Raw genomic sequence first — 55725 nt, 5'->3', positions numbered from 1 at the left:
TTTTTCACGCAATACATACGCGATCGGGCGGACCGCGACGACTGGCGTTTCGCGCCGCTCGACGGCACGCGTGATGCGCCGTCGTTCGCGGGCGTCGCGCCGGCGTGGATCGCGACGGCCGAATACGATCCGCTGAGCGACGAAGGCGCCGCGTATGCGGAGAAGTTGCGAGCGGCGGGTAACGCGGTCACGCTCGTCTGCTATCCGGGGATGATCCACGAATTCTTCAAGATGGGCGGCTACGTGCCCGAGGTGCGGGCCGCGCATGCCGACGCGATCGCGGCGCTGAAGGCCGCATTCGACGACGTTTGACGGTGGTAGTTTGGCGGCGTACGCGCCACATGGGAGCTGCGATGACGAACGGCGTGGTGGAAACGGGCGACTGGACGGTACTCGGTGGCGATGCCGCGCGGATCCGCGACGCGGTGTTCGTGCGCGAGCAGCAGATACCGCCGGAATGGGAGCTCGATGACGACGATCCGCTGTCGCTCCATGCGGTGGCGTACCGCGTCGATGCGGCGACCGGCGCGCGCCGCGCGGTCGCGACGGGGCGGCTGCTGCCGTCCGGCACGATCGGGCGCGTCGCGGTACTGGCCGACGCGCGCGGGCAGGGCGTCGGGTCAGCCGTGCTGAACGCGCTGCTGGATGCGGCACGGCGCCGCGGCGAAATCGTCGTGCGGCTCTACGCGCAGGATTCGGCCGTGTCGTTCTATCTGCGGCACGGCTTCGCGGCAGTCGGTGAACCGTTCGTCGAAGCCGGCGTGCCCCACGTCGAGATGGCACGCGCGCCATAGCGCGGCGCGTGCTCAGCGCGGCGGGGTCGCGTCGAGGTCGAACGTGAGCGCGCGCTCGAACGTGCCGGGCCGGACGGTGCGGTGCGAGCCGTCGTCGTCGCAGCGTTCCTTGATCTCGACCGTCAGCCGCACGCCTTCCTTCATCGTGACGCGCAGCGCGGTCGTGCCGCGCGTGCCGTATTCGGGTGTCTCGATGAACGCAGCCGACAGCGCACGCTCGCGCTCGATCGGAATGCCGGTGTGCGGCAGTGCGTCGTCGTCCGCGACATGCGGGTCGCGCATCAGCGCGATCAGTTCGTCGAGCGACGGGGTCGGATTGTCGGTGAGCAGCGTGCCGAGTTCCGCGCGCTTGCGCACCACTTTCGGCCAGGGCGTATCGAGCCGCGCATTCGACAGCGCATGCACACCGGGCGCGATCGCGACGGGCGCGGCGACACTGCTTTCACCTTCGGGCGCGCGATTGCAGAACCACGCGAGCTCACGCCGTCGCCAGTCGCCGACGAGCAGGTTGAAGCCGTTGTAGACGGCCGCATGCTCCGCGAGCCGCCCGAGGTAGTCGAGCGGCGCGACGGACGGGCCGCCGAGGAAGTCGGACACGAGCTTGCCGCGGGTCGGTGCACCCGCGCGGATGTCGAACGGTGCGCGGTAGTTCGTCAGCGCGGCGAAACGGCCGTCGCGCGATACGCCGAGCCACGTGCCGCCCGCTTCGAGATCGCGGCCGGCCAGCACGCCCGGGACATCTTCCCACCACGAGAGCGGCGCGCTTGTCCGACGAAAGAACTCGTCGCGGTTGGCGGTGAGGGTAAAGACGGGACCGGCGGCGGCATCAGGCTGCCAGTCGAAGGCAATCAGACACATCGGGCGAATCTCTCGCAGGAAACATCGGGCGCCGGTTGCGACTCGCGAGCCGGCGCGCGAACGGGTTGTCAGTGCATCACGCTTCCGTCGGCCAGGCGTACGGCAGCGTATCGAACGCGAGCACCGGGCCGTCGGCCGAACCGAGGTGCACCGTGCCGCTGTCGAGCGCGGCGAGCTTGATCTCGACGAGCGCGTCGACGCCGCCCGAGGGCGCGGCCGCCGCGTTGACGATCATCCCGCACGGCTGGCCGGGATCGTCGCTGTGGAACAGCTCGACGCCCGCATGCACGGTATCGGTCTCGCCGGCGACGTGCGCGAGCGCCGTGCGGCGCTTGATCGTGCCGCGGTACTGGCTGCGCGCGACGATTTCCTGGCCCGGGTAGCATCCCTTGCGAAAGTTAACGGCGCCGATCACGTCGAAGTTGACCATCTGCGGCACGAACTGTTCGACGGCAGGCTGCGTGATGCGTGGTTCGCCCGCGCGGATGTCGAGCCAGTCCCATACGGCCGGAGACACGACCGGCAGCGACCCGCCGAGCGCGGCGATGCGCGCGTCGACTTCCGCGCGCGGGCCGATCCACAGATAGCGCTTGCGGCCGGCTGCATCGGGCACGCGGATCAGCGTGCCGGCGGGGCCGTCGACCTTCACGTGCACGCCGTCCGGCAGTGCATCGAAGATGCCCGACAGCGCGTCGCGCACGTCGCCCGCGAAACCAACCACCGCGAGCGCGTCGCTCGCATCCGTCAGCTTCGCTTTGGCACGCAGCACGAACATCGACAACCGCTTCTGCACGGCGGGCTGCACGTCCTTCGACACCAGCAGGCGCACGCCGTGGCCGGCGCGCCACGTGAGGAACGAACCGAGGAGGCGCCCTTTCGGCGAGCAATAGCCGGACAGCCGCGCACTCGCGGCGTCGAGATGTTCGATGTCGTTGGTGAGCTGGCTGTGCAGGAACGTCGCGGCATCATCGCCGGCCACGTCGATCACGCCGAACTGCGGCAACGGCATGCAGGCGCCCGGCGCATCGAAATCGGCGGCGGACGGACGGGGGAAAACGGGGAGCGAGGCGGGTGCGGCCTGGACTGCCGGTGAAGCGAACGGTGTGCTCATGGAATGAGGGAACAGTCAACCCTGACTTTGACGGAGGCGAGCAAGTATTATATGGGTCTTACCTGAGTCACGTTTCCATGTCCCTACTGAAGAAATGCGCCGCGACGATCGTGGCGCTGGCCGTCGTTGTGGCCGCTGCCGGCGCGGGCGGCGGGTATTACTGGGCAACCCGGCCGTTGTTGCTGGGTTCGGCATCGCTCGACGTCACGATCAAGCCGCGCAGCAGCGTGAAGAGCGTCGCGCTGCAGTTGAAGCGTGGCGGCGTGCCGGTCGAGCCGCTCGGCTTCGTCGCGATGACGCGCGTGCTCGGGCTGTCGAGCCGGCTCAAGTCCGGCAACTACGAATTCAAGACCGGCATCACGCCTTACGAGGTGCTGCAGAAAATCGCGCGCGGCGACGTGAACGAGTACGTCGCGACGGTCATCGAAGGATGGACGTTCAAGCGGATGCGCGCGGAACTCGACTCGAACCCCGATCTTGCGCACTCGACGGCGAGCATGAGCGACGCCGAGCTGCTGCGCGCGATCGGCGCGTCGGACAGCGCGGTGCAGCGCGGCAGCGGCGAGGGGCTGTTCTTCCCTGACACCTATCTGTTCGACAAGGGCACGAGCGACCTGAACATCTACCGGCGCGCGTACCATCTGATGCAGACGCGTCTCGACGAGGCCTGGGCCGCGCGCGTGCCGGGCCTGCCGTACAAGACGCCTTACGAAGCGCTGACGATCGCGTCGATCGTCGAAAAGGAAACGGGCCATGCGGCCGACCGTGCGTTCGTCGCGGCAGTGTTCGCGAACCGGCTGCGCATCGGCATGCCGCTGCAGACCGATCCGTCGGTGATCTACGGGCTCGGCGATGCGTACGACGGCCGCCTGCGCAAGCGCGACCTGCAGGCCGACACTCCTTACAATACCTACACCCGACGCGGGCTGCCCCCGACGCCGATCGCGTTGCCGGGCGTGGCCGCGCTGCAGGCGGCGATCAACCCGGCACCGACGAGCGCGCTCTATTTCGTCGCGAAAGGCGATGGCACGAGCGTGTTTTCGGACACGCTCGGCGACCACAACAAGGCCGTGGACAAGTACATACGAGGTCAATAATGGCGAGCGGTAAATTCATCACGTTCGAAGGCATCGACGGGGCGGGGAAGACCACCCACCTGCAATGGTTCTGCGAACGCCTCCAGGGCAAGCTGGCCGCGGCCGGCCGGCAAGTCGTCGTCACCCGCGAGCCGGGCGGCACGCAGCTCGGCGAGAAACTGCGCGAGATCCTGCTGAACCAGCCGATGGACCTCGAGACGGAAGCGCTGCTGATGTTCGCCGCGCGCCGCGAACATCTCGCGCTCGTGATCGAGCCGGCGCTCGCGCGCGGCGACTGGGTCGTGTCCGATCGCTTCACCGATGCGACGTTCGCGTACCAGGGCGGCGGCCGCGGGCTGCCGCGCGACAAGCTCGAGACGCTCGAGCGCTGGGTGCAGGGCGGTTTCCAGCCCGACCTGACGGTGCTGTTCGACGTCGCGCCGCAGGTGGCGAGCGAGCGCCGCGGCGCCGCGCGCATGCCCGACAAGTTCGAGAGCGAATCCGACGCGTTCTTCTCGCGCACGCGCAGCGAATACCTGCGGCGCGCGGAAGAGGCGCCGCACCGCTTCGCGATCGTCGATGCGACGCAGACGATTCCCGAGATCCGCCAGCAGCTCGAACGCGTGCTCGCCGCGCTGTAATTCGCAAGGAACGCACCCCATGATCTACCCGTGGCAGACCGACGACTGGAACCGCCTGCAGCAACTGCGTGCGCAATGGCCGCACGCGCTGCTGCTGCACGGCCAGGCCGGGATCGGCAAGCTGCAGTTCGCGCAGCATCTCGCGCAGGGCTTCCTGTGCGAATCGCCGCAGCCGAACGGCGAGCCTTGCGGCGCCTGCGCGGCCTGCACCTGGTTCTCGCAGGGCAACCATCCGGATTACCGGATCGTGCTGCCCGAGGCGCTGGCGGGCGAGGCGCCGGGTGCCGCGGACGACGCGAAGGCGGCCGACGCGGACGAAGGCGGCAAGAAGACGCGGGCGCCGAGCAAGGAAATCAAGATCGAGCAGGTGCGCGCGCTGCTCGATTTCTGCGGAGTCGGTTCGCATCGCGGCGGCGCGCGCGTCGTCGTGCTGTATCCGGCCGAGGCGCTGAACGTCGCGGCGTCGAACGCGTTGTTGAAAACGCTGGAGGAACCGCCGTCGGGCGTCGTATTCCTGCTCGTATCGGCGCGCATCGACCGCCTGCTGCCGACCATCATCAGCCGCTGTCGGCAGTGGCCGATGACGGTGCCGGCGCCCGATGCGGCCGCAGCCTGGCTCGCCGTGCAGGGCGTCGAGCATGCGCCGGCGCTGCTCGCCGAGGCCGGCGGTGCGCCGCTCGCCGCGCTGGCGCTCGCGAGCGACGAGAACCGCCCGCTGCGCGACTACACGCTCGGGCAGCTCGCGGCCGGTGCGGCATGCGACCCGTTCGCGTGCGGCGAGACGCTGCAGAAGCTGCCGGTGCCGCTGGTGCTCGGCTGGCTGCAGCGCTGGCTGTACGACCTGCTCGCCCAGCGGATGGCGGGCGCGCCGCGCTATTTCCCGATGCACGCGTCGGCGCTCGCGCGCTGCGCGGAAGCGGTCGATGCGAATGCGTTCGCCCGCTTCATGAAGGCCGTGACGCGGCAGCGGACGGTCGAGAACCATCCGCTCAACGCGCGGCTCGTATTCGAGGAATTGTTTCTCGGATACCGGGAAATGTTCGCGTGATCCGGCATTGTTTCCTGCGGGTTGCGAAATGATGACGGCCCCGCACCGTGACGCGACCGTGGCCGGCCGGCCCGCGAACGCCGCCCGCTGCCGCATGCCGGCGCGCGCATGAGCGCTCGCCTTACGTATTCAGGAAAAATGATGTTCGTCGATTCTCACTGCCATATCAATTTCAAGGGCCTGGCCGACCGCCTGCCGGCCGTTCTCGAGAACATGCGCGAGCACGACGTCACGCACGCGCTGTGCGTGTCGGTCGATTTCGAGACGCTGCCCGACGTCCTGGCGATCGCGGACGCGTACGACAACGTCTATGCGTCGGTCGGCGTGCATCCCGATCACGAGGACATGCACGAGCCGACACTCGCGGAGCTCGTCGAGCTGGCCGCGCACCCGAAGGTCGTCGCGATCGGCGAAACCGGCCTCGACTACTACCGTCTCGAAGGCCGGTCGATCGACGACATGGAATGGCAGCGCGAACGCTTTCGCACGCATATCCGCGCGGCGACCGCGACGATGAAGCCGCTCATCATCCACACGCGCTCGTCGTCGGAAGACACGCTGCGGATCATGGCCGAGGAGCGCGCGGACGTGCCGGGCGGCGTGATGCACTGCTTCACCGAGCCGTGGCCGGTGGCCGAGCAGGCGCTCGCGCAGAACTTCCATATCTCGCTGTCGGGCATCGTCACGTTCAAGAGCGCGACCGACGTGCAGGACGTCGCGCGACGCGTGCCGCTCGACCGGCTGCTGATCGAGACCGACTCGCCGTACCTCGCGCCGGTGCCGTATCGTGGCAAGCCGAATGAACCTGCGTACGTCAGCCATGTCGGACGCTTTATCGCATCCGAGCGCGGGATCGCCGTCGAGGCGCTCGCCGATGCGACGACACAGAACTTTTTCCGGCTGTTCAAGATCGCGCGCTAACGACGTGCGCGCAGCCGACAACCCAGGGAAGGAGCCCACAACAATGACGAAGCTGACCAACCATCTGCCGAAACGCGCACTCGTTGCCGCCGCACTCGTCGCGAGCGGCCTGTTCGCGGCAGCCGGCGCACATGCCGAATCGCTCGATGCGATCGTCAAGGCCGTCAAGTTCGACGACATCGCCGACATCGGCAAGCAGCTCAAGAGCGGCAAGCTCGACCCGAACACGATCGCGCCGAACGGCGACCCGCTGATCGTGATCGCCGCGCGCGAGAAGTCCGACAAGGTCGCGGCGGCGCTCGCCACGACACCGAACGTCGATCTCGAGAAGGAAGACAAGGCCGGCGAAACCGCGCTGATGCTCGCGTCGCTGAACGGCGATGTCGGCCTCGCCAAGCTGCTGATCGACAAGGGCGCGGAAGTCAGCAAGAAGGGCTGGGCGCCGCTGCACTACGCGGCCACCAACGGCCAGGACGCGGTCGTGAAGCTGTTGCTCGACCACGACGCGTACATCGATACCGCATCGCCGAACGGCACGACGCCGCTGATGATGGCCGCACGCGGCAACCATCCGTCGACGGTCACGCTGCTGCTCGACCAGGGTGCCGATCCGCAGGTGAAGAACCAGCTCGGCATCACCGCGCTCGAATTCGCGAAGCACTACAACGCGCCGGACGCGATCGAGATCCTGAGCAAGCGGACGACCCGCATCGGGGCATCGACGCCGGCAGATGCGCAAAAGAGTGCAAAATGACGGTTTTCGGTGCGGCAGACGGTGCCCGCCCGGCCGGATTCCGGCCGGAGCAGGGCGGCCCGGCGCCGCGCCGGCCAGGGCAGCAGGCGGTCTCGGGCCGCATTGACATAAGGAACACCATGTTGCGCGCAATGTTTTGTGCCGCGGCGTTTGCCGTGCCGTTGTCGGCGGCGGCTTTCACGGGCGCTGATCTCGACCGGCTGTGCGCGAAGACGGACGTCAAGTCGCGGGCGTCGTGCGCGGCCTACATCGAAGGCGCCGCCGACGGCGTCTACAACACCATCGATGCGATCGGCGGCACGACGGGGCCGCGGGTCGGCCAGTATTTCTGCCTGCCGCCCGACATCCGGGCGCAGCAGATGACCGACGCGGTGCGCAAGTACATCGCGGAAAATCCGAAGCTGGCCGACTACAACGCGAGCACCGCGGTGTCGCTCGGTCTCGGCAAGGCGTTTCCCTGCAGGAGCGGCAACTGACCTGACGCCGTGTCCGGGCCCGCGCGCGGCCCGGGCGTCGCCGACGCATCCAGGACGAGGCGTGCGCGCCTCATAACCCACGGGCGCCGATGATTTCAATCGAGGAACTGCAGCGCATCACCGATGCGCCGCTGCATTCATGGCTCGGCACACTGGCCGTGTCCGTCATCGTCTTGCTGGTCGTCACGGTCGTGCACCGTCTCGGCGCACGCATCGTCAAGCGCATCGCGCAGCCGTATCCGTTGATGAGCGCGATCCTGCGCTACATCGACAGGCCGTCGCTCGCCGTACTCGCGCTGCTGGCGCTCGAATTCCTGTGGGTCCAGGCCGACGACGGCATGTCGTTCGTGCGCGGCATGCGCACGGCGGCGGCGGTCGGCTCCATCATTTCGCTCACGTGGCTGCTGGTGCGGCTCGCCGCCGGCGTCGGCGACGCCATCATCCAGGCGCATCCGATCGATACGTCCGACAACCTACAGGCCCGGCGCATCCATACGCAGGCCAAGGTGCTCGTGCGGACCGTGATGGTGCTGATCGTGATCATCGGCACCGGCGCCGCGCTGATGACGTTCCCGAACGTGCGCCAGGTCGGCGCGAGCCTGCTGGCGTCGGCCGGTGTCGCGGGCCTGGTCGCCGGTATTGCCGCACGGCCGGTGCTCGGCAACCTGATCGCCGGGCTGCAGATTGCACTCACGCAGCCGATCCGGCTCGACGACGTGGTCGTGATCCAGGGCGAGTGGGGACGCATCGAGGAAATCACCGGGTCGTTCGTGTCGGTGCGGCTGTGGGACCAGCGGCGCCTCGTCGTGCCGCTGCAATGGATCATCGAGAACCCGTTCACGAACTGGACGCGCAGCAGTTCGGAAATCATCGGCACGGTCTACCTGTCGGTCGATTACCGCACGCCGCTCGCGCCGCTGCGCGAGGAGCTCGCGCGGCTCGTCCACGCGGCGCCGGAGTGGGACGGCCGCGTGCAGGTGCTGCAGGTGACCGACGCGACGGAACGCACGATGCAGTTGCGTGCGCTCGTCAGCGCGGCCGATTCGTCATCGTGCTGGGACCTGCGCTGTCGCGTGCGCGAAGGGCTGATCGCCTACCTGCAGGGCCGCTATCCGCAATGCCTGCCGCGCAGCCGGATGGAACTGTATCCGCATGATGCCGCGCCGGACGCGCCGAATCCCGAACGGCCGCACGCGCGGCAGCCTGCCGCCAGCACCGCGGCCAATACCGCGGCCGATCCACAGGCCGCCGAAGGCCGCTGAAAGCGGCCCGCATACCGTCACCCTCGTCATGACCGCGCTGAAATCGCTTGCCATCGCCAATTACCGCTCGCTGCGCGAGCTGATCGTGCCGCTCGCGGCGCTCAACGTCGTCACCGGGCCGAACGGCAGCGGCAAGTCGAGCGTGTACCGCGCACTGCGGCTGCTCGCCGACACCGCGCAGGGGCGCGTGATCCCGTCGCTCGCCCGCGAAGGCGGGTTGCCGTCGACGCTGTGGGCCGGTCCCGAGCGATTTTCGCGGGCGATGCTGGACGGCGACGTGCCGGTGACCGGCACGGTGCGCAAGGGGCCCGTGAGCCTGAAACTCGGCTTCGCCTGCGACGATTTCGGCTACGCGATCGATCTCGGTCTGCCGCTGCCGAGCAATTCGCAGTTCTCGCTCGACCCGGTGGTCAAGCGCGAGTGCATCTGGGGCGGCGCGCTGCTGCGCCCGTCGACGCTGCTGGTCGACCGGCAGGGCGCGCAGATCCGTGCGCGCACCGCATCGGGAGACTGGCAGACGATTCCGCAGCCGGTGGCCAGCTTCGACAGCATGATGACCGAGTTCGCCGATCCGACCGGCGCGCCCGAGATGATCGCAGTGCGCGAACGGATCCGCTCGTGGCGCTTCTACGACCACTTCCGGACCGACGCGCAGGCGCCCGCGCGGCAGTCGCACATCGGTACCCATACGCCGGTGCTCGCGGACGATGGCGCCGACCTGGCCGCCGCGCTGCAGACGATCCGCGAGATCGGCGACGGCGCGGCACTCGACGCGGCGATCGACGACGCGTTTCCCGGCGCGTCGGTCGAGATCGACAATCCGGGCGGCCGCGGCCGCTTCGACGTGCTGATGCGCCAGCCAGGGCTGCTGCGGCCGCTCGCGGCGGCCGAGCTGTCGGACGGCACGCTGCGCTACCTGCTGCTCGCGGCCGCGCTGCTGACGCCGCGCCCGCCCGCGCTGATGGTGCTGAACGAACCGGAGACGAGCCTGCACCCCGATCTGCTGCCGGCGCTTGGCCGCCTGATCGCGCAGGCGGCACAGCGCTCGCAGGTGCTCGTCGTGTCGCATGCGGCACGGCTCATCGCGACGCTCGAGCGCGAAGCCGGCTGCGAATCGCTGGTGCTCGACAAGCAGCTCGGCGCGACGGGGCTCGTCGATGCCGACACGCGTGACCTGCCGCCATGGAAGTGGCCGTCGCGCTGACGGGCAGGGCGGCGGCACGCGTTCGGGCGCGATCGTCGCATCGGGGCCGGATCGGCCCGGAAGGCGGAATGTATCCTGCCTGTAACAACACCCATAAAATGAAAGACGGGCGGTTCCGCGCAGCGGGATCGCGAATAATGAAGAGATATCCGGCTGGCGCCGTGCCGGCCAGCGCTGCATGGGGGCGAGCGGGGGCGAAAGCCCAAAGGCCCGCCGGCCGTGTGGCGACGGACAGGACACAGGAGACGTGGACCATGAGAATTGCCCAGATCGCGCCGCTGACCGAATCCGTGCCGCCGAAACTGTACGGCGGCACGGAGCGCGTCGTGTCCTACATCACCGAGGCGCTCGTCGAGCTCGGCCATGATGTGACGCTGTTCGCGAGCGGCGATTCGACGACGCGGGCGAAGCTCGAGCCGGTCTGGCCGCGCGCGCTGCGGCTCGATTCGTCGATCCGCGACCGGGTCGCTCCGCACATGCTGCTGATGGAGACGGTCGCGCGCCGCGCGAAGGACTTCGACGTGCTCCATTTCCACATGGACTACTACTCGTTCTCGGTCTTCAACCGGCAGGAAACACCGTACGTGACGACGCTGCATGGCCGGCTCGACCTGCCCGAGCAGCAGCCGGTGTTCGACACCTTCAACACGGCGCCGGTGATCTCGATTTCGAACTCGCAGCGCCAGCCGCTGCCGCAGGCGAAATGGCTGACGACGGTCTACCACGGGCTGCCCGACACGCTGTACATGCCGCAGCCCGTCGAGCCGCGCTATCTCGCGTTCCTCGGCCGCATTTCGCCGGAGAAGCGTGTCGACACGGCGATCCGCATCGCCCGCCAGTGCGGGCTGCCGATCAGGATCGCCGCGAAGATCGACGCGGCCGACCAGGAATACTTCGAGCGCGAGATCAAGCCGCTCTTCGCGTTGCCGCACGTCGAATTCATCGGCGAGATCGCGGATCACCAGAAGGCAGAGTTCCTGTCGGGCGCGCATGCGCTACTGTTCCCGATCGACTGGCCGGAGCCGTTCGGCCTGGTGATGATCGAGGCGATGTCGTGCGGCACGCCGGTGATCGCGTTCAATCGCGGCGCGGTGCCGGAAGTGGTGGACGAGGGCGTGTCGGGTTTCATCGTCGAGGACGAAATCAGCGCGGTGGCCGCCGTGAACCGGCTGCACCTGCTGCCGCGTGCGCGCGTGCGGCAGCGCTTCGAGGAACGCTTCACGTCGCGCCGCATGGCGCAGCAGTATGTCGACGTCTACCAGTCGTTGATCCGTGCGCAGAAGCGCTCGCGCTTCAAGGTGATCGACTCGACGACCTGACGCGCGAGGCGCAGGACGTGCGCGGATAGATGCGCGGATAGAAAAACGGCGATGCCCGCAAGGACATCGCCGTTTGTGCATGGCCCGCGCGCGGTGCGCACGGGCGGTGCGCGAGCGTCAGATCTTCAGCTTCGTGACCTTCGTGCCGTTGATCGACACGTCGCCCATCAGGCCCGCGTTCGTCAGCACGACGACCTGGACCGGCGCGGTGGCCGTGGTCGTGTCGACCGCGCCGTTCGCGCCCATCTTCACGAGCGCGACCGACGCGCCGGCGCCGGCTGCCCAGCCGTCCGAACCGCGGAATTCGTCGAGCGCTTCCTGCGTCATGAAGAGGAACACGATCGCCTTCGACTGCGCACCGGCCTGCAGGCCGACCGACAGCGACGACGTGTTGTAGTAGCCGACCGTGCTGCCGCCGACGCGCAGTGCGCCGTTGCCGGACTGGCCGCCGACGATGAAGCCGGCCTGGATGACGTCCGGGAAGACGAGCACGCCGCGCGACTTCGCGACGAGTTCGCGCGAACCCTTGACCGTGGAGTACATGCGCGACAGCGTTGCGTCGACGCTCGAGTCGATTGCCTGGCGCTTCGACGCGTTCGTTGCGGCGTTGTCCGGTTTGTCAGGGGTGGTGGTGCAACCGGTGAGCGCGAGGCTACCGACGATGAGCGCAGCGGCGGCTTTCAGCACAAGATTCCGTTTTTGCATCGTTCTTCTCCATCGGATGATGTTCGGAGTGAGTCTCGCTCAGGGAACGGATCACGTCGGCAGTTATATCACAGCGGATTACAGCCTTTTTTCGAAGCGACGTGAAAAAGCGTCAAATCGCCCGGGGATGTCGCGGTGCGCCAACGGACGAACCGGTACCCGCGCGCCGACGTCGTATCGGCATGCGGGAAACACGGTGGTCGGACGGCGGCGCCTGCCGCGCGCATCAGTGCGTGACGGGCGGAACAGGCGGCTTGATCGGGGGGCGGCGCAGCGCGCGGCGGATCAGCGCGATCACGACGCCGCAGGCGAACAGGAACGCGGCCGGCACGACCCAGTAGCCGACGAACGCGTGCCACAGGTAGCTCGCGAGCGTGCTGCGGCGCACCACGTATTCGTCGCGGGCCGCCTGCTGCCGCGGCGCATTGGCGGCGAGCACGTCGGCCGGGCAACCGGCCGCGCGCGCCTCGTCAGGATCCCCGTGGCACTTCGCGGCGGCGCCGGCGGCCTGCTGTGCATCGGTGAGCTGCCAGGTGGTCAGCGCGAGTTGCAGGTCCGCCTTGTTGTACGCCATTTCCTCGCGGATCTCGCGCACGGCGACGATCGCAACGGGCACGGCCCAGAACACGATCACGATCAGCCAGCGGCGGAACCAGCGGTGTTGTCTCCATGCCATCCATGCCTCCGTTTGACGCGTGTGCGCGTCTGTCTCGAGGGCGGCCCGATGGCGCTTCTTGTACTTGGATGGGCCGCGTTGCAGCCATCATAGAAGAAAACGCGGCGAATTGCCGCACCATGTGGCGGCGCCGGCACGGCGAGCCGGGAAAGCAGGGCGGGAGGCGTTTCAAAAGCGCGGAAGAAGCGCGGGGGCGGGGCGCGTCGATGCGCGTGCAACGAAAACAAAAATGCCGCGCCCGCCAAAGCGGTGCGCGGCATTCGATACGGGAGCGCCGGAACTCAGGCGGCCGGCGCGTTGCTCAGGCAGCTCTTCATGAACGCCTTGCGGTCGTCGCCTTTCTTGCCGGTGGCCTGCGTGTTGCACGCCTTCATCTTTTCCTGCTGCGACATGGCCTTCGCGGGCTTCGCCGACAGGCAGTCCTTCATGAACGCCTTGCGTTCATCGCCCGTCTTGCCGGCTGCCTGGGTGTTGCAGGCCTTCATCTTGTCCTGCTGGCTGTTCGCCGCGAACGCGGGGGAAGCCAGCATGCCGCCGAGAAGCACTGCGGCTACGAGCGATTGGATTTTCATTTCGACACTCCCATGGGGTGAATTGCGTGTTATCGACGCCGTCACGAAGCACCGTGCAATGACGATAGGGTCGCATCGCACAGCGCGCTCCGATTATGGCAAATCAATGTGAAAACACCAAAACGGCACTTTCTATAACGTTGCGGACGCCACGGCCGTTGACGGCACGGGTGACCGGACGATCGGGACAAACCATGATGCGCGGCGGCCGGCCACGGTCGCCGCGCCGGAACCCGGCCGCAAGCCTTTACAATCGCGGCCATGAATACTTCGAATTCCGCATCCCCTTCGTCCGCGGCGGCCCTGCCGCGCATCGCCGTGCTCGCCACCGGCGGCACGATCGCCGGTGCCGCGCCCGACGCGGCCAGCACGGCCGGCTACCAAGCCGGCGCGCTCGGCGTCAATTTCCTGGTCGACGCGGTGCCGGCGCTCGCGTCCGTCGCGCGCATCGACGCCGAGCAGATCGCCAGCATCGACAGCAAGGATCTCGCGCTGCCGCTGTGGAATAAGCTCGCCGCGCGGATCGACGCGCTGATCGCCGACCCGGCGGTCGACGGCATCGTGATCACCCACGGCACCGATACGCTCGAGGAAACCGCGTATGCGCTGCATCTGGTCGTCAACGGCGACAAGCCGGTCGTGCTGACGGCCGCGATGCGGCCGGCGACCGCGCTGTCGTCCGACGGCCCGCTGAACCTGCTGAACGCGGTGACGGTCGCCGCGCACCCGTCCGCACGCGGGCAGGGCGTGCTGGTCGCATTCAACAACCGGATCCACGGCGCGCGCGACGTCGTGAAGACGAGCACCTATGCGGTCGATGCGTTCCAGTCGCCGGAGCTCGGTGCGCTCGGCTGGGTGCAGGACGGCCGGGTCGAATTCGCCCGCCGCGTCACGCGGTCGCGCGACACGCAACTGGCAATCGCCGCCGCGTGGCCGCCCGTCGAAGTCGTCGCGAGCTACGCGGGCGTGACGCGGACGGCCGTCGATGCGCTGGTCGCGGCCGGCGTGCGTGGTCTCGTCGTCGCGGGCACGGGCAACGGCTCGATCCATGCGACGCTGCAGGCGGCGCTGGCCGATGCGGCGAATGCGGGCGTTGCGGTGGTTCGCGCGTCGCGCGTCGGTTCGGGGCACGTGATGCGCAACGGCGCGGCGAGCGACGATGCGCTCGGCTTCGTGAGCGCAGGGTCGCTGAACCCGTTCAAGGCGCGCGTGCTGCTGATGCTCGCGCTCGCGAACGGCATTCACGGCCGCGACGCTCTGCAACGAACGTTCGATACGCTGTGAACGGCTGACCGCTACGCGCGGCGCGGGCCGCGCGTGTCACCATGAAAAAAGGCAGGCCGAATGGCCTGCCTTCTTGCGTCCGTCTGTCCGGCAACAATGCTCAGGACTGCGGCGGAATCACGAGCTTCTGGCCCGGGTAGATCCGGTCCGGGCTCGACAGCATCGGCTTGTTCGCCTCGAAGATCGCCGGGTACTTGTTCGCATCGCCGTAGACTTCCTTGGCGATCGCAGACAGCGTGTCGCCCGGCTTCACGTCGTGGTACTGCACTTCCGGATCGTCCGGCTGCAGATCGTCGTCGTTGACGCCCGCGACGCCTTGCACGTTGCCGGCCGCGACCTTGACCTTGGCCTTCGTGTCGAGGTCGGCGACGCTGCCCGACAGCGTCACGGTGCGCGACGCGCCGTCGAATGCCACGGTCAGGTTCGACGTGTCGAGACCTTGCGTGTTGATGTAGTTCTTGATGGCATCGGCCGCGGTCTGGTTTGCGGCATTCGGATCTTCCGCGGCTTGCGCATCGGCATGACCCAGCAGTTTTTCACCCGCCTCTTTGATAAACGAAAGAAGACCCATCGTTGCACTCCTTAGGTGGTTGAAAAGAAAACGCGCCGTGAAGTGGCGAAAAAAACACCGCGCTGGGCGCGGTCACCGGAGGTGAACGCAAGCGCGGCGGTTTTCTCGAAAGGCGTGGCGAAAGTGTAGGCGTTCATGACGACGATTGCATGAAAAATCGCACGCTTGAACGTAAAGAAATGTAATACGCGAAATCCGACAGGCGGACACCCGACGACGACGTCTGACCGACCAAGGCTTCCCCGGCGTCGCCGGGTGCCGCTGCGGACCCCACCACGCCGCTCTCAGCCCAGAGCGGCGTTTTTCGCCCCGTCCCGCGTGCCGTCGGCAGTGCAGGGCGGGGCGCCCCACCGTGATGCGCGAGCGTGTCGCGCATCGATGCGACCGGCCGTGCCGGTCACGTGTGTCTGTCGCGCGCGTCCGCCATCGCAGCGGAAACGCGCATCGTTGCAGCCGCGTTACGCGGCCGGCGTCTGGCCGATCTCGAAGTTCGACATGATCTCGAGCGCACGCACGAGTGCCGAGTGATCCCATGCCTTGCCGCCGTGCGATGCACACACGCTGAACAGCTGTTGCGCGCTGGCCGTATGCGGCAGCGCGAGGCCGAGCTTGCGCGCGCCGTCGAGCGCGAGGTTCAGGTCCTTCTGGTGCAGCTCGATGCGGAAGCCCGGATCGAACGTGCGCTTCGTCATCCGCGCGCCGTGCACTTCGAGGATGCGCGAGGCGGCGAAGCCGCCCATCAGCGCCTGGCGCACGCGCTCCGGATCGGCACCCGAACGTGCGGCGAACAGCAGCGCTTCGCCGACCGCCTCGATGTTCAGCGCGACGATGATCTGGTTCGCGACCTTGCAGGTCTGGCCCGCGCCGTTGTCGCCGACGAGCGTGATGTTCTTGCCCATCTTCTCGAACAGCGGCTTAGCGCGCTCGAATGCCGCCTCCGGGCCGCCGACCATGATCGTCAGCGTCGCTTCGCGTGCACCGACCTCACCGCCGGACACCGGCGCGTCGAGGTAGTCGCAGCCGAGTGCGTTGATCTGCTTCGCGAATTCCTGCGTGTCGAGCGGCGAGATCGAGCTCATGTCGATCACGAGCTTGCCGGCCGTCAGGCCCTTCGCGACGCCGTCGTCGGCGAACAGCACGTTACGCACGTCGGGCGTGTCCGGCACCATCGAGATGATGATGTCCGCGTTCCGTGCGACTTCGGTCGAGTTCGCGACGACCTTCGCGCTCGTGCGCAGGTCGTCCGGGATCGGGAACGCGCCGTTCACGACGAGTTGGTGGTCGCCCTTGAGCAGGTTGCGCGCCATGTGCGCGCCCATGATGCCGAGGCCGATGAAACCGATGGTTGCCATGTGAAAGTCTCCTATAGGGCTGAAAACGGGAAGGGCGCGACTCAGGCGGCGCGACGCGCCGAGCCGGGTGCGCAGCCGGCGACGCTTTGCAGCCAGCCGAGGCCTTCCGTCGTGGTGGTGCGGGGCTTGTATTCGCAGCCGACGTAACCGGCATAGCCGAGCCGGTCGAGCAGCGCGAACAGGAACGCGTAGTTGATCTCGCCCGTGCCCGGCTCGTTGCGGCCCGGGTTGTCCGCAAGCTGGACGTGGCCGATCGACGCGAGGTTGCGTTCGATCGTCGCGGCCAGTTCGCCTTCCATGCGCTGCATGTGATAGATGTCGTACTGCAGGAACAGGTTGTCCGAGCCGACCGCGCGGATCACGTCGAGCCCTTCGGACGAGCGGTTCAGCGCGAAGCCCGGGATGTCGAAGCTGTTGCACGGCTCGACGAGCAGGCGGATGCCTTCGCGCTTCAACGCATCGGCGGCAAAGCGCAGGTTGTCGACGATCGTGACGAACGTCTTGTCGCGCGCCGTGCTGGCCGACGGGATGCCGACGAGGCAGTTCAACTGCCGCACCTTCAGCGCCTTCGCGTACTCGATCGCACGGCCGACGCCTTCCTGGAATTCGCCGACGCGGTCAGGCAGGCACGCGATGCCGCGCTCGCCTTGGTCCCAGTTGCCGGCGGGCAGGTTGTGCAGCACGAGGCGCAGGCGATGCGTCTCGAGCCGCTCGGCGAGTTCCTCTTTCGCGTACGGATACGGAAACAGGAACTCGACGGCGTCGAAGCCCGCATCGGCGGCCGCCTTGAAGCGGTCGAGGAACGGCACTTCGTTGAACAGCATGGTCAGGTTTGCAGCAAACTTCGGCATGAGCTAAGCCTCTTCGGTCGGTCAGTCAAAAATGTCGTGCGGTTCAGTCGAGCATCGAGATCGCGGTCGGTGCGTGCTCGGCCTTTTCGGCGAGATCCTCGAATTCGTTGATCGCGTCGATTTCGGTGCCCATCGAGATGTTCGTCACGCGCTCGAGGATCACTTCCACGACCACCGGCACGCTGAACTCTTCCGCGAGCGTCTGCGCCTGACGCAGCGCCGGCTCGATCTCTTCCGGCTTGAACACGCGCAGCGCCTTGCAGCCGAGGCCTTCCGCGACGGCCACGTGGTCGACGCCATAGCCGTTCAGTTCCGGCGCATTCACGTTGTCGAACGCGAGCTGCACGCAGTAGTCCATGTCGAACGCACGCTGCGCCTGGCGGATCAGCCCGAGGTACGAGTTGTTCACGACGACGTGCACGTACGGCAGCTTGAATTGCGCGCCGGCCGCCAGTTCCTCGATCATGAACTGGAAGTCGTAGTCGCCGGACAGCGCGACGATCGGACGGCCCGGGTCTGCTGCACGCACGCCGAGCGCGGCGGGGATCGTCCAGCCGAGCGGGCCGGCCTGGCCGCAGTTGATCCAGTTGCGTGCCTTGAACACGTGCAGAAATTGCGCGGCGGCGATCTGCGACAGGCCAATCGTGCTGACGTAGCAGGTATCGCGGCCGAACACCTTGTTCATCTCTTCGTATACGCGCTGCGGTTTGACCGGCACATTGTCGAAGTGGGTCTTGCGCTGCAGCGTGCGCTTGCGCTCCTGGCATTCCGACACCCACGCGCTGCGGTCCTTCAGCTTGCCGGCGGCCTTCCATTCCTGTGCAACGGCGACGAACAGCTCCAGTGCGGCCTTCGCGTCCGACACGATGCCGAGATCCGGGCCGAACACGCGGCCGATCTGCGTCGGTTCGATGTCGACGTGCACGAACTTGCGGCCCTTCGTATAGACCTCGACGCTGCCCGTATGGCGGTTCGCCCAGCGGTTGCCGATGCCGAGCACGAAGTCGGACGCGAGCATCGTCGCGTTGCCGTAGCGGTGCGACGTCTGCAGGCCGACCATGCCGGCCATCAGCGGATGGTCGTCGGCAATCGCGCCCCACGACATCAGCGTCGGGATCACCGGCACGCCGATCGTTTCGGCGAACTGGACGAGCAGGTCTTCGGCCGCTGCGTTGAGCACGCCGCCGCCCGACACGATCAGCGGCTTGTCCGCGTCGTTGAGCATCGCGAGCGCCTTCTCGATCTGCGCGCGGGTGGCCGCGGGCTTGTAGACCGGCAGCGGTTCGTACGTGTCGATGTCGAATTCGATTTCGGCGAGCTGCACGTCGATCGGCAGGTCGACCAGCACCGGGCCCGGACGGCCCGAGCGCATCAGGTGGAATGCCTGCTGGAACACGCGCGGCACGAGCGCCGGCTCGCGCACGGTGACGGCCCACTTCGTGACGGGCTTCGCGATCGATTCGATGTCGACGGCCTGGAAGTCTTCCTTGTACAGGCGGGCACGCGGTGCCTGGCCCGTGATCGCGAGGATCGGAATCGAGTCGGCCGAGGCGGAGTAGAGGCCCGTGATCATGTCGGTGCCGGCGGGGCCCGACGTGCCGATGCACACGCCGATGTTGCCCGGGGCCGCACGCGTGAAGCCTTCGGCCATGTGCGACGCGCCCTCGACGTGGCGTGCCAGTACGTGGCTGATGCCGCCCGACTTGCGCATGGCCGAGTAGAACGGGTTGATCGCCGCGCCCGGCACGCCGAACGCGGTCTGGATGCCTTCTTTCTCGAGCACGAGCACAGCTGCGTCGACGGCTCTCATCTTGGCCATGAATGTCTCCTTGAATGGGGTGGATCTTGCAAGTGGGTCTGTTGGGGACACTTTAGGGATGCATGAAAGGTTTGATAAGATCAGCCGGAGTCGCTTTTTTCGAAACTAAAAGTATGGAATGACGGCCTGGCGGGCTTTCCACTGGCGCCGGAACAGAGACGGAGACGGGAGATGGACCGCTTCAAGCAGATCGAGACGTTCGTGCGCGTGGCCGATGCCGGCAGCCTGGCGGCGGCGGCGCTCGAGGAGGGCGTGTCGCCGGTGGTGCTCGGGCGACGCATCGACGCGCTCGAAAAGCGTCTCGGCGTGAAGCTGATGTACCGCTCGACGCGGCGGCTGGTGGTCAGCGAGGAGGGCGCGGCGTTCCTCGAGCGCTGCCGCGGCCTCCTGTCCGAATGGGACCAGGCCGAGAACGAACTGGCCGCCGGGCGGCGCGCGGTCAGCGGGCACCTGATCGTGTCCGCGCCGGCCGCATTCGGGCGCAAGCACGTCGCGCCGCACGCGCCCGGCTTTCTGGCCGACAAGCCCGAGATGCAGCTGTCGTTCAACCTGACCGATCGCGTCGTCGATCTCGTGCGCGAAGGCTACGACCTGTCGATCCGGATCGGCGGGGCCGTCGATCCGAACTTCGTCGCGGTGAAGCTTGCGTCGAACCGGCGCGTGGTATGCGGCACGCCCGGGTATTTCCGCCAGCACGGCCGGCCGAAGTCGCTCGACGACCTGCTCAAGCACAACTGCCTGGCGTTCAACCTCCAGGGCGGGCAGAACCGCGGCTGGTATTTCCAGCGCCACGGCAAGATCGCGACGATGCGCGTCGCAGGCAATCTCGACTGCAACGACGGCGAACTGCTGCACCGCTGGGTGGCCGAAGGTCTCGGGCTCGGCTGGCGCTCGACGTGGGAAATCGCCGCCCAGCTCGAGACGGGCGAGCTTGAAACCGTGCTCGACGAATATGCGTTGCCCGACTACGACATCCTCGCGGTCTACCCGCAGCAGCGCTATGTGCCGGCGCGCGTGCGCTACTTCATCGACTACCTGCGCGCCGCTTACGCGAGCCCGGGCTACTGGAGCACCACGCCGTAACCGGCACGGACGGCCTGACCACCGGGCTGTTTGGCGATTTATTTGCGCTTCAGCCGCGCGGCGCGGGAATAAACTCGACGCAACGACGGTAAGGTCATCAAGCGTGCACGTTGCCGGTCTGTCCGGGCGCCGTGCTCGGAACGGGCGCGGCTTCGGCCGCCGGGACCAGGGAGGCCATGTGGGGCAAGCCGGACAGGCGGTCGAAGAGCGGTCGGCGGACGACGCGGTTGCGCGTGGCGAGCGGTTTCGTGCGCTCGTGCTGCCGCATCTCGACGCCGCATACAACCTCGCGCGCTGGCTGAGCGGCAACGCCGGCGATGCGGACGACGTCGTCCAGGACGCGTGCATGCGCGCTCTGCGCTTCGTCGATTCGTGTCGCGGCGACAACGCGCGGCCGTGGCTGCTGACGATCGTGCGCCATACCTGGTACACGGAATGGCGACGCCGCACGCATGCGCACGAGGTCGCGCTGCCCGACACGCTCGACGACACCGACGTGCCCGACGACTGGCAACCGGCGACCGACGATCCGCTCGCGCACCTGCTGCGCGGCGAGAACGTGCGGCTCGTGAACGAAGCGCTCGCGAAGCTGCCGCCCGAATACCGCGAGGTGCTCGTGCTGCGCGAGATGGAGGACCTGAGCTACCGCGAGATTGCGGCGATCGCGGACGTGCCGGTCGGCACGGTGATGTCGCGGCTCGCACGGGGCCGGCGCAAGCTCGCCGCGCTGCTGGGCGGCCCGCCGGCACCGGCGGCCGAAGGCAGGCCGGGCCGTACGCCGGCTGGCGGAACCGCATCGGAGGCTATTGATGGACTGTAACGAAGCGCGAGCGTTGCTGGACGCGGACGTCGACCGCGAGCTGTCGGCGCCCGATGCGTTGCGGGTCCAGCAGCATGTCGAAGGGTGCGAAGCGTGCCGCCGCGAACGCGCGCGGATCGTCACGCTGGTGCAGGCCGTGCGCCAGGCTGACTATCACCGTGCGCCGGATGCGTTGCGGGCCAGCATTCTCGCGAGCCTGCCGACAGCGGCCGATGCGCCCGTGCGCGAGCAGGCGCGGGCGGAGCCGCAGCCCGAACCGCGCTCAAAGCCGCAGCCGCGTCCGCGCGGCCGCCGCTGGTTTTCGTGGCTGACGGACCAGGGCGGGGCGGCACGCCCGGCTTCGGCCGGCATGGGGCCGCGCGTTGCCGCGCTGCCCGGCCTCGGCTGGGGTGTCGCGCTGCTGGTGGCGCTTGCCGCGGCGGGCGGGATGGCGTTGTCCGCCCGCCACGCCGACACCGACCGCACGGTCGACGAGCTCGTGTCGAGCCACGTGCGGGCCGACCTGTCGGCGCGCGACATCGACGTGATCTCGACCGACCGGCACACGGTCAAGCCGTGGTTCAACGGCCGGATCGACTATGCGCCGCCGGTCGAGGATCTCGCGGCGGACGGCTTCGCGCTGGTCGGCGGCCGGCTCGACTACGTCGGGCGGCGCCGCGTCGCGGTGCTCGTCTACCGTTACCGGCAGCACGTGATCGACGTCTACGTGCGGCCGGCCGGGGAGGGGCCGGGGGCGCCGTACACGACCGTGTCGCAGGGCTACGCGCTCGACCGCTGGGACGCGGCCGGGATGACGTGGTGGGCCGTGACCGACGCCGAACCGTCGGCGCTCGCGGCATTCAGGACCGCGCTCGATGCGCGGCTCGGGGTCACGCGCACCGAGTGACGGCACGGCGGCGGACTGCGGGCCTGCCGCGCGCTTCTGTTCCGACCCTGACCGGGAAAAGAGAGTCGAAGGGCGGCCCGCTTGCCGGGCGCGCCCTTCAAGTCGTTGAAAACACGGCCGAATCCGCGTGCGAATCGTCGATTGGTCTTGCATGTGCCCCGTATCCGGGTTAGAATCTTCGGCTTCTCACTTGCCACACCGGTTCAGACGCCCGGGTGGCTTTAATCCACAAGGAGTGTGTAATGCGTCATTACGAAATCGTATTCATCGTGCACCCCGATCAGAGCGAGCAAGTGCCCGCGATGATCGAGCGTTACAAGACCACGATCACGTCGCACGGCGGTCAGATCCACCGCGTCGAAGACTGGGGCCGTCGCCAACTGGCCTACATGATCGAGAAACTCGCGAAGGCTCACTACGTCTGCATGAACATCGAGTGCGACCAGACGACGCTCGACGAACTCGAACACGCGTTCAAGTTCAACGACGCCGTGCTGCGCCACCTCATCGTCAAGATGAAGAAGGCCGAAACCGGCCCGTCGCCGATGATGAAGGAAGTTCAGCGCGAAGAAGCCAAGAAGGCGGCTGCAGCTCAGCCGACCGAAGCGCAGGCTTAAGTTCGTCACTCATTAAGCCATCAAGGAGCGCGTCACTCACGTGAACAGGTTGCAATTGACGGCAAGCGTCGTCGAACGCGCACCGGTGCGATACACGCCGGCAGGTGTTCCGATCGCAAGCGCCACATTGCATCACCGCACGGAAGTCGTCGAAGCAGGCATTCCCCGTCAGGTCGAAATGACGATCGAGGCGGTGGCGGCCGGTGAGGCGAGCGGCAGGCTGGAGAGTCGTGAAATGGGCGTCGAAACGCTGTTCACGGGCTTCCTGGCAAAGAAAAGCCGCAACGCGAGAACCTTGGTGTTTCACATCACAGCATTGCAGGACATTGGAAAGGACTGAAATCATGCCCCGCCCGACTGGTAAGAAATTCGACAAGCGTCGTCAGCAACAAAACCCGCTCTTCAAGCGCAAGAAGTTCTGCCGTTTCACGGCCGCAGGCGTCGAGCAGATCGACTACAAGGACACGGAAACGCTGAAGGACTTCATCGGCGAAAACGGCAAGATCACGCCGGCTCGTCTGACGGGTACGAAGGCGCACTATCAGCGTCAGCTGGATACGGCCATCAAGCGTGCGCGTTTCCTCGCGCTGCTGCCGTACACCGATCAGCACAAGGCGTAATCAGGCGACGCAATAAGGAGAATTCGAATGCAAATCATTCTGTTGGAAAAAGTCGCCAATCTGGGTAACCTCGGCGACATCGTCAAGGTCAAGGACGGTTACGCTCGCAACTTCCTGATCCCGAATCGCAAGGCTCGCCGTGCAACGAAGGAAGCGATCGCCGAATTCGAAGTTCGCCGCGCTGAACTCGAAAAGATCGCCGCTGAAAAGCTGGCAGCATCGCAGGCAGTCGGCGAGAAGCTGAACGGCCAGTCGTTCGAAATCACGCAGAAGTCGGGCGTTGACGGCCGTCTGTTCGGCTCGGTCACGAACGGCGACGTCGCGGAACTGCTGAAGAAGGCAGGTTTCGAAGTCGAGAAGCTGCAAGTTCGCATGCCGGAAGGCCCGCTGAAGATGATCGGCGAGCACAGCGTCCAGGTCGCGTTGCATACGGACGTCGTCGTCGACGTCACGATCAACGTGATCGGCGACCACGCGTAAGCGTACGCAAGCTTTCCGGGCGGCTTCCGCCGTCCGGACAAGGGCAGGCGCCCGGGCAACCGGGGCCTGCCTTTTTTATTGCTCGTTCGCCGGTGGCCGGTATGGCGCCGTCCTGTGTAATTCGCGATAATCCCAACCCATGAACGCGCCGCAAGATCCTCAAATCGAATCGCTGAAAGTCCCGCCGCATTCGGTCGAAGCCGAGCAGTCGGTGCTCGGCGGCCTGTTGCTCGACAACGCGGCCTGGGACCGGATTGCCGACTTCCTGTCGCAAGGCGATTTCTACCGCTACGATCACCGGATCATCTACGAGCACATCGGCCGCCTGATCGCGTCGACGCGCCCGGCCGACGTCGTGACCGTGTACGAAGCGCTGACCACGTCCGGCAAGGCCGACGACGTCGGCGGGCTTGCGTACCTGAACGCGCTCGCACAGAACACGCCGAGCGCGGCGAACATTCGCCGTTATGCGGAAATCGTGCGCGACCGCGCGGTGCTGCGCCGGCTCGTGTCGGTCGCCGACGAGATCTCGGCCGATGCGTTCAACCCGCAGGGCAAGGAGGTCCGCCAGCTGCTCGACGAGGCCGAGTCGAAGGTGTTCTCGATCGCCGAAGAGGGGGCGCGCGGCAACCAGGGCTTCCTCGAGATCGGCCCGCTGCTCACGCAGGTCGTCGAGCGTATCGATACGCTGTACCACACGGCGAACCCGAGCGACGTCACGGGCACGCCGACGGGCTTCGTCGACCTCGACCGGATGACGTCAGGGATGCACGGCGGCGAACTGATCATCGTCGCAGGGCGTCCGTCGATGGGTAAGACCGCATTCTCGATGAACATCGGCGAATACGTCGCGGTCGAGTACGGGCTGCCGGTCGCGGTGTTCTCGATGGAAATGCCGGGCACCCAGCTCGTGATGCGGATGCTCGGCTCGATCGGCCGGCTCGACCAGCACCGGATGCGCACGGGCCGCCTGACGGACGAGGATTGGCCGAAACTGACGCACGCCGTGCAGAAGATGAGCGAGGCGCAGCTCTTCATCGACGAGACGGGCGGCCTGAACCCGATGGAATTGCGCTCGCGCGCGCGGCGTCTGGCGCGGCAATGCGGCAAGCTCGGCCTGATCATCGTCGACTACCTGCAGCTGATGTCGGGTTCGTCGCAGGGCGAGAACCGCGCGACCGAAATCTCGGAAATCTCGCGGTCGCTGAAGAGCCTCGCGAAGGAACTCGACGTGCCGGTGATCGCGCTGTCGCAGCTGAACCGCGGCCTCGAACAGCGTCCGAACAAGCGCCCGGTGATGTCGGACTTGCGCGAATCGGGCGCAATCGAACAGGACGCGGACGTGATCCTGTTCATCTACCGTGACGAAGTCTACAACCCGGACAGCCCCGACAAGGGCACGGCCGAAATCATCATCGGCAAGCAGCGTAACGGTCCGATCGGCCCCGTTCGGCTCACGTTCCTGGGTCAATACACGAAGTTCGACAATTTTGCTGGAGCGCAGACCTTCTACGGCGAGTAACGCCGGTTGTAAAGTCCTAAATCGCCAAACGTTGTATCCAATCCCGCCGTGCGCACATGCGCGCGGCGCGGCGCGACCGGAAACGGTACAATACCGCCCGTTTTCGTGACAGTAGTTTGACAATCTCTCAGGAATCCCATGTTCGGTCGATTCATGCCCACCGAGGGCAAGTTCTTTGAACTCTTCAACGCGCACGCGAAGCACATCGTTGCCGGCGGGCGCGAACTCGAACTGCTGATCGACAATCTCGCCGATGCCGAGATTCACAAGCAAAACGTGCAGACCGCCGAGAAGGCCGCCGACAAGCTCACGCATGAGGCGATCGATCTGCTGCACAAGACTTTCATCACGCCGCTCGATCGCGACGAGATCCACAAGCTGATCACGACGATGGACGACATCCTCGACCTGATGGAAGACGTCGCGACGGCGGTGTCGCTGTACGACGTGCAGTCCGTCACGTCCGAGGCGAGCCAGCTCGCGCACATCGTCACGCAGTCGGCCCAGCACGTGCAGCAGGCAGTCGGATTGCTGTCCGACATGAAGCAGTCGGCGCAGATCCTCAAGCAGTGCGAGGAGATCGACCGCTGGGAGTCGGAGGCCGATCGCGTGCTGCGTGCGGCCATGTCGAAGCTGTTCCGCGAGGAAGACGACGTGAAGACGCTCATCAAGCTGAAGGCGATCTACGAGCTGCTCGAAGAGATCACCGACAAGTGCGAGGACGTCGCGAACATCATCGAAGGCATCGTGCTGGAAAACGCCTGAGCGGACCACGATGCATTCGATACAACTCGCCCTATGGATGGTCGCGGCGCTGGTGCTCGTCGCGCTCGTATTCGACTTCATGAACGGCTTTCACGACGCGGCGAACTCGATCGCCACCGTCGTGTCGACCGGGGTGCTGAAGCCCCAGCAGGCCGTCGTGTTCGCGGCCGCGTTCAACGTGATCGCGTACTTCATCTTCCACCTGAAAGTCGCGCAGACCGTCGGTAAAGGCACGATCGACCCCGAGATCGTCGACCACTACGTCATATTCGGCGCGCTGGTCGGTGCGATCGGCTGGAACGTGATCACGTGGTACTACGGGATTCCGTCGAGCTCGTCGCATGCGCTGATCGGCGGCCTGGTCGGCGCAGCGCTCGCCAAGTCGGGCTGGAGCTCGCTGAACATCGACGGGCTGCTGAAGACCATCGCGTTCATCTTCATCTCGCCGCTGCTCGGCTTCATCCTCGGCTCGCTGTTCATGCTCGGCGTGTCGTGGCTGTATTTCCGCACCGCGCCCAGCAAGGTGGACCGGCGCTTCCGCCGGCTGCAGCTGCTGTCGGCCGGACTGTACAGTCTCGGGCACGGCGGCAACGACGCGCAGAAGACGATCGGCATCATCTGGATGCTGCTGATCGCGTCGGGCTATGCGTCGGCAACCGCCGATGCGCCGCCGGCGTGGGTGATCGGCGCGTGCTATCTGTCGATGGGCCTCGGCACGCTGTTCGGCGGCTGGCGCATCGTGCGCACGATGGGCCAGAAGATCACGAAGCTCAAGCCGGTCGGCGGTTTCTGTGCGGAAACCGGCGGCGCGATGACGCTGTTCCTCGCATCGTTCCTCGGCATTCCGGTGTCGACCACGCACACGATCACCGGCGCGATCGTCGGTGTCGGTGCAACGCAGAAGCTGTCGGCCGTGCGCTGGGGTGTGGCCGGCAACATCGTGTGGGCATGGGTGCTGACGTTGCCCGCGGCTGCGTTGTTCGCGGCCGGCGGATGGTGGCTCGGTCACCAGATCTTCTGATTGCAGACGTAGCCGGATCGACATCCGATGCGCCGCAAGCCGAGAGGCTGCGGCGCATTTTCTTTTGGAGCGGGGAAGTTTGCGACGGAGCGGACGAGGCGGCGGCAGATACCGCCAACGTCATTTACTGTCGAGGTTCGGGCAACCGGTCAGTAGCTTCCGTTCGCAAACCGCGCGATCGGATCGTCCGTCGTACTGGTGCGCGGGCGGACGGGCGCGGATTGCGTCGACGCGCGCAATACCTGCACAGGTGCGGGCTCGATACCGCGCGGAGACGCCGGCGCGGCGGCAGGCGGCGGTTCGGCATCGAACGCGGCGGCCTGGGCGGCCGTGAGTGCCGTCGTCGGAATCTGCGTGCCGGACTCCACAGGGGCGGCTGGCGCTGCATTGGCCGTCATCGCGGTCATGCCGTCATTCATTGACGTTGCCTGTTGCTGCGCGGCCTGCATACGCGGTGGCGGCGGTTCGTACGGATCGGCGGCCGGGGCCGCAGGTGCGGCTGCGGCGGTCGTCACGACCGGCGCGGCAGCGATGACCGGCGAGGGCGCAGGCGCCTGCGTCGCTCTCGCTTGCGACGACGCATAGGCAGGCGGCCGCGGTGCAGCGGCAGTTGCGACCACCGGGGCAGGTGCGGCCGCCGGCGCGCCGCGCGGCTCGTCGCGCTTCGCCTCGTAGGTCGGCGCGTCGAACGGCGTTGGCGCCCCGCGCGGCGGCGCGACGCGGCGAATACCGTCGAAACGCTTGGCCCAGTACGGGTTCGTCAGGTAGTCGAGCCGCACGGTGCCGCCCGTCGACGGTGCGTTGACGAAGCGCAGCTTGCCGACGTAGATGCCGACGTGCGAATGCGCGCGGCCGGTCGTATTGAAGAAGATCAGGTCACCCGGCGCGATCTGGTCCGGGTCGATCGATACGCCGCGGCTGCTCATGTCGGCGGTCGTGCGCGGCAGGTTCACGTCGGCCGCGCGGCCAATCACGTAGCGCACGAGCCCGCTGCAGTCGAAGCCGCTCGTCGGCGTATTGCCGCCCCAGCGATACGGGACGCCGACGAGGCTCATCGCCTGGATCGAGATCTCTTCCTGGCCGACGCTGTGATCGACGAATTTCGGGAAATTGGCGGGGGCGGGAAACGCGCGCGGCGTCGTGATCCTCATGCCCGAGTCGGAGCGCGATGCCGACTGCGGCGGCACGCTGGAGCAGGCCGCAAGCAGGGAAACGACAGCAACGGGAACCCAGATTCGAAGCATGGCAAGGCTGGCAAGCGCGGCGCGCTCGCGAATCGTATGACAACAGACAGACCCGATGGTAGACGCTCCCGCGGGGCTTAAGCAACCATTCTTGAGAATTTACTTGAAGTTTCGCGCGTAAACGGCGTTGTTGCGTGATGAAGCGTTACTTGCGTGTTCGACCCCAAATAAAAACGGCGCTCCGTTTCCGGAGCGCCGCGAGGCGTCGACAGTCGGCCGATCGGCCGGCTGGCCGCGTTACAGGATGTCCGACGCGTAGTCGGCGAGCCGCGAGCGTTCGCCGCGCGCGAGCGTCACGTGGCCGCTGTGCCCCCAGCCCTTGAAGCGGTCGACGACGTACGTGAGGCCCGAGCTGCCCTCGGTCAGGTAAGGCGTGTCGATCTGCGCGATGTTGCCGAGGCACACGATCTTCGTGCCCGGGCCCGCACGCGTGACGAGCGTCTTCATCTGCTTCGGCGTCAGGTTCTGCGCCTCGTCGATGATCAGGTACTTGTCGACGAACGTGCGGCCGCGCATGAAGTTCATGCTCTTCACCTTCAGGCGCGAACGGATCAGTTCCTGCGTCGCGGCACGGCCCCATTCACCGGCCGCGTCGTCGGTCTTCTGCAGCACTTCGAGGTTGTCGTCGAATGCGCCCATCCACGGCTGCATCTTCTCTTCCTCGGTGCCCGGCAGGAAACCGATGTCCTCTCCGACCGGTACGGTCGCCCGCGTCACGATGATCTCGTTGTAGCGCTTGTCGTCGAGCACCTGCGCGAGGCCGGCCGCGAGCGCGACGAGCGTCTTGCCGGTACCGGCCTGGCCGAGCAGCGTGACGAAGTCGATCTCGGGGTTCATCAGCAGGTTCAGTGCGAAATTCTGCTCGCGGTTGCGCGCGGTGATGCCCCACACGTTGTTCTTGTGGTGGCTGTAGTCGCGCAGCGTCTGCAGCAGCGCCGTCTTGCCGTTCAGCTCGCGGACGATCGCATGGAACGTCGGCTCGCCGTTCTGCGGCTCGAGATAGACGAACTCGTTGACGAGCATCGACGCGACGAGCGGGCCCGTCACGCGGTAGTACGTGGTGCCCGTCTTCGTGTCCTGCCAGCTCTCCATGCCCTTCGCATGCTTGGTCCAGAAGTCCTGCGGCAGTTCGCGCACGCCGTTGTACAGGAGATCGGAATCCTCGAGTACCTGGTCGTTGAAGTAGTCTTCCGCGGGCAGGCCGAGCGCGTGCGCCTTGATCCGCATGTTGATGTCTTTCGACACCAGCACGACCTGACGGTCGGGCCGGTCGCGCTGCAGCGCGCGCACGACGCCGAGGATCTGGTTGTCGGCCTTGCCTTCGGGCAAGCCTTCGACGGGCGCGATATCCGCGAGCTTGGTCTGGAAGTACAGGCGGCCGAGCGCCTCGCGGCTGCCCAGGCGCGACAACGGAATGCCGGCCGTGATCGCGCCGGCATCGGCGACGAGCGCGTCGAGCGTGCGGCTGACCTGGCGTGCGTTGCGCGCGACTTCGGACATCCCCTTCTTGTGGTTGTCGAGTTCCTCGAGCGTCATCATCGGCAGATAGACGTCGTGTTCCTCGAAGCGGAAGAGGCTGCTCGGGTCGTGCATCAGCACGTTGGTGTCGAGCACGAACAGCTTCTGCTGTTCGGCTTCGGCGGGCTTGCGGCTGCGCGACTTCGTCGCGGCGCCGGTATCGCGCGCGGGGGTGGCGGCCGGTTTGTCGGCGGCCGGTTTGTCGTTGCGCGCGACGATCGGTGCCGCGGGTTCGGCGGCCGCCGGCATCGGCTGCAGCAGGGCGGCCGTCTGTTTCGTCTTGCGGCCACGTGCGGGTGTGCTTGCGGCATCTTGCGTCGAAGACGCGACGGCGCGCAGCGGCGCGGCCGTGTTCGCGGCTTCGGTCATCGGTTGGGCCACGCTCGCCGGACCAAAGTCACCGGCTGTGGATGCGTCCCCTTCGGCGGATTTCTTCGCGGCTTTCGCGGGCCGCGCTTTCGCCTTGTATTCGTCGGGCGGCAGCAGGCTGCCGAGCTTGCTGGGGGGAGTAGGCAAAGGCATGGTGTCCCTCGGGAGGAATCGTGTCGCATGGCGTGCGCCGCTGATCGCATCCTGCGTGACGTAGACGCATGCAGTTTGCGCGCGGTGGCGCACAGGAAGTTCGTCTAGCCGGTTCGCCTAAGTGTCGATCAGCTCCTTGACGCGGTGAGGGCCGGACCGAGGCCCGGCGCGCAATCCATAAAAAAAGCCGCTGCCTCGTCGATAGAGGCATGCGGCTCGGCTGATACGGTCGTAATGCGCGTCAGGTGCCGGCAAGCATCGCAACGAGCACCGGCGCAGCTACGAGAAATATGGGGCGAACTGGCATTCATTGCGGCCCAATATAACGCGCCTCAAAGCGCTTGTACAGCACTTAGCACGTCGTCCACATGACCCGGTACCTTGATGCCGCGCCATGCCTGGCGAAGCACGCCGTCGGCGTCGATGAGGAACGTGGAACGCTCGATTCCGCGCACTTCCTTGCCATACATTTTCTTCATCTTGATGACATCGAACAGCGCGCACAGCGCTTCGTCGGCATCGGAAATCAGCGGGAACGGCAGTTCGAGCTTAGCCTTGAAATTGTCATGCGAGCGCAGGCTGTCGCGCGACACGCCGATGACTTCCGCCCCGGCTTTCTTGAACTTCGGATAGAGATCGCGGAACTGCAGCCCTTCGGTCGTGCAGCCCGGCGTGTTGTCCTTCGGATAGAAGTACAGCACGAGTTTCCTGCCCTTCAGGTCGGACAGCGAAATGTCGCCGCCCGTGGCCGGTGCGGTGAAATCGGGAACTTGACGGTCAACTTCGACGGACACGTGTTTCTCCTGTTGTTATGGAAAGGCGCCGCTGCGGCGGCGCGGTTCGGCGGGGCGTCGCGGCAGTGCGCCGCAAGGGCGCAGCGGGCGACGCCGGCACGCGCGAACTCAGTCGGGCTGGACGATCAGTTCGCCGGAGCGGCCGGGAATTTCGCCCCACGTGACAGGGTACGATGGCAGCGAGTCGCGGTCCAGCGCTGCGTGGTAGTCGCCCATCGTCGCGAACGTGTGGCCTTGCGCGCGCCAGCCGGCGAGCAGTTGCTCGAACACGGGCGCGAGCTTCTGGCCTTCCAGTTCCGCATGCAGCGTGAACACCTGGTCGTGCGGATTGGTTTCGGTGAACTTGAGGATGTGCGCGGCGACGTTGTGCGTGTCGACGCCGTCGATGCCGAGCACTTCGTCGAGCGTCGGCAGCGTGGTGGGCATCTGCACGTGCGACAGCGTGCGGCCATTGACGACGGGCAGGTACGGCGAATGGCCGCGGCCATCGGATGCGTAGCGCATCCCCCATGCGTCGATCTGCTCGAACGCGGAATCGTTCATCTGCCAGCCGGCCGCGCCGTGCGTGACGGGCGGCGCGCCGAAGATCTCGATGAAGCGCGCGTGGCTCTTCTGCATTTCACGCGCGGTCCAGTCGCGATCGCGCACGCGGACGTTGTCCTGCCAGTACACGTGATCCCACGTGTGGATCCCGCATTCGAAGCCGGCCTCGTGAATCGCGCGCATGTCGGCGATCGCGCGGCGGCCGATGTCGGGGCCCGGCAGCAGCACGCCGTACATCAGCTGCTTCACGCCGTAGTGCTCGACCACCGACGTGCGCGACACTTTCTTCAGGAAGCCGGGGCGGAACACGCGCCGCAGCGCCCAGCCCGTGTGATCGGGCCCGAGGCTGAAGAGGAAGGTCGCGCGCGCACTGAAGCGGTCGAAGATGCGCGCGAGATTCGGCACGCCTTCGCGCGTGCCGCGCAGCGTGTCGACGTCGATCTTGAGGACGATGCGAGCCAAGCGAACGTCCCGATCAGCCTTGCTGTTCGACGAGCGCGCGCGCGTCGGCGACGTGGCCGCGATATGCTTCGAAGATGTTGCGCAGCGCGTCGTCGAACGTCGCTTGCGGCGCCCAGCCGAGCTCCTGCATCGTGTTGTCGATCTTCGGCACGCGGTTCTGCACGTCCTGGTAGCCGTTGCCGTAGTAGGCGCCGGACGTCGTCTCGACGAGCTTCACCTGCTTGGCAGAATCGGCGTACTCGGGGAATTCCGCCGCCAGTTCGAGCATCTTGTGCGCGAGTTCGCGAACCGAGAAATTGTTCTTCGGATTCCCGATGTTGTAGATCTTGCCCGACGCGACGCCGTCCTTGTTCTCGATGATCTTCATCAGCGCGCTGATGCCGTCGCCGATGTCGGTGAACGCGCGCTTCTGCGAGCCGCCGTCGACGAGGCTGATGTTCTCGCCGCGCACGATGTGGCCGAGGAACTGCGTGACCACGCGCGAGCTGCCTTCCTTCGGCGTGTAGATCGAGTCGAGGCCCGGGCCGATCCAGTTGAACGGACGGAACAGCGTGAAGTTCAGGCCTTCCATCCCGTAGCCCCAGATCACGCGGTCCATCAGCTGCTTCGAGCATGCGTAGATCCAGCGCGGCTTGTTGATCGGGCCGTAGGTGAGGGCCGATGCATCCGGGTCGAACTGCTCGTCCGAGCACATGCCGTAGACCTCGGAGGTCGACGGGAACACGAGGTGCTTGCCGTACTTGACGGCCGAACGCACGATCGGCAGGTTCGCCTCGAAGTCGAGTTCGAACACGCGCAGCGGCTGCTGGACGTAGGTGGCCGGCGTCGCGATCGCGACGAGCGGCAGGATCACGTCGCACTTCTTCACGTGATACTCGACCCACTCCTTGTTGATCGTGATGTCGCCTTCGAAGAAATGCATCCGCTCGTGGTTGACGAGGTCGCCCAGTCGATCGGTCTGCATGTCCATGCCGAACACTTCCCAATCGGTGGTTTCAAGAATGCGCTTCGACAGGTGATGGCCGATGAAGCCGTTCACACCCAGGATCAGGACTTTTTTTGCTTTCATGAATGACGGGAAGAATGAATGAACTGCGCGAATTCCGCGGGTGTCACGACGGTTTCGCCGCCGTCCCGCTGCTGCCACAGCTCGAGAATGGATAGGGCGCGGCTGTCACCGCAGACGCCGAATAGCGCATTATCGCTTACGTGCAGGCCGGGCGGCAAATCTGACGCGGCGGCCGCTGCCGCGCTGCCGGGCGCCGCGAGGCGCGCGCGTGCGATCACGAAACGCGTGCCGTCGACGTCCGTGAACGCGCCCGGATACGGGGGCGCGACCGCGCGCACCAGGTTGTAGACCTGCGCGGCCGGCTTTGACCAGTCGATGCGACCGTCCTCGGGCTTGCGCCCGCCGTAGTAGCTGCCGGTGGCGAGATCGTTCGGCAGGTGCGGTGCCTCGCCGGCGAGCAGCGCGGGCAGCACGCGCCAGAGCGTCTGCTCGGCCGCTACCGTGACCTTGTCGAACACCTGCGTGGCCGTGTCGTCCGGCAGGATCGGCACCGCGGTCTGGCCGATGATCGCGCCGGCGTCGGGTTTCGCCGCCATCTCGTGCAGCGTCGCGCCGGTTTCGGTTTCGCCGTTCAGTACCGCCCAGTTGGTCGGTACCCGACCCCGGTATCTCGGCAGCAGCGACCCGTGCATGTTGTACGCGCCCTTCGGCGCGATCGCGAGCAGGTCCACCGGCAGCATGTGCCGGTAGTAGAACGAGAAGATGAAGTCCGGCTGCGCGTCGGAAACCGCGCGGCGCAGCGCCGGATCGGCGGGATCGGCCGGCGTGACGACCGGAATGCCGTGCTCGGCCGCGACGGACGCGACGCTGCCGAACCAGATGTTCTCGTTCGGGTTGTCCTCGTGCGTGACGACGAGCGCGACGTCGACGCCGCGCGCGAGCAGCACCTGCAGGCAGCGCACGCCGACGTTGTGATACGCGAAGACGACTGCGCGCGGCTTCATTGCGCGGCACCCGTGCGGTTCGCGCCGGCCGGCACCGCCGGCACGCCGTCGTGCTGCTCGAGCACGGCCTGGATCAGGTAGCGAGGCCGTGCACGCACCTGCTGGTAGATGCGGCCGACGTATTCGCCGAGCAGGCCGAGCGCGAAGATGATCACGCCGAGCAGGAAGAACGTGATGGCAAACAGCGTGAACACGCCTTGCACTTCCGCGCCGACGATGAAGCGTCGCACGAGCAGCAGCACGAACAGCGCAGCTGAGCCGAGCGACAGGATCACGCCGATGAACGACAGCCACTGCAGCGGTACGACCGAGAAGCCCGTCACGAGGTCGAAGTTCAGCCGGATCAGGCTGTACAGCGAGTACTTCGACTCGCCGGCGAAGCGCTCCTCGTGCGCGACCTCGATTTCGGTCGGTTTCTGCGCGAACGTGTACGCGAGCGCGGGGATGAACGTGTTGACTTCGCCGCACACGTTGATGGTGTCGATGATGCGGCGGCTGTACGCGCGCAGCATGCAGCCCTGGTCGGTCATCTTGATGCGCGTGATGCGCTCGCGCAGGCGGTTCATCATCTGCGACGCCTTGCGCCGCCACAGGCTGTCCTGGCGTTGCTTGCGGATCGAGCCGACGTAGTCGTAGCCCTCGCGCATCTTCGCGATCAGCTTGCCGATTTCCTCGGGCGGGTTCTGCAGGTCGGCGTCGAGCGTGATGACGATCTCGCCGCGCGACTGCGCGAAGCCGGCGAGGATCGCCATGTGCTGGCCGTAGTTGCCGTTGAGCAGCACGACGCGCGTCGTGTCGGGACGGACGTGGAACTGATCGGCGAGCATCGCGGCCGAGCGATCGCGGCTGCCGTCGTTGATCAGGATCACTTCGTACGACGTGCCGAGTGCGTCGAGTGCCGGGTACAGCCGCGCGAACAGCGCAGCCAGGCCATCTTCCTCGTTGTACACGGGGATGATGATCGATACTTCCGGGTTCGCGGCGCCCGGGTGCCCGGCGCGTGCTTCAAGGTGACTCATGTACGCTTATTTTCCGTATTGTTCGCAAATCTGGTTGATGGCGTCGACCACGCGACGCACGTCGCTTTCCGTCATCTGCGTGAAGAGCGGCAGCGTGACGGTCGACGCGCCGTACCGTTCGGCGTGGGGGAACATGCCCTCCTTGAAGCCGCGTGCACGGTACAGCGTGAAAAGATGGATCGCCGGGTAGTGGATGCCCGTGCCGATGCCGCGTTCCTTCATCTGCGCCATGAACTCGGCGCGCGTGATCGTCAGGCGCTCGAGCGGCAACGTGATCAGGAACATGTGCCAGTTGCCGTTCTCGAATTCGGCGATCGGCAGGCCGACGCCGAGCTTCACGGCTGCACTGCCGTCGAATTCGGCGAAGTATGCACGCGCAAGCGCGCGGCGCTGCGCGGTGAAGCGTTCGATGTGCGGCAACTGGCCGAGGCCGACGCGCGCGGCGACGTCGGTCAGGTTGTACTTGCCGCCGAGCACGTCGCAGTCCATCCCGTCGAAGCCCGTGCGCGTGATACCCTGCAGCCGGTACTTCTGCGCGAGCGTCGCTTCTTCCTCGTTGTTCAGCACGAGTGCGCCGCCTTCGATCGTCGTCAGGTTCTTGTTCGCGTGGAAGCTGAACGACACGATGTCGCCGATCGCGCCGATGCGCTTGCCGTTCCACGTCGAGCCGAACGCCTGCGCCGCGTCCTCGATCACGCGCAGCTTGTGTGCGCGTGCGATCGCGTACAGGCGGTCCATGTCGACCGGCAAGCCGGACAGGAATACGGGAATGATCGCCTTCGTGCGCGGCGTGATCGCCTGCTCGAGCTTGTCGAGGTCGATGTTGCGCGTGACGGGATCGATGTCGGCGAACACGGGCGTCGCGCCCGTCTCGAGGATCACGTTGCTGGTCGAGACCCACGACGCCGGCGTCGTGATCACTTCGTCGCCGGCGCCGACGCCCGCGATGCGCAGGCCGATCTCGAGCGTGCAGGTGCCCGAATTGAACGCGCGGACCGGACGGCCGCCGCAGTACTCGGACAGCGCCGCTTCGAATTTCTGGCACTGCGGGCCGGTGGTGATCCAGCCCGAGCGCAGTACGTCGACGACGCCCTGGATGGTTTCCTCATCGATCTCGGGGCGAGTGAACGGCAGAAACGGAGCGGTAGTCTGGCTCATGTGCGCTTTGGCCTGTAATGGCGTGTAATAAAAGGGTCGGGCGATCCGTCCGAAACCGGCATTAAACACCGGTTGGCCGATTCGCACCGTGATTTTTTGTAGGCGGACGCTTAACGCCGCGGACGTGCTCAGCTGCGCGCGAGCACGAGCACGCCGATCAGGATGATGCCGATGCCGACGAGCCGCTGGACCGACAGCACTTCGCCGAACAGGTACCAGGCCGCGAACGCGTTGACGACGTAGCCGAGCGACAGCATCGGGTACGCGATCGACACGTCGACCCGCGACAGCCCGACGATCCAGACCACGACGCTCAGCACGTAGCAGCCGAGGCCGCCGATGATCGGCAATTGGGTCGCGATCTTCAGGCCGACCGGGATGATGTTCGCACGGCTGAATTCGAAGTGTCCAACGGCGTTGACGCCGGCTTTCAGCAGAAGTTGCGCACAGGCGTTGAGCATCACGCCGGTGATGATGCAGACGAACGAAACGGGATTCATGCAGCGGGCGTCCTTACGATTGCGGTTTCTCGACGATCACGCGGCGGTTGTCGCGTGCAATCACGCGCATCGGCACGCCTTGCTTGACCAGGGTGTCGTACTGTCCGGGCGGCATGATCGCGAGCGCATGGGTTTCCTGCTTCCAGCGCGCGATCCACTCGTCGACGGTCGGAATCCACTTGTTCGGCTCCATCGAGATCCCGAACGCGAGCTCGTCCTGGCGCTGGACCATGATCGTCGTGTGGCCCATATAGAACGGGAACGTGTGATCGAGCATCTCGATCGAGTAGAACGGCGTGTCGGCCGGCAGTTTCGCCAGTTCGGCGCGCACGGTCGGCGCGAGGAGCGCGCCCGAGCTGTAGCGGCCGAATTCGTCGTGACCGGTGCCGCCGATCGTGCCGAACGCGAGCCAGGCGGCGCCGAATGCGGCGAGCGCGGCAGCCACGCCCGTGCGGCGGTTCAGCCATGCGGCCGCGAGCGTCAGCACGGCTGCGACCGCGAGGCCCGCGTACAGCCACATCTGGAACGCGCGGTACAGCGCGTTCGGCGTGCGTGCGTCGCCCTGGTACGCAAGGAAGATGATCCCGAACGCCGCGACGACGAGGAACACGAGATAGCCGAGCAGGTGGCGGCGGAACCGGTCGGCGCTCATCAGCGGCAGGTACGCGCCGATGATCAGCGCGAGCGCCGGCGCGACCGGCAGCACGTACGAGATCAGCTTGGAATGCGACGCGCTGAAGAACAGGAAGATGAATGCGCTCCAGATCAGCAGCACGAGCATCGGCGAGAAGCCGTTCGGCTGACGCGGCATCCGCAGCGCATGGCGAATGCTCTGCCACGCGACCGACAGCCACGGCAGGAAGCCGACCAGCAGCACGGGCACGAAGTAGTAGAGCGGGCCAGGGCGGTTCTGTTCCGGGGTCAGGTACCGGCGGAACTGCTGGACAATGAAGAAGAAGTTGAAGAACTCGGGGTTGCGCTGCTGGACGAGCACGAACCACGGGGTGACGATCGCGAAGAAGATCACGAGGCCGCTCACCAGGTACAGGCGCTTCCACAGCGCCCAGTCGCGCGCGATCAGTGTGTAGAGCACGAGCACGGCGCCGGGCAGGATCAGGCCGACGAGGCCCTTCGACAGAACCGCGAACGCCATCGCGGCCCAGCATGCCCACATCCAGCCACGCGCCGCGGCCGGGCGCAGCCCGGGCCGCTGCGCGAGCAGCAGCGAGCACAGCGACAGCGACATCCAGAACGCGAGCCCCATGTCGAGCGCGTTGAAGTGGCCCATCAGGTTCCAGTATGGCGACGACGCGAGCACGACGGCGGCGAGGAAGCCCGACAGCGGGTTGAACAGGCGCGCGCCGGTGTAGCCGACCAGCAGGATGCCCGCGAAGCTCGCGACGGCCGTATAGAGGCGCGCCTGCCATTCGCCGATGCCGAACCACGCGAACGTGAGCGCGTTCAGCCAGGTCTGTAGCGGCGGCTTCTCGAAATACTTGTAGCCGTTGTAGCGCGGCGTGATCCAGTCGCCGGTGACGAACATCTCACGCGCCATTTCCGCGTAGCGGCCCTCGTCGCTCGGGATCAGGTGGCGCAGCCCGAGCGGCGCGAACCAGACGATCGCGAGTGCGACGAAGAGGAGGACGAGCGTGATGCGATTGAGCGGTAGCCTCGACGGCGTATCGTTCATGGATTTTCAGCCTGTTGGTTATTGTGACGGGCCGCCGGCGGGTTGCGCCGGGGGCGGGCGGCCTGGCCGGGTCGATCCGGGGGATCGACCCGCTGCGCCGGCCCGAGTTTTACCGCATCGGGGATTAACGTTCAATTAAGAGCGCGGCGGCGACTTTGCGGCCCTCGGCCATCAGGATGTTGTAGGTGCGGCAGGCGGCCTGGAAATCCATCGTCTCGACGCCGATCCGCTTCGCCGTGAGCGCCGCGACGAGCCGCGGGTGCGGGAAGCGCAGCCGCGCGCCGCTGCCGAAGATCACGAGTTCGGGTGTCGGGTCGAGCAGCATCGCGAAATGCTCGGGCGCGAGCGCGTCGAACGACGACACGGGCCATGCCTGGACCGGCGCGCCGGGCAGCACGATGACGCTCGTTTCATGGCGTTCGAGATTGACGTCGACATAATCGGGGCCGTAGCCGGTGACGGTGTTGAGCGCGCCGCTCGTATCCTGGTGCAGTTTCAAATCGGTATTCCGCGGTTTCCGTAGGGGAATGTATCGCAGGGCCACACGGGCCCGGATGGCCGGTTTCGCTTGCCCGAGCACGCGGGCCGCCTGAAGGCGCGGGCCCGGCGCGGCTATGGTGCATTGCGAAAGTCAGCCAAAATCCGCTAAATTATAACTTTTTGGTCGCCCCCGGGCGCCAATTGCGTCGCGCGTCGCCACAAGCCGCGCCCGACCGCCCGCTTTTTCCCCAGTCTAGACAGCGCGCACAGACCGGCCGCTTTCCAGTTTTGATCCCGTCCCCCGGCCGCAAGGCCAACCCAGGAACCGTGTCGTCGTGAAACCGATTCAGAAGTCGAACAAGCTGCTCAACGTCTGCTACGACATCCGTGGCCCGGTGCTCGAGCACGCGAAGCGCCTCGAGGAAGAAGGCCACCGCATCATCAAGCTGAATATCGGCAACCTCGCGCCGTTCGGTTTCGACGCGCCGGACGAGATCATCCAGGACATGATCCGCAACCTGCCGACATCGTCCGGCTATTCGGATTCGAAGGGTGTGTTCTCGGCGCGCAAGGCCGTGATGCACTACACGCAGGAAAAGGGCGTCGTGGGTGTCGGGCTCGACGACATCTACATCGGCAACGGCGCATCCGAGCTGATCGTGATGGCGACCCAGGCGCTCCTGAACGACGGCGACGAAGTGCTGCTGCCCGCGCCCGACTACCCGCTGTGGACGGCGGCGGTCAGCCTGTCGGGCGGCACGCCGGTGCATTACATCTGCGACGAACAGAACGCGTGGATGCCCGATCTCGACGACATCCGCCGCAAGATCACGCCGAACACGAAGGCGATCGTCGTGATCAACCCGAACAACCCGACGGGTGCGCTTTATTCGGACGAATTGCTGCTCGAGCTGCTCGAGATCGCGCGCCAGCACGGGCTGATCGTGTTCGCCGACGAGGTGTACGACAAGATCGTCTACGACGGCCTCGAGCACACGGCGCTGGGTTCGCTGTCGGAGGACGTGATCACCGTCACGTTCAACAGCCTGTCGAAGAGCTATCGCTCGTGCGGCTACCGCGCGGGCTGGATGGCCGTGTCGGGCCTCGGCGGCGACAACCGCCGGCACGCGAAGGATTATCTCGAAGGGCTCGGCATCCTGTCGTCGATGCGCCTGTGCGCGAACGTGCCCGGGCAGTTCGCGATCCAGACGGCGCTCGGCGGCTACCAGAGCATCAACGAGCTGATCGTGCCGAGCGGGCGCCTGTACAAGCAGCGCGAACTCGCGTACGACATGCTCACGTCGATCCCGGGCGTGACCTGCGTGAAGCCGCAGGCCGCGCTGTACATGTTCCCGCGCCTCGACCCGAAGCTTTATCCGATCCAGAACGACCAGCAGTTCATTCTCGACCTGCTGCTCGAGGAGCGCGTATTGCTCGTGCAGGGCACAGGCTTCAACTGGACGACGCCGGACCACTTCCGCGTGGTCTTCCTGCCGAACCTCGACGACCTGACCGATTCGATCAACCGGATCGCACGCTTCCTCGACGGCTACCGCAAGCGCCATTCGGCCTGAGCGGCACGGCCACCCGGCACTCACTCATTCTTACTCATTCGATCACACGCAGCATGGAACCGATCAAAGTTGGCCTGTTGGGCTTCGGCACGGTGGGCAGCGGCACCTTCACGGTGCTGGGCCGCAACCAGGAAGAAATCAAGCGACGCGCGGGGCGCGGCATCGAGGTGACGCGCATTGCGGTGCGCAACCCGGCCAAGGCGCTGGCAGCGCTCGGCGGCGACGCCGGCGCCGCGCAGATCACCGACGATTTCAATTCGGTCGTCGATGATCCGTCGATCGCGATCATCGCCGAGATGATCGGCGGCACGGGCATCGCGCGCGAGCTCGTGCTGCGCGCGATCGCGAACGGCAAGCACGTCGTGACGGCCAACAAGGCGCTGCTCGCGGTGCACGGCACCGAGATCTTCGAGGCCGCGCGCGCGAAGGGCGTGATGGTCGCGTTCGAGGCGGCCGTCGCCGGCGGCATCCCGATCATCAAGGCCCTGCGCGAAGGCCTGACCGCGAACCGCATCCAGTACATCGCGGGCATCATCAACGGCACGACCAACTACATCCTGTCGGAAATGCGCGATCGCGGGCTCGACTTCGCGACCGCGCTGAAGGCCGCGCAGGAGCTCGGCTACGCGGAAGCCGATCCGACCTTCGACATCGAAGGCGTCGATGCCGCGCACAAGGCGACGATCATGAGTGCGATCGCGTTCGGCGTGCCGGTGCAGTTCGAGCGTGCGTACGTCGAAGGCATCAGCAAGCTCGACGCGACCGACATCCGCTACGCGGAAGAGCTCGGCTACCGGATCAAGCTGCTCGGCATCACGCGCCGCGCCGAAAACGGCATCGAGCTGCGCGTGCACCCGACGCTGATCCCGGAAAAGCGCCTGCTCGCGAACGTCGAAGGCGCGATGAACGCGGTCGTCGTGCACGGCGACGCGGTCGGCACGACGCTGTACTACGGCAAGGGCGCGGGCGCGGAGCCGACCGCATCGGCCGTGGTCGCGGATCTCGTCGACGTCACGCGCCTGCACACGGCTGACCCGGAGCATCGCGTGCCGCATCTCGCGTTCCAGCCGGACAGCCTGTCGAACACGCCGATCTTGCCGATCGAGGAAGTGACGAGCGGCTATTACCTGCGCCTGCGCGTTGCCGACCAGACCGGCGTGCTCGCCGCCATCACGCGCATCCTCGCCGAATCGGGCATCTCGATCGACGCGTTGCTGCAGAAGGAGTCGGAGCAGGTCGACGGTGCGAACGGCGAAACCGACATCATCCTGATCACGCACGAAACGGTCGAGAAGAACGTCAATGCGGCGATCGCGCAAATCGAGAGCCTCGCGACGGTCGTGTCGAAGGTGACGAAGCTGCGCATGGAAGCGCTGAACTGAGCTGAGGACGACATGAACTACATCTCCACGCGCGGCGCCGGCATCGGCGAGCGCCACACGTTCTCCGACATCCTGCTCGGCGGTCTCGCGAAGGACGGCGGGCTCTACCTGCCGGCGGAATATCCGAAGGTGTCCGCCGACGAGCTCGCGCGCTGGCGCGCGCTGCCGTACGCGGATCTCGCGTTCGAGATCCTGTCGAAGTTCTGCGACGACGTGCCGGCCGACGACCTGCGCGCGCTCACGCGCCGAACCTACACGGCCGACGTGTACCGCAACACGCGCCATGGCGAGAACGCGTCCGACATCACGCCGCTGAAGACGCTCGGCACCGAGAACGGCGCGCCGATCTCGCTGCTCGAACTGTCGAACGGCCCGACGCTCGCGTTCAAGGACATGGCGATGCAGTTGCTCGGCAACCTGTTCGAGTACACGCTCGCGAAGCACGGGCAGACGCTGAACATTCTCGGTGCGACGTCCGGCGACACGGGCAGTGCAGCCGAGTACGCAATGCGCGGCAAGGCCGGCGTGCGCGTGTTCATGCTGTCGCCGCACAAGAAGATGAGTGCGTTCCAGACGGCGCAGATGTTCAGCCTGCAGGATCCGAACATCTTCAACCTCGCGGTCGAAGGCGTGTTCGACGATTGCCAGGACATCGTGAAGGCCGTATCGAACGATCACGCGTTCAAGGCGCAGCAGAAGATCGGCACGGTCAACTCGATCAACTGGGCACGCGTCGTCGCGCAGGTCGTGTACTACTTCAAGGGTTACTTCGCGGCCACCCGGTCGAATGACGAGCGCGTGTCGTTCACGGTGCCGTCGGGCAACTTCGGCAATGTCTGCGCGGGTCACATCGCGCGGATGATGGGGCTGCCGATCGCGAAGCTCGTGGTCGCGACCAACGAGAACGACGTGCTCGACGAGTTCTTCCGCACGGGCGCGTATCGCGTGCGCAGTGCAGAGAACACCTATCACACCAGCAGCCCGAGCATGGACATCTCGAAGGCGTCGAACTTCGAGCGCTTCGTGTTCGATCTGCTCGGCCGCGATCCGGCGCGCGTGATGCAGCTGTTCCGCGACGTCGAGGAGAAGGGCGGTTTCGATCTCGCGGCAAGCGGCGATTTCGCGCGCGTCGCCGAGTTCGGTTTCGTGTCGGGCCGCAGCAGCCACACGGACCGCATCGCGACGATCCGCGACGTGTTCTCGCGCTACGACACGATGATCGATACGCACACGGCCGACGGCGTGAAGGTCGCGCGTGAGCATCTCGACGCGGGCGTGCCGATGGTCGTGCTCGAGACGGCGCAGCCGATCAAGTTCGGCGAGACGATTCGCGAAGCACTCGATCGCGAAGCCGAGCGTCCGGCCGCATTCGACGGGCTCGAGGCGCTGCCGCAGCGCTTCGAAGTCGTGAAGGCCGATGCGCAGCAGGTGAAGGACTTCATCGCCGCCCATACGGGTGCATGACGCATGGCCGGGCCGCGGGCCCGGCTGCGCAGGACGGCCGGAACGCCGATTCGTCGAACGGATCGGGATTCCGGCCGTTTCGTTTGGCAGCCGCCAAGCGGCGGTCGTCGCAATTCGTACGAAACAAGTGTCAGACCGGTGCGTTCGTGCCGATCACAGTTTCCGCATGTCGGCCATATCGCGCGCCTGCGCGACGGCGTCGCTACAATGATGTATTGAATCCAACGATCCCCGATTCCATCGATGTCGAACCCGAATCCCGCGGCGCCGCGTGCGCCGATGCTGTCGACCGCCGAGGCGCTCGCCGCGCTGCTCGATGCCGCGAAGCCGTTGCCCGGCGCCGAAACCGTCGCCACGCTCGACGCGCTCGGCCGCGTGCTGGCGGCCGACGTGAGTTCGCCGCTCGACGTGCCGCCGATGCATACGAGCGCGATGGACGGCTATGCGGTGCGCGTCGCCGACCTGCTGCATGGCGAGCGGCGCCTGCCGGTTTCGCAGCGCATTCCGGCCGGTCATCCGGCCGCGCCGCTCGCAGTCGGCACGGCCGCGCGGATCTTCACCGGCGCGACGGTGCCGCCCGGTGCCGACGCCGTCGTGATGCAGGAACAGACGTCGGCGGACGGCGATGCGGTCGAGATCCTGCACACGCCGAAGGCCGGTGAATGGATCACCGCGCAGGGCGCGGATATCCGGCAGGGCTCGGTGATCCTGCCGGCCGGCACGCGGCTCACGCCGCAGGCGCTCGGTCTGGCCGCGTCTGTCGGCTGCGCGCAACTGCCGGTTGCGCGGCGGATTCGCGTCGCGGTTTTCTTCACCGGCGATGAACTGACGATGCCGGGTGAGCCGCTGAAACCCGGCGCGATCTACAACTCGAACCGGTTCACGCTGCGCGGGCTGCTGGAGCGGCTCGGCTGCCACGTGACCGACTACGGGATCGTGCCCGATTCGCTCGCCGCGACCCGCGACACGCTGCGCGCGGCCGCGCGCGATCACGACGTGATCCTGACGAGCGGCGGCGTGTCGGTCGGTGACGAGGACCACGTGAAGCCGGCCGTCGAGGCCGAAGGGCGGCTCTCGCTTTGGCAGATCGCGATGAAGCCCGGCAAGCCGCTTGCGTACGGCGCGGTGCGCCGCGGCGACGATCGCCCCGACGCGCACTTCATCGGGCTACCCGGCAACCCGGTGTCGAGCTTCGTCACGTTCCTGCTGTTCGTGCGGCCGTTCCTGCTGCGCCTGTCCGGCGTGCGCGACGTCTCGCCGCGCGCGCTGTCGCTGCGCGCCGACTTTTCGCAAAACAAGGGCGACCGGCGCAACGAATTCCTGCGTGCGCGCGTCAACGCGGCCGGCGGCCTCGATCTGTTCCCGAACCAGAGCTCGGCGGTGCTGACGTCGACGGTGTGGGGCGACGGCCTCATCGACAACCCGCCGCAGCACGCGATCAGCGCTGGCGAGACCGTGCGTTTCATTCCGTTTTCCGAACTGCTGTCGTAACGCGACGGCTTCCCGAACCATGAAGATTCAACTGAAATTTTTTGCAAGCGTGCGCGAGGCCCTGGGTGTCGCCGACGAGCAGGCCGACGTGCCGGACAGCGTCACGACCGTGGGCGACGTGCGCGCGTGGCTGCGCGTGCGCGGCGGGGCGTGGGCCGAGACGCTCGCCGAAGGGCGCGCACTGCGCATGGCGTGCAACCACGAGATGACCGATTCCGACACGCGGCTCACCGAAGGCTGCGAAGTCGCGTTCTTTCCGCCGGTCACGGGCGGTTGAGGCGCTGGCGATGGCAACGGTACGAATCCAGACCGACGACTTCGACCTGAACGTCGAGGTCGCGGCATTGCGCGCACGCAACCCGAAGATCGGCGCGGTCGCGTGCTTCGTCGGCACGGTGCGCGACTTGAACGAAGGTGATTCGGTTGCCGCGATGGCGCTCGAGCACTATCCGGGAATGACCGAGAAGGCGCTCGAGAAGATTGCCGCCGAGGCCGGCCGGCGCTGGCCGGGCATCGACGTCGCGATCGTGCATCGCGTCGGCACGCTCCTGCCGCTCGACCAGATCGTGATGGTCGCAACGGTTGCGTCGCACCGCGGCGATGCGTTCGCGTCGTGCGAGTTCGTGATGGACTACCTGAAGACCGAAGCGCCGTTCTGGAAGAAGGAAACCACGCCGGACGGCGAGCGCTGGGTCGACGCGCGCAGCGCCGACGATGCCGCGCTCGCGCGCTGGGGGATCGAATCGGGCAATACGCGGCGCTGAGCGCGGCGTCCGGATAGCATGCGGCGCGATGCCGCATGCGCACGAGCGTCGCGCGTGCCGGCTGCCCGTTACGCGTCCGGATCGCTGCTGCGCCCGATGATCTTCGTCGGAAACGGCTCGCCGCGAGCGCGCGACGGCAACGCGTGCGGATCGTCGCCTGCATCGCGACGGCGCGGCGCGATCGCGTCGAGCAGCGCCTGCTGCTCGGGCGGAATCTGATAGTCCCAGCCAAACCGGCTCAACTGGAGGCTCTGCGCGATCCGCAGCGCCGGCTCCATGAAGCGGATCGCCGCAGGCGGCGCGTAGCGCGCCTCGACGGTCTTCAGGAAGAGCGACAGCCAGCGGCTGAAATGGGCCGGCTCGATCCCGTCGAGCGGCTGGTGCGCCTGCTGCACGTTGCCGCGATAGCCCTTGGTGCCGAGCACGAGGCTGGACCAGAACGTGACCATCTTCGGCAGATGGTCGTCCCAGCGGCCGGCCAGCTTTGCGTCGAACACCGGCCCGAGCAGCGGATCGGCGCGCACGCGGTCGTAGAACGCGTAGACGAGATCGCGAATGTTCTCTTGGGTCGGCTCGGTGTCGCGAGGGCGGGCCGGTGCGGTATCGGGCGAGGCGGGCAGGACGGTCATGGCAAAAAGGGCCGGCAGAAATAGGCAACGACAGGGGCGGCGCGGGCATCGAGTAGGACGCCGGTCGATTTTTGACGCAAAATAGCGTCCAACACCCCTGAAAAACGTGTAAGTGTCACGCATCTTATTGCGCGCGCGCCATCGCGGCAAGCCGGGGCCGCGGAACAGGGCCGTCGCCGGCCCCGCGCGCATCCCGATCGGCCCGGCTCGCGTAATCGGGGCACGATCGATTTTTTCCGTATTCGCCCATGAGACTCACCGACTACACCGACTATTCGCTGCGCGTAATGCTGTACCTTGCCGTGCGCGGCGAGGGGCTCGCTACGATCCAGGAGATCTCGGACGCCTACGGCATCTCGAAGAACCATCTGATGAAAGTCGTGCAGCAGCTCGGCGAGCTGGGGTGGGTCGACACCGTCCGCGGCCGCAATGGCGGGCTGCGGCTGTTCCCCGAATCGCTGCAACTGACCGTCGGCCAGGTCGTGCGTGCGACCGAGAGCGACTTCGCGCTGGTCGGCTGCTTCTCGGCCGACGCCGAATCGCGCGGCTGCGTGATCGAGCCGCATTGCCGACTGAAGGGCGTGCTGGCGGCCGCGCGCGATGCATTCTTCGCCGAACTCGACCGTCACACGCTCGGCGAACTGGTCGAACCCGCTTCGCCGCTCGCCGCGTTGCTCGGCATCCACCCGGTCGTGCGCCTGCGCGCCGAGCCTTCGCCGGAAGACGCACCTGCGTCCGTCGAGCCGCCGTCGACGGCCGGCTGAGACGCGCTCGCCGCGCTTCTCGATCCGGCCGTGGTCCGTCCCGGGCCCGCATCAAGGATATCCGTCTATTTTTGCGCTGAATCAACCCGAATTTCGCTTGAAAGCCGCATAACCATCCTCATCTTGGTGTTAATCGAAAATTGGAGGTCTCGACTAAATGAGAATCGACAAGCTCACCACCAAGTTCCAGGAAGCACTCGCGGACGCGCAAAGCCTCGCGGCAGGCCGCGACAATCAATACATCGAACCCGTCCACGTTCTCGCGGCGCTGGTCGCGCAGCAGGACGGTTCCGCGCGCTCGCTGATGTCGCGCGCGGGTGTTCACATTCAGGCGCTGCAAGGCGCGCTGAACGAGGCCATTTCGCGCCTGCCGCAAGTGACGGGCACGGGCGGCGACATCCAGATCGGCCGTGAACTGGCCGGGCTGCTGAACCAGGCCGACAAGGAAGCGCAGAAGCTCAACGACACGTTCATCGCGAGCGAGATGTTCCTGCTCGCCGTGTCCGACGACAAGGGCGACGCCGGCAAGCTCGCACGCCAGCACGGCCTCACGCGCAAGGCGCTCGAAGCCGCGATCGCCGCGGTGCGAGGCGGCTCGCAGGTGCACAGCCAGGACGCGGAAAGCCAGCGCGAGGCGCTGAAGAAATACACGGTCGACCTGACCGAGCGGGCCCGTGCGGGCAAGCTCGACCCGGTGATCGGCCGCGACGACGAAATCCGCCGTTCGATCCAGATCCTGCAGCGCCGCACCAAGAACAACCCGGTGCTGATCGGCGAGCCGGGCGTCGGCAAGACCGCGATCGTCGAAGGGCTCGCACAGCGGATCGTCAACGGCGAAGTGCCCGAGACGCTGAAGGGCAAGCGCGTGCTGTCGCTCGACATGGCTGCGCTGCTCGCCGGCGCGAAATATCGCGGCGAATTCGAGGAGCGCCTGAAGGCGGTGCTCAACGACATCGCGAAGGACGAAGGCCAGACGATCGTCTTCATCGACGAAATCCACACGATGGTCGGCGCGGGCAAGGCCGAAGGTGCGATGGATGCGGGCAACATGCTGAAGCCGGCGCTGTCGCGCGGCGAGTTGCACTGCATCGGCGCGACCACGCTCGACGAATACCGCAAGTACATCGAGAAGGATGCCGCGCTCGAGCGCCGCTTCCAGAAGGTGCTCGTCGACGAGCCGAGCGTCGAGGCGACGATCGCGATCCTGCGCGGGCTGCAGGAGAAGTACGAACTGCACCACGGCGTCGACATCACCGACCCGGCGATCGTCGCCGCGGCCGAGCTGTCGCACCGCTACATCACCGATCGCTTCCTGCCGGACAAGGCCATCGACCTGATCGACGAAGCCGCTTCGAAGATCAAGATGGAAATCGATTCGAAGCCCGAAGAGATGGACAAGCTCGACCGTCGCCTGATCCAGCTGAAGATCGAGCGCGAAGCCGTGAAGAAGGAGCAGGACGAAGCGTCGCAGAAGCGCCTGCAGCTGATCGAGGAAGAGATCGAGCGTCTCGGCCGCGAATATGCGGACCTCGAGGAAATCTGGACCGCCGAGAAGGCCGCGGTGCAGGGCAGCGCGCAGTTGAAGGAAGAGATCGAGAAGGTGCGTGCGGACATCGCGCGGCTGCAGCGTGACGGCAAGCTGGAGAAGGTTGCCGAGCTGCAGTACGGCAAGCTGCCGCAGCTCGAGGCGCAACTGAAGCAGGTCACGCAGGCCGAAGAGCAGGAGCAGCACAACCCGACGCGTCCGCGCCTGCTGCGCACGCAGGTCGGCGCCGAGGAAATCGCGGAAGTCGTATCGCGTTCGACCGGTATTCCGGTGTCGCGGATGATGCAGGGCGAACGCGAGAAGCTGTTGCACATCGAGGAAAAGCTGCATGAGCGCGTGGTCGGCCAGCACGAGGCGATCAGCGCGGTGGCCGATGCGATCCGCCGTTCGCGCGCGGGTCTCGCCGATCCGAACCGTCCGTACGGCTCGTTCCTGTTCCTCGGGCCGACGGGTGTCGGCAAGACCGAGCTGTGCAAGGCGCTGGCGTCGTTCCTGTTCGACTCGGAAGAGCACCTGATCCGTATCGACATGAGCGAGTTCATGGAGAAGCACAGCGTCGCGCGGCTGATCGGCGCGCCGCCGGGCTATGTCGGCTACGAGGAGGGCGGCTACCTGACGGAAGCCGTGCGTCGCAAGCCGTACAGCGTGATCCTGCTCGACGAGATCGAGAAGGCGCATCCGGATGTGTTCAACGTGCTGCTGCAGGTGCTCGACGATGGCCGCATGACGGACGGGCAGGGTCGCACGGTCGACTTCAAGAACACGGTGATCGTGATGACGTCGAACCTCGGCTCGCAGGTGATCCAGGCGATGACGGGTTCGCCGCAGGAAGAGATCAAGGACGCCGTGTGGCTCGAGGTGAAGCAGCATTTCCGCCCCGAGTTCTTGAACCGGATCGACGACGTCGTCGTGTTCCATGCGCTCGACCGCAGCAACATCGAGTCGATTGCGAAGATCCAGCTCGCACGCCTGCACGACCGGCTCGCGAAGCTCGACATGGCGCTCGAAGTGTCGGAAGCGGCGCTCGAACAGATCGGCAAGGTCGGCTACGATCCGCTGTTCGGTGCACGTCCGCTGAAGCGCGCGATCCAGCAGGAGATCGAGAACCCGGTCGCGAAGCTCATCCTGGCGGGCCGCTTCGGCCCGAAGGACGTGATTCCGGTCGACGTCCAGGATGGCAAGTTCGTGTTCGACCGCGTCGTTCACTGATCGCAGGCCTCCGGCCGCCGCCCGGTTTGCGCCGGGCGCGCAAAAACAAACACCCCGCCTCGGCGGGGTGTTTGCTTATGGAGCGTCGCAACGACGCAGCGCGTCAGCCCTGCTTGCTGCCGCCGAACATGCCGGCGATCTGCGACAGCGAGCCGAGCACGTTCGATGGGTCGACCTGTGCCTGGCCATCGGCCGGCACCGCGCCGTCCGGCGTCGCGTGGTTGACGACGTGCGGCAGCACTTGCGCGAGGACGGTCGAGGCCATCGACGGATCGACACCGAACTTGCTCGCAAGCGCACCGATCGCATCCGAGCCCAGCACGTTCTGCAGTGTGTCCGGCGAGATCGGCTGGTTCTGGCCGGTGCCGACCCACGAGCCGATGATATCGCCCGCGCCGCCGGCCTTGAACTTCTCGATCAGGCCATTCAGGCCGCCCGGCTGGTTGTTGATGAATTCGAGCGCGGTCGTGATCAGCGCGCTTTGCGAGTTGCCGCCGGCCTGGCCGCCGAGCAGACCGCCAACGATGTCGAGGAGACCCATGGTTCTTCACCTTTACCGATAAGGGCGCCACGCCGTGGGCGCCCGTTGAACGAATGCCGCGCGCACGCCGTCGCGCGCGCGGCGCACATCAGGCGCCCGACGCCGCGGCGGCGGAGGCTGCCTTGTCCTTCTTGCTTTTCTTCTTCGAACCCTTCGTCGCTTTTGCCGACGAGGCCGCGGCCGGTGCGCTCGCACCCGCATCGGCGGATGCCGCCACCGCTGCGGCCGCTTTTTCCTTCTTCGTCGTGCGCTTGGCCTTGGCCGGCTTCGCCGCCGTATCCGGCGCGCTTGCCGCCGGTGCCGGTGCGGCGGCCGTCGTGCCGGCCGTCGCGGTCGTGGACGTCGACGCCGTGCCGGCCGACGTCGTTGCCGAGGTCGTCGCGGCCGGCTTCGACAGCTTCACGCCCTTCGGTGGCGTCGACGAGCCGCCGATCGTCAGGCCGTTTTCCTCGAGATGCCCGACCGACTTCGTGCCGAGGCCCTTGACGCGATTCGCGAGATCGTCCGCGTCCTTGAACGGGCCGTTCTTGGTACGTTCGTCGATGATCGCCTTCGACTTCACGGGCCCGAGACCCTTCACGGATTCGAGCGCGGCCTGGTCAGCCGTGTTGACTTCGACGGCTGCGGCAAGCCCTGCGGCGAGCGACAGCGATAGCGCGACGAACAGCATCAGCAGCTTTTTCAGCATGGCAAAGGCTCCCTGGTTCTGACGGATGAATGGCTGTTGCGACGGACGGCTGGGCGACGCCCGACCGGGCGTCGCCGTTAAGCATAGGACAAATGCGTGCCCTTTTTAAGACAGGCTGACCGAATCTTGCTGAAGGCTTGCGACGCTGTAAAGACCGAAACCTTCGCCGGGCGGTGGTTTTGACCATTCTTTACGGTGTCGCCGGGGCGTCGCTGACGATCGCCGCACTGGCTGTTCGACAGGGCTTGACTTAGAGTGAACTCTAACTCCTAACCTTGTTCCTGCCATGTCGAAAACCGTGACCCAACCTTCCTCCGCCTCTGCCGGCCCGCTGACGATCGGCCAGGTCGCCGAAATGACCGGCCTGTCGACGCATACGCTGCGGTACTACGAGCAGGCCGGCCTGCTGCGCGCGATTTCGCGCACGGCGGCCGGGCACCGGCTTTATGCACCGGCCGACCTTGACTGGCTGGCCTTCGTGATGCGGCTGAAGGCGACCGGCATGCCGATCGCGCAGATGCAGGCGTTCGCGGCGCTGCGCGCGCAAGGCGAGTCGACCTTCGGTGCGCGGCGCAGCCTGCTCGTCGCACATCACGACGCAGTGCGCGCGCATATCGCGGAGCTGCAGGCGAGCCTCGATGTGATCAGCGACAAGATCGTGAACTATGAGGCACAGGAGCGGGATATGGCTCGACGGGCAAGACCTTCTCACTCTCTATCGGAACAGGACGGACACAATGGAACGACTCGTTGAAGACCGCTACACGCGCGGCTGGAACAAACTGAAGGAAATCGACGGCGAAGTGGGCGAGCGCGTGATCGCGGCGCTCGCGCCGATCGCGCCGGATTTCGGGCGGCTCCTGGTCGAGTTCAGTTTCGGCGACATCTACAGCCGGCCGCAGCTCGACCTGAAAGCGCGAGAAATCGCGACGATCGCGGCGCTGGCCGCGCTCGGCAATGCGCAACCGCAGTTGAAGGTGCATATCGAGGCCGCGCTGAACGTCGGCTGCACGCGCGACGAGATCGTCGAGGTGTTCATGCAGATGGCCGTGTACGCGGGGATGCCGGCCGCGCTCAACGCGCTGTTCGCCGCGCACGAAGTGTTCACGCGGCGCGACGAAGCGGCCGGCAACGCGGCAGACGTGAGCGAAGCGGCCGGGCAGCCCGCATGAAGAAGCGCGCGCCGGTGTATCACGCGCGGTGCGGCGCGACGATCCGGTGCTTCGCGATGCGCCGGTACAGCGTCGCACGCGAGATGCCGAGTGCATGCGCGGCCGCGTCGGGCCGCCAGCGATGCGCGGTGAGCGCCGCGACGATGCGGCCGCGTTCGTCGTCGGGCAGCGTGCCGGGCGACGTGCCGCCAAGCTGCGTGGCGATATCGGCCGGTAGATCTCGCCGTGTCACGCGCGCAGCGTCGCACACCGCGCACGCATAGCGCAGCACGTTGCGCAATTGCCGCACGTTGCCGGGCCACGGATACGCGGCGAGCTGTTCGGCGAGCGTCGCATCGAGCGTCAGCACGTGGCCCGTGGCGTGCGCTTCCTCGGCGAATACGGCGGCGATCACGTCGCGCACGTCGGCACGCCCGCGCAGCGGCGGCAGTTCGAACGTCGCGCCGCTCAGCCGGTAGTACAGATCCTCGCGGAACGTGCCGTCGGCCACCATGCGCGCGAGATCGCGGTGCGTCGCGCAGATCACGTCGAGATCGACGCGTACGGGTGTATCGCTGCCGAGCGGCACGACTTCGCCATCGGCGAGCACGCGCAACAGGCGCGTCTGCAGCGCGAGCGGCATGTCGCCGATTTCATCGAGGAACAGCGTGCCGCCGTCGGCGAGCGCGATCTTGCCGCGCGCGCCGTGCTTGCGTGCGCCGGTGAACGCGCCGGCCGCATAGCCGAACAGTTCGCTCTCGATCAGCGCTTCCGGCAGCGCGCCGCAGTTGACCGCGACGAACGGCCGCGTACGCCGCGCGCCGGCATCGTGGATCGCGCGCGCGAATACTTCCTTCCCCGCACCGGTTTCGCCGAGCACGAGAATCGGCAGCCGCTTGCTCGCGACACGCAGCGCGAGTTCAGCCTGTTGCGCGATATGCGCATCGCTGCTTTGCAGAAACGGCGTCAGCGCGCCGACGTGGCGTTGCGCGCTTCCCGGGCGGCGCGAGGCCGTTCCGGGCTCGCGGCCAGTGCGCCGTAGCGGCGCACGCAGCCGCGCATAGAGCGGCGCGCCGGTCGCGCGCAGCCGCAGCGCGACGATCGCATCGAGCCGCGCGGCATCGCGCAGCGGCATTTCGGTCGCATCGAAGATCTCGTCGATATGGCGCGGTTCGCGCAGTGCCGGCAGTGCGTCGCGCGCCTGCCGGTTTGCCGCGACGATGTTGCCGCATTCGTCGAACGCGATCAGCCACTCGGGTTGCGCTTCGACGTAGTGACGATTCGGATGACCAAACAGGATCCAGTGCTGCGCGGTGCTGTGCACGAAGTAGCCGTCCTCGATCAGCGCCGCGCTCTGCCGCACGAGCTGATAGACGAGACGCTGGCTGTCGCGGCCGTCGGGCGAATGAACGGCCGACGCGTCGAGCACGCCGATCAGCTCGCCAGCCGGCGAGAAGATCGGTGCCGCGCTGCAGGTGAGCGTCGTGAACGCCGCACGAAAATGATCGGTCTTGTGCACGGTGATCGGCGCGAGATCGGTCAATACGTTCGCGACGCCACAGGTGCCTTCCTCGCTTTCCGACCAGCACGAGCCGATGTGCAGCCCCGCGTGGCGGAAGTCGTTGCGGCGCTCGCGGTCGATCCGGTAGTCGATCGTCACGCCGTGCGCGTCGGTCAGCATCACGCAGTAGTCCGCGACGCGGATCATGTCGTGCAGCCGCGTCAGGCACTGGCCCGACGCGCGCAGGAAGGCCTCCTCCTTGTCGCGTACTTCGCGGAGCTCGGCCGCGGTCAGCACGCGCGGGCCGATCGATGAAGCGGGGTCGAGCCTGTAACGCTCGAGGGACCGCTGCCACGAGGACACGAGGCGCGTGGAGTCGGCCGGCGCGGGCAGGCGTCCGGCGAGCGCGCCCAGCACTCGGTCGGCATGCTGGGCCTGGGGGACTGCGTAGGGCATGGTCGGCTCCGGTTCCGTACGGCGGGGATGCGATGTCCTTGTAGCACATCCCGTTCGACGGATCACATTGCATCGCAGCACGCGGCGGGCCTGAGACGTTCGTCTCACGGTATCGCGGGCTGTCTCGTGTCGTTGAGACGTGTGCGTGTGCGACAGGTGGAGATCGTCCGGCATGAAGCGGCCTGCGCGGCGCCGCGATAGGGCGGGGTTTGCAGGCAGGGCGGTGCGCTTGCAGCAGCGTCACGGTGGCCGTTTCGTCGTATCGGCGCTGTGAGACGAGCGGGCCGAATGGCCGCGCGCTTCGTCCTTCCGGCGACGAATCCGAAACACCGGCATCCCCGCCGCGTCAGCAATCACAAGGGTTTCACGTTCATCGCAAGCATGGTGGCACGCCGCTTGCAGAGATCACGGGCAAGTCGGCGCGGTTGCGTCGACGACGATCCGCCGCCCGGCGATGGCAGCGGACGAGACAGGCAGGGCCTCGGCACGCCAACGCGCCGCGGCCGGCCAACTGGATGGAGACGAACCCGTGACGATGCCCGTTACCGTCGGCGTGATCGCGAACCCCGCATCGGGGCGCGATATCCGCCGCCTCACGACGCATGCCTCCGTGTTTCCGACGGCGGAGAAGGCGAACATGATCGTGCGCCTGCTGGCCGGCCTCGGCGCGATGGGCGTCGAGCGCGTGCTGACGCTGCGCGACCGGACGGGCATCGCGACGCTGCTGCTGCGTGCGCTCGATACGCACCGTGCGGTCGCGCCGCACGAGCGCTGGCCCGAGGTCGAGTTCGTCGACCTGCCGATCACCGACACCGTCGCTGATACCCAGGCCGGCGCCGCGTACCTGCACCGGATGGAAGTCGCGCTGATCGTCGTGCTCGGCGGCGACGGCACCCATCGCGCGGTTGCCGCGCACTGCGGCGCGACGCCGCTCGTCGCGCTGTCCACCGGCACCAACAACGCATTTCCCGAACATCGAGAAGCCACCGTGGCCGGCGTCGCGGCAGGCCTCGCCGCGACCGGCGCCGTGCCGGCCGAAGTCGCGTTCACGCGCAACAAGCGGCTCGTCGTGCGCTGCGTGGCGGGCGCGCAGCCGGGGCGTGAGGAGATCGCGCTCGTCGATGTGTGCGCTGCGCGGCAGCGCTTCATCGGCGCCCGCGCGATCTCGGGGTCCGACGACATCGATTCGCTCTACCTGACGTTTGCGGAGCCTGACGGGATCGGCCTGTCCGCGCTCGGCGGCGCGTGGGCGCCGCTCGAACGCAGTGCGCCGCACGGGCTCGCGATGCGCTTCGCGGCCGATGGCGAGACAGCTGGCACGCCGCTCGTCGCGCCGATCGCGCCGGGCCGCGTCGATCGCGTCGTGATGCGCAGTTGCGAGCGGCTCGAGCCCGGTGCGTGGCAGACGATTCCGTTCGAGCACGGCACGCTCGCGTTCGACGGCGAGCGCGAGATCGAGGTCGCGCGCGGCGATCGCTACGAGATCTCGCTCGACTGGCGTGGGCCGCTGACGG

The 55725-nt window shown here is 66.7% G+C and carries 58 protein-coding genes and 1 pseudogene (2 of these 59 cut by a window edge); 34 read left to right on the top strand and 25 right to left on the bottom strand.

Annotation, left to right across the window (positions count from 1 at the left end; all coding sequences use genetic code 11):
• Both C5O79_RS30705 and C5O79_RS30700 read left to right on the top strand, forming a co-directional pair.
• Positions 1 to 312, top strand: the 3' portion of a protein-coding gene (locus C5O79_RS30705) for an alpha/beta hydrolase (protein WP_047851135.1). Its footprint begins 648 nt before the window's first position; 312 of the gene's 960 nt are visible here — the last part of the coding sequence; the start codon falls outside the window, past its left edge; its stop codon occupies positions 310 to 312.
• 41 nt (positions 313 to 353) lie between these two features.
• Positions 354 to 794 carry a GNAT family N-acetyltransferase gene (locus C5O79_RS30700; protein ID WP_039367044.1) on the top strand — a complete coding sequence of 147 codons (441 nt, stop codon included), beginning with the start codon at positions 354 to 356 and terminating at the stop codon, positions 792 to 794.
• A 12-nt stretch (positions 795 to 806) separates the two neighbouring features.
• On the opposite strand, the gene C5O79_RS30695 is transcribed toward C5O79_RS30700, so the two are convergent.
• Positions 807 to 1652 (bottom strand): NRDE family protein, encoded by an 846-nt coding sequence (locus C5O79_RS30695; RefSeq protein WP_046545899.1) that lies wholly within the window; start codon positions 1650 to 1652, stop codon positions 807 to 809.
• A 76-nt stretch (positions 1653 to 1728) separates the two neighbouring features.
• Entirely contained in the window at positions 1729 to 2763 is a 1035-nt protein-coding gene (locus C5O79_RS30690; RefSeq protein ID WP_122474020.1) for a folate-binding protein YgfZ, read from the bottom strand.
• A gap of 77 nt (positions 2764 to 2840) precedes the next feature.
• Between C5O79_RS30690 and mltG the strand changes: the two genes are divergently transcribed.
• The 9 genes from mltG (at position 2841) to C5O79_RS30645 (ending at position 11464) form a co-directional block, all read left to right on the top strand.
• The gene (mltG, locus tag C5O79_RS30685; RefSeq protein ID WP_046545897.1) at positions 2841 to 3860 is read left to right on the top strand and encodes an endolytic transglycosylase MltG; all 1020 of its coding nucleotides are present in this window, start codon (positions 2841 to 2843) and stop codon (positions 3858 to 3860) included.
• Positions 3860 to 4480, top strand: a complete 621-nt coding sequence (tmk, locus tag C5O79_RS30680; protein WP_039367036.1) for a dTMP kinase — start codon at positions 3860 to 3862, stop codon at positions 4478 to 4480. Before mltG ends, tmk begins: the two co-directional genes overlap by 1 nt.
• Before the next feature lie 19 nt (positions 4481 to 4499).
• Positions 4500 to 5528, top strand: a complete 1029-nt coding sequence (locus C5O79_RS30675; RefSeq protein ID WP_047850765.1) for a DNA polymerase III subunit delta' — start codon at positions 4500 to 4502, stop codon at positions 5526 to 5528.
• A 141-nt stretch (positions 5529 to 5669) separates the two neighbouring features.
• The gene (locus C5O79_RS30670; protein WP_046546364.1) at positions 5670 to 6449 is read left to right on the top strand and encodes a TatD family hydrolase; all 780 of its coding nucleotides are present in this window, start codon (positions 5670 to 5672) and stop codon (positions 6447 to 6449) included.
• Between the two features lie 43 nt (positions 6450 to 6492).
• The gene (locus C5O79_RS30665; protein ID WP_046545895.1) at positions 6493 to 7203 is read left to right on the top strand and encodes an ankyrin repeat domain-containing protein; all 711 of its coding nucleotides are present in this window, start codon (positions 6493 to 6495) and stop codon (positions 7201 to 7203) included.
• Positions 7204 to 7322: 119 nt separating this feature from the next.
• Complete coding sequence (locus C5O79_RS30660; RefSeq protein ID WP_006485939.1) at positions 7323 to 7679, top strand: Rap1a/Tai family immunity protein; 357 nt, start codon at positions 7323 to 7325, stop codon at positions 7677 to 7679.
• A gap of 89 nt (positions 7680 to 7768) precedes the next feature.
• Positions 7769 to 8941 (top strand): mechanosensitive ion channel domain-containing protein, encoded by a 1173-nt coding sequence (locus C5O79_RS30655; protein ID WP_122474019.1) that lies wholly within the window; start codon positions 7769 to 7771, stop codon positions 8939 to 8941.
• Between the two features lie 28 nt (positions 8942 to 8969).
• Positions 8970 to 10145, top strand: a complete 1176-nt coding sequence (locus tag C5O79_RS30650; RefSeq protein WP_047851136.1) for an AAA family ATPase — start codon at positions 8970 to 8972, stop codon at positions 10143 to 10145.
• Between the two features lie 254 nt (positions 10146 to 10399).
• Complete coding sequence (locus tag C5O79_RS30645; protein ID WP_122474017.1) at positions 10400 to 11464, top strand: glycosyltransferase family 4 protein; 1065 nt, start codon at positions 10400 to 10402, stop codon at positions 11462 to 11464.
• Positions 11465 to 11581: 117 nt separating this feature from the next.
• Here the strand turns inward: C5O79_RS30645 and C5O79_RS30640 are convergent, their stop codons facing one another.
• The 3 genes from C5O79_RS30640 to C5O79_RS30630 all read right to left on the bottom strand — a co-directional run bounded on the left by C5O79_RS30640 (position 11582) and on the right by C5O79_RS30630 (position 13417).
• Positions 11582 to 12169, bottom strand: coding sequence for a YSC84-related protein (locus C5O79_RS30640; protein WP_039367021.1), 588 nt, complete (start codon positions 12167 to 12169; stop codon positions 11582 to 11584).
• 226 nt (positions 12170 to 12395) lie between these two features.
• Positions 12396 to 12845, bottom strand: a complete 450-nt coding sequence (locus C5O79_RS30635) for a membrane protein (protein WP_039367018.1) — start codon at positions 12843 to 12845, stop codon at positions 12396 to 12398.
• A 281-nt stretch (positions 12846 to 13126) separates the two neighbouring features.
• Positions 13127 to 13417, bottom strand: coding sequence for a PsiF family protein (locus tag C5O79_RS30630; RefSeq protein ID WP_039367016.1), 291 nt, complete (start codon positions 13415 to 13417; stop codon positions 13127 to 13129).
• A gap of 261 nt (positions 13418 to 13678) precedes the next feature.
• On the opposite strand from C5O79_RS30630, the gene C5O79_RS30625 reads away from it, so the two are divergent.
• Positions 13679 to 14701 carry an asparaginase gene (locus C5O79_RS30625; RefSeq protein ID WP_047850767.1) on the top strand — a complete coding sequence of 341 codons (1023 nt, stop codon included), beginning with the start codon at positions 13679 to 13681 and terminating at the stop codon, positions 14699 to 14701.
• A gap of 100 nt (positions 14702 to 14801) precedes the next feature.
• Here the strand turns inward: C5O79_RS30625 and lysM are convergent, their stop codons facing one another.
• From lysM to gcl, 5 genes are all read right to left on the bottom strand, one after another.
• Positions 14802 to 15272 carry a peptidoglycan-binding protein LysM gene (gene lysM / locus C5O79_RS30620; RefSeq protein ID WP_021162125.1) on the bottom strand — a complete coding sequence of 157 codons (471 nt, stop codon included), beginning with the start codon at positions 15270 to 15272 and terminating at the stop codon, positions 14802 to 14804.
• Between the two features lie 11 nt (positions 15273 to 15283).
• On the bottom strand, positions 15284 to 15409 hold the full coding sequence (locus tag C5O79_RS38860) for a hypothetical protein (protein ID WP_256093589.1): 126 nt from the start codon (positions 15407 to 15409) through the stop codon (positions 15284 to 15286).
• A 321-nt stretch (positions 15410 to 15730) separates the two neighbouring features.
• Positions 15731 to 16624, bottom strand: coding sequence for a 2-hydroxy-3-oxopropionate reductase (locus tag C5O79_RS30615; RefSeq protein WP_046545892.1), 894 nt, complete (start codon positions 16622 to 16624; stop codon positions 15731 to 15733).
• Between the two features lie 41 nt (positions 16625 to 16665).
• Positions 16666 to 17475 carry a hydroxypyruvate isomerase gene (gene hyi / locus C5O79_RS30610; RefSeq protein ID WP_046545891.1) on the bottom strand — a complete coding sequence of 270 codons (810 nt, stop codon included), beginning with the start codon at positions 17473 to 17475 and terminating at the stop codon, positions 16666 to 16668.
• A 43-nt stretch (positions 17476 to 17518) separates the two neighbouring features.
• Positions 17519 to 19294 (bottom strand): glyoxylate carboligase, encoded by a 1776-nt coding sequence (gene gcl / locus C5O79_RS30605; protein ID WP_039367001.1) that lies wholly within the window; start codon positions 19292 to 19294, stop codon positions 17519 to 17521.
• A gap of 171 nt (positions 19295 to 19465) precedes the next feature.
• Here gcl and C5O79_RS30600 point away from each other — a divergent pair, with 171 nt between their 5' ends.
• From C5O79_RS30600 to C5O79_RS30555, 10 genes are all read left to right on the top strand, one after another.
• Entirely contained in the window at positions 19466 to 20377 is a 912-nt protein-coding gene (locus C5O79_RS30600) for a LysR family transcriptional regulator (RefSeq protein WP_039366999.1), read from the top strand.
• A gap of 178 nt (positions 20378 to 20555) precedes the next feature.
• Positions 20556 to 21197 (top strand): RNA polymerase sigma factor, encoded by a 642-nt coding sequence (locus C5O79_RS30595; protein WP_122474016.1) that lies wholly within the window; start codon positions 20556 to 20558, stop codon positions 21195 to 21197.
• Positions 21187 to 22083, top strand: a complete 897-nt coding sequence (locus C5O79_RS30590) for an anti-sigma factor (protein ID WP_122474015.1) — start codon at positions 21187 to 21189, stop codon at positions 22081 to 22083. The genes C5O79_RS30595 and C5O79_RS30590 overlap by 11 nt, the downstream gene beginning before the upstream one ends.
• A gap of 242 nt (positions 22084 to 22325) precedes the next feature.
• Positions 22326 to 22700, top strand: coding sequence for a 30S ribosomal protein S6 (gene rpsF, locus C5O79_RS30585; RefSeq protein WP_006402295.1), 375 nt, complete (start codon positions 22326 to 22328; stop codon positions 22698 to 22700).
• Positions 22701 to 22740: 40 nt separating this feature from the next.
• The gene (gene priB / locus C5O79_RS30580; RefSeq protein ID WP_011657069.1) at positions 22741 to 23040 is read left to right on the top strand and encodes a primosomal replication protein N; all 300 of its coding nucleotides are present in this window, start codon (positions 22741 to 22743) and stop codon (positions 23038 to 23040) included.
• A gap of 4 nt (positions 23041 to 23044) precedes the next feature.
• The gene (rpsR, locus tag C5O79_RS30575; RefSeq protein ID WP_006486248.1) at positions 23045 to 23320 is read left to right on the top strand and encodes a 30S ribosomal protein S18; all 276 of its coding nucleotides are present in this window, start codon (positions 23045 to 23047) and stop codon (positions 23318 to 23320) included.
• 27 nt (positions 23321 to 23347) lie between these two features.
• A complete protein-coding gene (rplI, locus tag C5O79_RS30570; RefSeq protein WP_039366989.1) occupies positions 23348 to 23800 on the top strand; it encodes a 50S ribosomal protein L9 in 453 nt (150 codons plus the stop codon).
• A gap of 139 nt (positions 23801 to 23939) precedes the next feature.
• A complete protein-coding gene (locus C5O79_RS30565) occupies positions 23940 to 25322 on the top strand; it encodes a replicative DNA helicase (protein ID WP_006486249.1) in 1383 nt (460 codons plus the stop codon).
• A gap of 138 nt (positions 25323 to 25460) precedes the next feature.
• Positions 25461 to 26087 (top strand): DUF47 domain-containing protein, encoded by a 627-nt coding sequence (locus C5O79_RS30560; RefSeq protein WP_046545887.1) that lies wholly within the window; start codon positions 25461 to 25463, stop codon positions 26085 to 26087.
• 10 nt (positions 26088 to 26097) lie between these two features.
• Positions 26098 to 27108: an inorganic phosphate transporter gene (locus C5O79_RS30555; protein WP_046543500.1), complete on the top strand. Its 1011-nt coding sequence runs from the start codon at positions 26098 to 26100 to the stop codon at positions 27106 to 27108.
• Positions 27109 to 27257: 149 nt separating this feature from the next.
• On the opposite strand, the gene C5O79_RS30550 is transcribed toward C5O79_RS30555, so the two are convergent.
• Both C5O79_RS30550 and C5O79_RS30545 read right to left on the bottom strand, forming a co-directional pair.
• Complete coding sequence (locus C5O79_RS30550) at positions 27258 to 28352, bottom strand: C40 family peptidase (protein WP_047850770.1); 1095 nt, start codon at positions 28350 to 28352, stop codon at positions 27258 to 27260.
• 237 nt (positions 28353 to 28589) lie between these two features.
• Entirely contained in the window at positions 28590 to 30392 is a 1803-nt protein-coding gene (locus C5O79_RS30545) for a PhoH family protein (protein ID WP_047850771.1), read from the bottom strand.
• Here C5O79_RS30545 and C5O79_RS38690 point away from each other — a divergent pair.
• Positions 30288 to 30532: pseudogene (locus tag C5O79_RS38690) on the top strand (hypothetical protein); the annotation flags it as partial. The gene C5O79_RS30545 and the pseudogene C5O79_RS38690 overlap by 105 nt on opposite strands.
• Positions 30533 to 30724: 192 nt before the next feature.
• Here the strand turns inward: C5O79_RS38690 and C5O79_RS30535 are convergent.
• The 9 genes from C5O79_RS30535 to C5O79_RS30495 all read right to left on the bottom strand — a co-directional run bounded on the left by C5O79_RS30535 (position 30725) and on the right by C5O79_RS30495 (position 39070).
• The gene (locus C5O79_RS30535; RefSeq protein ID WP_031403668.1) at positions 30725 to 31186 is read right to left on the bottom strand and encodes a peroxiredoxin; all 462 of its coding nucleotides are present in this window, start codon (positions 31184 to 31186) and stop codon (positions 30725 to 30727) included.
• A 108-nt stretch (positions 31187 to 31294) separates the two neighbouring features.
• Positions 31295 to 32191: a polysaccharide deacetylase family protein gene (locus C5O79_RS30530; protein ID WP_046545884.1), complete on the bottom strand. Its 897-nt coding sequence runs from the start codon at positions 32189 to 32191 to the stop codon at positions 31295 to 31297.
• Between the two features lie 13 nt (positions 32192 to 32204).
• Positions 32205 to 33260 (bottom strand): bifunctional UDP-4-keto-pentose/UDP-xylose synthase, encoded by a 1056-nt coding sequence (locus C5O79_RS30525; RefSeq protein WP_006482864.1) that lies wholly within the window; start codon positions 33258 to 33260, stop codon positions 32205 to 32207.
• Complete coding sequence (locus C5O79_RS30520) at positions 33257 to 34204, bottom strand: formyltransferase (protein ID WP_047850772.1); 948 nt, start codon at positions 34202 to 34204, stop codon at positions 33257 to 33259. The genes C5O79_RS30525 and C5O79_RS30520 overlap by 4 nt, the downstream gene beginning before the upstream one ends.
• The gene (locus C5O79_RS30515) at positions 34201 to 35223 is read right to left on the bottom strand and encodes a glycosyltransferase (protein ID WP_046545882.1); all 1023 of its coding nucleotides are present in this window, start codon (positions 35221 to 35223) and stop codon (positions 34201 to 34203) included. Before C5O79_RS30515 ends, C5O79_RS30520 begins: the two co-directional genes overlap by 4 nt.
• Before the next feature lie 6 nt (positions 35224 to 35229).
• Positions 35230 to 36381 (bottom strand): DegT/DnrJ/EryC1/StrS aminotransferase family protein, encoded by a 1152-nt coding sequence (locus tag C5O79_RS30510; protein WP_047850773.1) that lies wholly within the window; start codon positions 36379 to 36381, stop codon positions 35230 to 35232.
• A gap of 128 nt (positions 36382 to 36509) precedes the next feature.
• Positions 36510 to 36881 carry an EamA family transporter gene (locus tag C5O79_RS30505; RefSeq protein ID WP_011352303.1) on the bottom strand — a complete coding sequence of 124 codons (372 nt, stop codon included), beginning with the start codon at positions 36879 to 36881 and terminating at the stop codon, positions 36510 to 36512.
• Between the two features lie 13 nt (positions 36882 to 36894).
• Entirely contained in the window at positions 36895 to 38571 is a 1677-nt protein-coding gene (locus tag C5O79_RS30500; RefSeq protein ID WP_047850774.1) for a glycosyltransferase family 39 protein, read from the bottom strand.
• Positions 38572 to 38695: 124 nt separating this feature from the next.
• The gene (locus C5O79_RS30495; protein ID WP_012328660.1) at positions 38696 to 39070 is read right to left on the bottom strand and encodes an Mth938-like domain-containing protein; all 375 of its coding nucleotides are present in this window, start codon (positions 39068 to 39070) and stop codon (positions 38696 to 38698) included.
• A 316-nt stretch (positions 39071 to 39386) separates the two neighbouring features.
• Between C5O79_RS30495 and C5O79_RS30490 the strand changes: the two genes are divergently transcribed.
• The 6 genes from C5O79_RS30490 (at position 39387) to C5O79_RS30465 (ending at position 45726) form a co-directional block, all read left to right on the top strand.
• Positions 39387 to 40625: a pyridoxal phosphate-dependent aminotransferase gene (locus C5O79_RS30490; RefSeq protein WP_046545879.1), complete on the top strand. Its 1239-nt coding sequence runs from the start codon at positions 39387 to 39389 to the stop codon at positions 40623 to 40625.
• 53 nt (positions 40626 to 40678) lie between these two features.
• Entirely contained in the window at positions 40679 to 42007 is a 1329-nt protein-coding gene (locus C5O79_RS30485) for a homoserine dehydrogenase (RefSeq protein WP_046545878.1), read from the top strand.
• A gap of 12 nt (positions 42008 to 42019) precedes the next feature.
• A complete protein-coding gene (thrC, locus tag C5O79_RS30480) occupies positions 42020 to 43471 on the top strand; it encodes a threonine synthase (RefSeq protein ID WP_047850776.1) in 1452 nt (483 codons plus the stop codon).
• 243 nt (positions 43472 to 43714) lie between these two features.
• Positions 43715 to 44962, top strand: coding sequence for a gephyrin-like molybdotransferase Glp (gene glp, locus C5O79_RS30475; RefSeq protein WP_122474013.1), 1248 nt, complete (start codon positions 43715 to 43717; stop codon positions 44960 to 44962).
• A gap of 19 nt (positions 44963 to 44981) precedes the next feature.
• Positions 44982 to 45239, top strand: coding sequence for a molybdopterin converting factor subunit 1 (gene moaD, locus C5O79_RS30470; RefSeq protein ID WP_046545875.1), 258 nt, complete (start codon positions 44982 to 44984; stop codon positions 45237 to 45239).
• Positions 45240 to 45249: 10 nt separating this feature from the next.
• Positions 45250 to 45726 (top strand): molybdenum cofactor biosynthesis protein MoaE, encoded by a 477-nt coding sequence (locus C5O79_RS30465; protein ID WP_046545874.1) that lies wholly within the window; start codon positions 45250 to 45252, stop codon positions 45724 to 45726.
• Positions 45727 to 45794: 68 nt separating this feature from the next.
• On the opposite strand, the gene C5O79_RS30460 is transcribed toward C5O79_RS30465, so the two are convergent.
• A complete protein-coding gene (locus C5O79_RS30460; protein ID WP_046545873.1) occupies positions 45795 to 46355 on the bottom strand; it encodes a group III truncated hemoglobin in 561 nt (186 codons plus the stop codon).
• 248 nt (positions 46356 to 46603) lie between these two features.
• On the opposite strand from C5O79_RS30460, the gene C5O79_RS30455 reads away from it, so the two are divergent.
• Positions 46604 to 47119 (top strand): Rrf2 family transcriptional regulator, encoded by a 516-nt coding sequence (locus C5O79_RS30455; RefSeq protein WP_122474012.1) that lies wholly within the window; start codon positions 46604 to 46606, stop codon positions 47117 to 47119.
• A gap of 157 nt (positions 47120 to 47276) precedes the next feature.
• Entirely contained in the window at positions 47277 to 49874 is a 2598-nt protein-coding gene (clpB, locus tag C5O79_RS30450; protein WP_122474011.1) for an ATP-dependent chaperone ClpB, read from the top strand.
• 103 nt (positions 49875 to 49977) lie between these two features.
• On the opposite strand, the gene C5O79_RS30445 is transcribed toward clpB, so the two are convergent.
• Together C5O79_RS30445 and C5O79_RS30440 are read right to left on the bottom strand one after the other, a co-directional pair.
• The gene (locus C5O79_RS30445) at positions 49978 to 50415 is read right to left on the bottom strand and encodes a YidB family protein (RefSeq protein WP_046545870.1); all 438 of its coding nucleotides are present in this window, start codon (positions 50413 to 50415) and stop codon (positions 49978 to 49980) included.
• Between the two features lie 88 nt (positions 50416 to 50503).
• On the bottom strand, positions 50504 to 51103 hold the full coding sequence (locus tag C5O79_RS30440; RefSeq protein WP_122474010.1) for a helix-hairpin-helix domain-containing protein: 600 nt from the start codon (positions 51101 to 51103) through the stop codon (positions 50504 to 50506).
• 286 nt (positions 51104 to 51389) lie between these two features.
• Here C5O79_RS30440 and C5O79_RS30435 point away from each other — a divergent pair, with 286 nt between their 5' ends.
• Positions 51390 to 51857 carry a MerR family transcriptional regulator gene (locus C5O79_RS30435; RefSeq protein WP_039366933.1) on the top strand — a complete coding sequence of 156 codons (468 nt, stop codon included), beginning with the start codon at positions 51390 to 51392 and terminating at the stop codon, positions 51855 to 51857.
• Positions 51841 to 52275 (top strand): carboxymuconolactone decarboxylase family protein, encoded by a 435-nt coding sequence (locus C5O79_RS30430; protein ID WP_122474009.1) that lies wholly within the window; start codon positions 51841 to 51843, stop codon positions 52273 to 52275. Before C5O79_RS30435 ends, C5O79_RS30430 begins: the two co-directional genes overlap by 17 nt.
• A 19-nt stretch (positions 52276 to 52294) precedes the next feature.
• On the opposite strand, the gene C5O79_RS30425 is transcribed toward C5O79_RS30430, so the two are convergent.
• Entirely contained in the window at positions 52295 to 54211 is a 1917-nt protein-coding gene (locus tag C5O79_RS30425; protein WP_122474008.1) for a sigma-54-dependent Fis family transcriptional regulator, read from the bottom strand.
• A gap of 529 nt (positions 54212 to 54740) precedes the next feature.
• Between C5O79_RS30425 and C5O79_RS30420 the strand changes: the two genes are divergently transcribed.
• Positions 54741 to 55725, top strand: partial view of an NAD(+)/NADH kinase gene (locus C5O79_RS30420; protein ID WP_122474007.1) — the 5' portion only. 74 nt of this gene lie beyond the right edge of the window; the window shows 985 of its 1059 coding nt (coding positions 1–985); the start codon lies at positions 54741 to 54743; the stop codon falls past the right edge of the window.

Origin of the sequence: Burkholderia sp. SRS-25 (genome assembly GCF_004343765.1) — a bacterium.
GTDB classification, from domain to species: Bacteria; Pseudomonadota; Gammaproteobacteria; order Burkholderiales; family Burkholderiaceae; genus Burkholderia; species Burkholderia contaminans.
This window is presented reverse-complemented; position numbering and strand designations above follow the sequence as displayed.

Bases quoted from the DNA above. Each gene is read 5' to 3' on its own strand.
- C5O79_RS30650 (WP_047851136.1), top strand. From the start codon at position 8,970: ATGACCGCGCTGAAATCGCTTGCCATCGCCAATTACCGCTCGCTGCGC.
- C5O79_RS30505 (WP_011352303.1), bottom strand. From the start codon at position 36,881: ATGAATCCCGTTTCGTTCGTCTGCATCATCACCGGCGTGATGCTCAAC.
- hyi (WP_046545891.1), bottom strand. From the start codon at position 17,475: ATGCCGAAGTTTGCTGCAAACCTGACCATGCTGTTCAACGAAGTGCCG.
- C5O79_RS30425 (WP_122474008.1), bottom strand. From the start codon at position 54,211: ATGCCCTACGCAGTCCCCCAGGCCCAGCATGCCGACCGAGTGCTGGGC.
- C5O79_RS30675 (WP_047850765.1), top strand. From the start codon at position 4,500: ATGATCTACCCGTGGCAGACCGACGACTGGAACCGCCTGCAGCAACTG.
- C5O79_RS30655 (WP_122474019.1), top strand. From the start codon at position 7,769: ATGATTTCAATCGAGGAACTGCAGCGCATCACCGATGCGCCGCTGCAT.
- mltG (WP_046545897.1), top strand. From the start codon at position 2,841: ATGTCCCTACTGAAGAAATGCGCCGCGACGATCGTGGCGCTGGCCGTC.
- C5O79_RS38860 (WP_256093589.1), bottom strand. From the start codon at position 15,409: ATGAACGCCTACACTTTCGCCACGCCTTTCGAGAAAACCGCCGCGCTT.
- C5O79_RS30670 (WP_046546364.1), top strand. From the start codon at position 5,670: ATGTTCGTCGATTCTCACTGCCATATCAATTTCAAGGGCCTGGCCGAC.
- C5O79_RS30550 (WP_047850770.1), bottom strand. From the start codon at position 28,352: ATGCTTCGAATCTGGGTTCCCGTTGCTGTCGTTTCCCTGCTTGCGGCC.
- C5O79_RS30630 (WP_039367016.1), bottom strand. From the start codon at position 13,417: ATGAAAATCCAATCGCTCGTAGCCGCAGTGCTTCTCGGCGGCATGCTG.
- C5O79_RS30520 (WP_047850772.1), bottom strand. From the start codon at position 34,204: ATGAAGCCGCGCGCAGTCGTCTTCGCGTATCACAACGTCGGCGTGCGC.
- C5O79_RS30695 (WP_046545899.1), bottom strand. From the start codon at position 1,652: ATGTGTCTGATTGCCTTCGACTGGCAGCCTGATGCCGCCGCCGGTCCC.
- C5O79_RS30510 (WP_047850773.1), bottom strand. From the start codon at position 36,381: ATGAGCCAGACTACCGCTCCGTTTCTGCCGTTCACTCGCCCCGAGATC.
- C5O79_RS30445 (WP_046545870.1), bottom strand. From the start codon at position 50,415: ATGGGTCTCCTCGACATCGTTGGCGGTCTGCTCGGCGGCCAGGCCGGC.
- clpB (WP_122474011.1), top strand. From the start codon at position 47,277: ATGAGAATCGACAAGCTCACCACCAAGTTCCAGGAAGCACTCGCGGAC.
- C5O79_RS30615 (WP_046545892.1), bottom strand. From the start codon at position 16,624: ATGGCAACCATCGGTTTCATCGGCCTCGGCATCATGGGCGCGCACATG.
- gcl (WP_039367001.1), bottom strand. From the start codon at position 19,294: ATGGCCAAGATGAGAGCCGTCGACGCAGCTGTGCTCGTGCTCGAGAAA.
- C5O79_RS30455 (WP_122474012.1), top strand. From the start codon at position 46,604: ATGAGACTCACCGACTACACCGACTATTCGCTGCGCGTAATGCTGTAC.
- C5O79_RS30485 (WP_046545878.1), top strand. From the start codon at position 40,679: ATGGAACCGATCAAAGTTGGCCTGTTGGGCTTCGGCACGGTGGGCAGC.
- rplI (WP_039366989.1), top strand. From the start codon at position 23,348: ATGCAAATCATTCTGTTGGAAAAAGTCGCCAATCTGGGTAACCTCGGC.
- rpsR (WP_006486248.1), top strand. From the start codon at position 23,045: ATGCCCCGCCCGACTGGTAAGAAATTCGACAAGCGTCGTCAGCAACAA.
- C5O79_RS30600 (WP_039366999.1), top strand. From the start codon at position 19,466: ATGGACCGCTTCAAGCAGATCGAGACGTTCGTGCGCGTGGCCGATGCC.
- C5O79_RS30430 (WP_122474009.1), top strand. From the start codon at position 51,841: ATGGAACGACTCGTTGAAGACCGCTACACGCGCGGCTGGAACAAACTG.
- C5O79_RS30690 (WP_122474020.1), bottom strand. From the start codon at position 2,763: ATGAGCACACCGTTCGCTTCACCGGCAGTCCAGGCCGCACCCGCCTCG.
- C5O79_RS30665 (WP_046545895.1), top strand. From the start codon at position 6,493: ATGACGAAGCTGACCAACCATCTGCCGAAACGCGCACTCGTTGCCGCC.
- C5O79_RS30500 (WP_047850774.1), bottom strand. From the start codon at position 38,571: ATGAACGATACGCCGTCGAGGCTACCGCTCAATCGCATCACGCTCGTC.
- C5O79_RS30555 (WP_046543500.1), top strand. From the start codon at position 26,098: ATGCATTCGATACAACTCGCCCTATGGATGGTCGCGGCGCTGGTGCTC.
- thrC (WP_047850776.1), top strand. From the start codon at position 42,020: ATGAACTACATCTCCACGCGCGGCGCCGGCATCGGCGAGCGCCACACG.
- C5O79_RS30525 (WP_006482864.1), bottom strand. From the start codon at position 33,260: ATGAAAGCAAAAAAAGTCCTGATCCTGGGTGTGAACGGCTTCATCGGC.
- C5O79_RS30545 (WP_047850771.1), bottom strand. From the start codon at position 30,392: ATGCCTTTGCCTACTCCCCCCAGCAAGCTCGGCAGCCTGCTGCCGCCC.
- C5O79_RS30700 (WP_039367044.1), top strand. From the start codon at position 354: ATGACGAACGGCGTGGTGGAAACGGGCGACTGGACGGTACTCGGTGGC.
- C5O79_RS30435 (WP_039366933.1), top strand. From the start codon at position 51,390: ATGTCGAAAACCGTGACCCAACCTTCCTCCGCCTCTGCCGGCCCGCTG.
- C5O79_RS30565 (WP_006486249.1), top strand. From the start codon at position 23,940: ATGAACGCGCCGCAAGATCCTCAAATCGAATCGCTGAAAGTCCCGCCG.
- C5O79_RS30515 (WP_046545882.1), bottom strand. From the start codon at position 35,223: ATGAGTCACCTTGAAGCACGCGCCGGGCACCCGGGCGCCGCGAACCCG.
- C5O79_RS30635 (WP_039367018.1), bottom strand. From the start codon at position 12,845: ATGGCATGGAGACAACACCGCTGGTTCCGCCGCTGGCTGATCGTGATC.
- tmk (WP_039367036.1), top strand. From the start codon at position 3,860: ATGGCGAGCGGTAAATTCATCACGTTCGAAGGCATCGACGGGGCGGGG.
- C5O79_RS30625 (WP_047850767.1), top strand. From the start codon at position 13,679: ATGAATACTTCGAATTCCGCATCCCCTTCGTCCGCGGCGGCCCTGCCG.
- moaD (WP_046545875.1), top strand. From the start codon at position 44,982: ATGAAGATTCAACTGAAATTTTTTGCAAGCGTGCGCGAGGCCCTGGGT.
- C5O79_RS30560 (WP_046545887.1), top strand. From the start codon at position 25,461: ATGTTCGGTCGATTCATGCCCACCGAGGGCAAGTTCTTTGAACTCTTC.
- rpsF (WP_006402295.1), top strand. From the start codon at position 22,326: ATGCGTCATTACGAAATCGTATTCATCGTGCACCCCGATCAGAGCGAG.
- C5O79_RS30640 (WP_039367021.1), bottom strand. From the start codon at position 12,169: ATGCAAAAACGGAATCTTGTGCTGAAAGCCGCCGCTGCGCTCATCGTC.
- C5O79_RS30590 (WP_122474015.1), top strand. From the start codon at position 21,187: ATGGACTGTAACGAAGCGCGAGCGTTGCTGGACGCGGACGTCGACCGC.
- lysM (WP_021162125.1), bottom strand. From the start codon at position 15,272: ATGGGTCTTCTTTCGTTTATCAAAGAGGCGGGTGAAAAACTGCTGGGT.
- C5O79_RS30460 (WP_046545873.1), bottom strand. From the start codon at position 46,355: ATGACCGTCCTGCCCGCCTCGCCCGATACCGCACCGGCCCGCCCTCGC.
- C5O79_RS30440 (WP_122474010.1), bottom strand. From the start codon at position 51,103: ATGCTGAAAAAGCTGCTGATGCTGTTCGTCGCGCTATCGCTGTCGCTC.
- glp (WP_122474013.1), top strand. From the start codon at position 43,715: ATGTCGAACCCGAATCCCGCGGCGCCGCGTGCGCCGATGCTGTCGACC.
- C5O79_RS30645 (WP_122474017.1), top strand. From the start codon at position 10,400: ATGAGAATTGCCCAGATCGCGCCGCTGACCGAATCCGTGCCGCCGAAA.
- C5O79_RS30660 (WP_006485939.1), top strand. From the start codon at position 7,323: ATGTTGCGCGCAATGTTTTGTGCCGCGGCGTTTGCCGTGCCGTTGTCG.
- C5O79_RS30465 (WP_046545874.1), top strand. From the start codon at position 45,250: ATGGCAACGGTACGAATCCAGACCGACGACTTCGACCTGAACGTCGAG.